The 49,163-nt window shown below is 42.3% G+C and carries 47 protein-coding genes, 1 pseudogene and 2 other annotated features (1 of these 50 only partly in view); of the genes and pseudogenes, 32 read left to right on the forward strand and 16 right to left on the reverse strand.

All coding sequences use genetic code 11. The features are described 5' to 3' along the window. A protein-coding gene (locus ACTFWY_RS11335) for a glycoside hydrolase family 3 protein (RefSeq protein WP_117474711.1) crosses the window boundary here: on the forward strand, positions 1-1,439 show its 3' portion. It extends 799 nt beyond the left edge of the window; only the last 1,439 of its 2,238 coding nucleotides appear in the window; its start codon lies off the left edge, out of view; it ends in the stop codon at positions 1,437-1,439. Then, positions 1,433-2,827, forward strand: coding sequence for a glycoside hydrolase family 1 protein (locus ACTFWY_RS11340; protein WP_003128624.1), 1,395 nt, complete (start codon positions 1,433-1,435; stop codon positions 2,825-2,827). Before ACTFWY_RS11335 ends, ACTFWY_RS11340 begins: the two co-directional genes overlap by 7 nt. A 121-nt stretch (positions 2,828-2,948) precedes the next feature. Here the strand turns inward: ACTFWY_RS11340 and ACTFWY_RS11345 are convergent, their stop codons facing one another. Continuing rightward, entirely contained in the window at positions 2,949-3,809 is an 861-nt protein-coding gene (locus ACTFWY_RS11345) for a MurR/RpiR family transcriptional regulator (protein ID WP_003128626.1), read from the reverse strand. Between the two features lie 217 nt (positions 3,810-4,026). On the opposite strand from ACTFWY_RS11345, the gene rpsO reads away from it, so the two are divergent. From rpsO to celB, 5 genes are all read left to right on the forward strand, one after another. Further along, the gene (gene rpsO / locus ACTFWY_RS11350) at positions 4,027-4,296 is read left to right on the forward strand and encodes a 30S ribosomal protein S15 (protein ID WP_003128628.1); all 270 of its coding nucleotides are present in this window, start codon (positions 4,027-4,029) and stop codon (positions 4,294-4,296) included. A gap of 393 nt (positions 4,297-4,689) precedes the next feature. Continuing rightward, entirely contained in the window at positions 4,690-6,807 is a 2,118-nt protein-coding gene (gene pnp / locus ACTFWY_RS11355) for a polyribonucleotide nucleotidyltransferase (protein WP_117474719.1), read from the forward strand. 188 nt (positions 6,808-6,995) lie between these two features. Beyond that, a complete protein-coding gene (locus ACTFWY_RS11360; RefSeq protein WP_003128632.1) occupies positions 6,996-7,763 on the forward strand; it encodes a DeoR family transcriptional regulator in 768 nt (255 codons plus the stop codon). 160 nt (positions 7,764-7,923) lie between these two features. Beyond that, positions 7,924-9,315, forward strand: a complete 1,392-nt coding sequence (locus ACTFWY_RS11365) for a glycoside hydrolase family 1 protein (RefSeq protein ID WP_005472722.1) — start codon at positions 7,924-7,926, stop codon at positions 9,313-9,315. A 3-nt stretch (positions 9,316-9,318) separates the two neighbouring features. Continuing rightward, entirely contained in the window at positions 9,319-10,680 is a 1,362-nt protein-coding gene (celB, locus tag ACTFWY_RS11370) for a PTS cellobiose transporter subunit IIC (protein WP_003128635.1), read from the forward strand. 179 nt (positions 10,681-10,859) lie between these two features. Here the strand turns inward: celB and fni are convergent, their stop codons facing one another. The 4 genes from fni to mvk are packed head-to-tail and all read right to left on the reverse strand — an operon-like array spanning position 10,860 to position 14,920. Then, the gene (fni, locus tag ACTFWY_RS11375; protein WP_003128636.1) at positions 10,860-11,900 is read right to left on the reverse strand and encodes a type 2 isopentenyl-diphosphate Delta-isomerase; all 1,041 of its coding nucleotides are present in this window, start codon (positions 11,898-11,900) and stop codon (positions 10,860-10,862) included. Then, on the reverse strand, positions 11,900-12,979 hold the full coding sequence (locus ACTFWY_RS11380) for a phosphomevalonate kinase (RefSeq protein ID WP_003128637.1): 1,080 nt from the start codon (positions 12,977-12,979) through the stop codon (positions 11,900-11,902). The genes fni and ACTFWY_RS11380 overlap by 1 nt, the downstream gene beginning before the upstream one ends. After that, the gene (mvaD, locus tag ACTFWY_RS11385) at positions 12,976-13,995 is read right to left on the reverse strand and encodes a diphosphomevalonate decarboxylase (protein WP_005472717.1); all 1,020 of its coding nucleotides are present in this window, start codon (positions 13,993-13,995) and stop codon (positions 12,976-12,978) included. Before mvaD ends, ACTFWY_RS11380 begins: the two co-directional genes overlap by 4 nt. After that, entirely contained in the window at positions 13,988-14,920 is a 933-nt protein-coding gene (gene mvk, locus ACTFWY_RS11390; protein ID WP_003128639.1) for a mevalonate kinase, read from the reverse strand. The genes mvaD and mvk overlap by 8 nt, the downstream gene beginning before the upstream one ends. A gap of 414 nt (positions 14,921-15,334) precedes the next feature. Here mvk and ACTFWY_RS11395 point away from each other — a divergent pair, with 414 nt between their 5' ends. Both ACTFWY_RS11395 and ACTFWY_RS11400 read left to right on the forward strand, forming a co-directional pair. Next, positions 15,335-15,979, forward strand: coding sequence for a deoxynucleoside kinase (locus ACTFWY_RS11395; protein ID WP_003128640.1), 645 nt, complete (start codon positions 15,335-15,337; stop codon positions 15,977-15,979). Positions 15,980-16,074: 95 nt separating this feature from the next. Next, complete coding sequence (locus ACTFWY_RS11400) at positions 16,075-16,977, forward strand: magnesium transporter CorA family protein (RefSeq protein WP_003128641.1); 903 nt, start codon at positions 16,075-16,077, stop codon at positions 16,975-16,977. A 4-nt stretch (positions 16,978-16,981) separates the two neighbouring features. Here the strand turns inward: ACTFWY_RS11400 and ACTFWY_RS11405 are convergent, their stop codons facing one another. After that, positions 16,982-17,617 carry a pentapeptide repeat-containing protein gene (locus ACTFWY_RS11405; protein WP_003128642.1) on the reverse strand — a complete coding sequence of 212 codons (636 nt, stop codon included), beginning with the start codon at positions 17,615-17,617 and terminating at the stop codon, positions 16,982-16,984. Between the two features lie 50 nt (positions 17,618-17,667). Beyond that, positions 17,668-18,303: a pentapeptide repeat-containing protein gene (locus tag ACTFWY_RS11410; RefSeq protein ID WP_003128642.1), complete on the reverse strand. Its 636-nt coding sequence runs from the start codon at positions 18,301-18,303 to the stop codon at positions 17,668-17,670. A gap of 338 nt (positions 18,304-18,641) precedes the next feature. On the opposite strand from ACTFWY_RS11410, the gene nox reads away from it, so the two are divergent. The 13 genes from nox (at position 18,642) to ACTFWY_RS11475 (ending at position 29,589) form a co-directional block, all read left to right on the forward strand. After that, positions 18,642-19,976, forward strand: coding sequence for a H2O-forming NADH oxidase (gene nox / locus ACTFWY_RS11415; RefSeq protein WP_003128643.1), 1,335 nt, complete (start codon positions 18,642-18,644; stop codon positions 19,974-19,976). A 191-nt stretch (positions 19,977-20,167) separates the two neighbouring features. Then, positions 20,168-20,289, forward strand: a sequence feature (ribosomal protein L20 leader region). 48 nt (positions 20,290-20,337) lie between these two features. Then, complete coding sequence (gene infC / locus ACTFWY_RS11420; RefSeq protein WP_003128645.1) at positions 20,338-20,859, forward strand: translation initiation factor IF-3; 522 nt, start codon at positions 20,338-20,340, stop codon at positions 20,857-20,859. Between the two features lie 60 nt (positions 20,860-20,919). After that, positions 20,920-21,120 (forward strand): 50S ribosomal protein L35, encoded by a 201-nt coding sequence (rpmI, locus tag ACTFWY_RS11425; protein WP_003128650.1) that lies wholly within the window; start codon positions 20,920-20,922, stop codon positions 21,118-21,120. A gap of 61 nt (positions 21,121-21,181) precedes the next feature. Continuing rightward, entirely contained in the window at positions 21,182-21,541 is a 360-nt protein-coding gene (rplT, locus tag ACTFWY_RS11430; protein WP_003128653.1) for a 50S ribosomal protein L20, read from the forward strand. 144 nt (positions 21,542-21,685) lie between these two features. Further along, positions 21,686-22,294, forward strand: coding sequence for a YitT family protein (locus ACTFWY_RS11435; protein ID WP_021149136.1), 609 nt, complete (start codon positions 21,686-21,688; stop codon positions 22,292-22,294). A 623-nt stretch (positions 22,295-22,917) separates the two neighbouring features. Further along, on the forward strand, positions 22,918-23,151 hold the full coding sequence (locus ACTFWY_RS11440; protein WP_123866860.1) for a hypothetical protein: 234 nt from the start codon (positions 22,918-22,920) through the stop codon (positions 23,149-23,151). A 12-nt stretch (positions 23,152-23,163) separates the two neighbouring features. After that, a complete protein-coding gene (locus tag ACTFWY_RS11445) occupies positions 23,164-23,832 on the forward strand; it encodes a pilin N-terminal domain-containing protein (protein WP_255200978.1) in 669 nt (222 codons plus the stop codon). 95 nt (positions 23,833-23,927) lie between these two features. Beyond that, positions 23,928-24,536 carry an MptD family putative ECF transporter S component gene (locus ACTFWY_RS11450; protein WP_003128664.1) on the forward strand — a complete coding sequence of 203 codons (609 nt, stop codon included), beginning with the start codon at positions 23,928-23,930 and terminating at the stop codon, positions 24,534-24,536. Then, positions 24,533-25,222: an energy-coupling factor transporter transmembrane component T gene (locus ACTFWY_RS11455; RefSeq protein WP_003128666.1), complete on the forward strand. Its 690-nt coding sequence runs from the start codon at positions 24,533-24,535 to the stop codon at positions 25,220-25,222. The genes ACTFWY_RS11450 and ACTFWY_RS11455 overlap by 4 nt, the downstream gene beginning before the upstream one ends. A gap of 4 nt (positions 25,223-25,226) precedes the next feature. Then, on the forward strand, positions 25,227-26,654 hold the full coding sequence (locus ACTFWY_RS11460; protein WP_005472705.1) for an ABC transporter ATP-binding protein: 1,428 nt from the start codon (positions 25,227-25,229) through the stop codon (positions 26,652-26,654). A 136-nt stretch (positions 26,655-26,790) separates the two neighbouring features. Then, entirely contained in the window at positions 26,791-27,498 is a 708-nt protein-coding gene (locus tag ACTFWY_RS11465) for a response regulator transcription factor (protein WP_096711011.1), read from the forward strand. Beyond that, positions 27,488-28,843, forward strand: coding sequence for a sensor histidine kinase (locus tag ACTFWY_RS11470; protein WP_003128670.1), 1,356 nt, complete (start codon positions 27,488-27,490; stop codon positions 28,841-28,843). Before ACTFWY_RS11465 ends, ACTFWY_RS11470 begins: the two co-directional genes overlap by 11 nt. A gap of 107 nt (positions 28,844-28,950) precedes the next feature. Then, a complete protein-coding gene (locus ACTFWY_RS11475) occupies positions 28,951-29,589 on the forward strand; it encodes a PepSY domain-containing protein (RefSeq protein ID WP_029487279.1) in 639 nt (212 codons plus the stop codon). A gap of 81 nt (positions 29,590-29,670) precedes the next feature. On the opposite strand, the gene ACTFWY_RS11480 is transcribed toward ACTFWY_RS11475, so the two are convergent. The 3 genes from ACTFWY_RS11480 to ACTFWY_RS11490 all read right to left on the reverse strand — a co-directional run bounded on the left by ACTFWY_RS11480 (position 29,671) and on the right by ACTFWY_RS11490 (position 31,387). After that, positions 29,671-29,841 carry a hypothetical protein gene (locus tag ACTFWY_RS11480; protein WP_005472698.1) on the reverse strand — a complete coding sequence of 57 codons (171 nt, stop codon included), beginning with the start codon at positions 29,839-29,841 and terminating at the stop codon, positions 29,671-29,673. A gap of 75 nt (positions 29,842-29,916) precedes the next feature. Continuing rightward, positions 29,917-30,360 carry an acyl-CoA thioesterase gene (locus ACTFWY_RS11485; protein WP_003128673.1) on the reverse strand — a complete coding sequence of 148 codons (444 nt, stop codon included), beginning with the start codon at positions 30,358-30,360 and terminating at the stop codon, positions 29,917-29,919. 82 nt (positions 30,361-30,442) lie between these two features. Then, a complete protein-coding gene (locus ACTFWY_RS11490; protein ID WP_005472695.1) occupies positions 30,443-31,387 on the reverse strand; it encodes an aldo/keto reductase in 945 nt (314 codons plus the stop codon). A 132-nt stretch (positions 31,388-31,519) separates the two neighbouring features. Next, positions 31,520-31,723, forward strand: a binding site (T-box leader). A gap of 401 nt (positions 31,724-32,124) precedes the next feature. Between ACTFWY_RS11490 and hisS the strand changes: the two genes are divergently transcribed. The 4 genes from hisS to ACTFWY_RS11510 all read left to right on the forward strand — a co-directional run bounded on the left by hisS (position 32,125) and on the right by ACTFWY_RS11510 (position 38,322). Continuing rightward, positions 32,125-33,438 (forward strand): histidine--tRNA ligase, encoded by a 1,314-nt coding sequence (hisS, locus tag ACTFWY_RS11495; RefSeq protein WP_003128675.1) that lies wholly within the window; start codon positions 32,125-32,127, stop codon positions 33,436-33,438. After that, on the forward strand, positions 33,435-35,207 hold the full coding sequence (gene aspS / locus ACTFWY_RS11500) for an aspartate--tRNA ligase (protein ID WP_003128677.1): 1,773 nt from the start codon (positions 33,435-33,437) through the stop codon (positions 35,205-35,207). The genes hisS and aspS overlap by 4 nt, the downstream gene beginning before the upstream one ends. 165 nt (positions 35,208-35,372) lie before the next feature. Continuing rightward, a complete protein-coding gene (locus tag ACTFWY_RS11505; RefSeq protein WP_005472693.1) occupies positions 35,373-36,248 on the forward strand; it encodes a YitT family protein in 876 nt (291 codons plus the stop codon). Between the two features lie 205 nt (positions 36,249-36,453). After that, the gene (locus ACTFWY_RS11510; RefSeq protein ID WP_096711010.1) at positions 36,454-38,322 is read left to right on the forward strand and encodes an acyltransferase family protein; all 1,869 of its coding nucleotides are present in this window, start codon (positions 36,454-36,456) and stop codon (positions 38,320-38,322) included. Positions 38,323-38,451: 129 nt separating this feature from the next. On the opposite strand, the gene dhaL is transcribed toward ACTFWY_RS11510, so the two are convergent. The 4 genes from dhaL to ACTFWY_RS11530 all read right to left on the reverse strand — a co-directional run bounded on the left by dhaL (position 38,452) and on the right by ACTFWY_RS11530 (position 43,002). Next, positions 38,452-39,051, reverse strand: coding sequence for a dihydroxyacetone kinase subunit DhaL (dhaL, locus tag ACTFWY_RS11515; RefSeq protein ID WP_003128682.1), 600 nt, complete (start codon positions 39,049-39,051; stop codon positions 38,452-38,454). Positions 39,052-39,065: 14 nt separating this feature from the next. Beyond that, a complete protein-coding gene (dhaK, locus tag ACTFWY_RS11520; RefSeq protein WP_249455687.1) occupies positions 39,066-40,049 on the reverse strand; it encodes a dihydroxyacetone kinase subunit DhaK in 984 nt (327 codons plus the stop codon). After that, positions 40,049-40,450, reverse strand: a complete 402-nt coding sequence (gene dhaM, locus ACTFWY_RS11525; RefSeq protein ID WP_137264512.1) for a dihydroxyacetone kinase phosphoryl donor subunit DhaM — start codon at positions 40,448-40,450, stop codon at positions 40,049-40,051. The genes dhaK and dhaM overlap by 1 nt, the downstream gene beginning before the upstream one ends. A 221-nt stretch (positions 40,451-40,671) precedes the next feature. After that, complete coding sequence (locus ACTFWY_RS11530; protein WP_137264513.1) at positions 40,672-43,002, reverse strand: HAD-IC family P-type ATPase; 2,331 nt, start codon at positions 43,000-43,002, stop codon at positions 40,672-40,674. A gap of 275 nt (positions 43,003-43,277) precedes the next feature. On the opposite strand from ACTFWY_RS11530, the gene rpsN reads away from it, so the two are divergent. Both rpsN and queG read left to right on the forward strand, forming a co-directional pair. Continuing rightward, entirely contained in the window at positions 43,278-43,547 is a 270-nt protein-coding gene (rpsN, locus tag ACTFWY_RS11535; RefSeq protein WP_021149158.1) for a 30S ribosomal protein S14, read from the forward strand. Positions 43,548-43,819: 272 nt separating this feature from the next. Continuing rightward, positions 43,820-45,010, forward strand: coding sequence for a tRNA epoxyqueuosine(34) reductase QueG (queG, locus tag ACTFWY_RS11540; RefSeq protein WP_003128702.1), 1,191 nt, complete (start codon positions 43,820-43,822; stop codon positions 45,008-45,010). A 223-nt stretch (positions 45,011-45,233) separates the two neighbouring features. On the opposite strand, the gene ACTFWY_RS11545 is transcribed toward queG, so the two are convergent. Further along, positions 45,234-45,590, reverse strand: a complete 357-nt coding sequence (locus ACTFWY_RS11545) for a hypothetical protein (protein ID WP_003128703.1) — start codon at positions 45,588-45,590, stop codon at positions 45,234-45,236. A gap of 171 nt (positions 45,591-45,761) precedes the next feature. Here ACTFWY_RS11545 and ACTFWY_RS11550 point away from each other — a divergent pair, with 171 nt between their 5' ends. The 4 genes from ACTFWY_RS11550 to ACTFWY_RS11565 all read left to right on the forward strand — a co-directional run bounded on the left by ACTFWY_RS11550 (position 45,762) and on the right by ACTFWY_RS11565 (position 48,907). Then, positions 45,762-46,637 carry an SPFH domain-containing protein gene (locus tag ACTFWY_RS11550; RefSeq protein ID WP_003128704.1) on the forward strand — a complete coding sequence of 292 codons (876 nt, stop codon included), beginning with the start codon at positions 45,762-45,764 and terminating at the stop codon, positions 46,635-46,637. A gap of 4 nt (positions 46,638-46,641) precedes the next feature. Continuing rightward, a complete protein-coding gene (locus ACTFWY_RS11555) occupies positions 46,642-47,139 on the forward strand; it encodes an LURP-one-related/scramblase family protein (RefSeq protein WP_003128705.1) in 498 nt (165 codons plus the stop codon). Between the two features lie 39 nt (positions 47,140-47,178). Further along, positions 47,179-48,048, forward strand: a complete 870-nt coding sequence (scrK, locus tag ACTFWY_RS11560; protein WP_249455688.1) for a fructokinase ScrK — start codon at positions 47,179-47,181, stop codon at positions 48,046-48,048. Positions 48,049-48,151: 103 nt separating this feature from the next. Further along, entirely contained in the window at positions 48,152-48,907 is a 756-nt protein-coding gene (locus tag ACTFWY_RS11565; RefSeq protein ID WP_003128709.1) for an alpha/beta fold hydrolase, read from the forward strand. A 154-nt stretch (positions 48,908-49,061) separates the two neighbouring features. Here the strand turns inward: ACTFWY_RS11565 and ACTFWY_RS11570 are convergent. After that, a pseudogene (locus ACTFWY_RS11570) lies at positions 49,062-49,163 on the reverse strand (IS30 family transposase); the annotation flags it as partial.

The raw sequence follows: 49,163 nt of genomic DNA on the forward strand, positions 1-49,163 counted from the left end.
TACTTCAAGAGATTTTGCGAGAGGAAGCCGGCTTTGCAGGAGTTGTGATGGCAGATGGTTGTGCGTTGGACCGTTTAGCGGATTGGCTAGGAAACAAACCAGAAGCGGCAGCCCGGGCCATGAACAGCGGCGTAGACATCAGTTTATGGGACAATGTTTTCCCTCAGTTGGAAGCTGCTGTTGATCAAGGGTTGATTAAGCAAGAAACCATTGATCGATCCGTGATGCGCGTTCTGAAACTGAAAGAGCAGCTAGGACTTTTTGACGAACCGGTGCCTACGGTGTCCGTTCCGGATCAAAAGCAGTTTCAAGAAAGTGCAACTCGTTTAGCAGAAGAAGCCATCGTTTTGTTGAAAAATGAGCAAGTCTTACCGTTAAAGAAACAAAGACAAACAATTGCTGTTATTGGTCCTCATAGCAAAAACAGCTATCATCAGCTAGGGGACTATACTCCTTTCAAAGAACTGTCTGAGTGCCGCAATCTGTGGGAGGGGTTGCTGGAAATCAAGGGGACCGAAACCACTTTTATTCAAGCAGATGGCTGCGGCATCACAGAAGGAACCAAAGAGCAACTGACTGCCGCATGCCAAGCGGCAGCAACAGCGGATCAAATCATTTTAACGATTGGCGGCTCTAGTATTCGTGACTTTTCGACGGATTTTGATAAGAATGGAGCTGCCTTGCAAGGATCTGCGGAGATGACCAGTGGGGAAAATATCGATCTGGCGTCTTTGGCATTGCCAGAATGTCAAAAACGATTGATTACTGAATTGAAAAAATTTCAGAAACCTCTGATCGGTATTGTCATTGCTGGCCGTCCTCATCTGTTAAGTGAGGTCAGTACCGCTTTTGATGCGTTGCTTTTTGCAGGTTATCCAGGGCAATTTGGCGGAAGTGCGCTAGCTCGGATTCTTTTTGGCGAAACGAATCCCAGTGGGAAACTAGCTGTTTCTATTCCAGATGAAAATGGGCAGCTGCCAGTTTATTACAACTACCGTGAGGCTGCTTTCCAGAGAGATTACACAGATTGTTCAGGAACCCCTCGTTATGGGTTTGGTTATGGTCTAAGCTATGCAGAATTTATGCTTAAGGGAATCCATGCGCAGTATGCTCCGCAAGCAATCCAAATTAATGGAACAATCGAGAATCTTTCGGTGATAGCAGGAGCTGAAGTGGTACAAGTGTATCTTCGCAATTACTCACAGCAGGTCTTACCGCGTGTCAAAGTGTTATGCGGTTTTCAAAAAGTCTTTTTGCCAGCCAAAAGCACCGTCGACTTTTCTCTAACAGTTTCTTATGAAACGTTGAAACGGTTGAACATTTCACCAAATGAATTGCCAGCTGATTTTATCATCCAAGTCGAAGCAGCCAATCAGAAACAAGTATTCACGAAGCCATTGAAACAAGAAGAAAATGGAAAAGGAGAGAAATCATGTTAAAATTCCCGGAAGGATTTTTATGGGGAGCAGCTGCTTCTGCTCCTCAAACGGAAGGCGCTGCGGCGATTGATGGCAAAAGCCCTTCAACTTGGGATAAATGGTTCGAATTGGAGCCAGACAAGTTCTACGATCACGTAGGACCTAGTGATACTTCGAATACCTACCGACACTTTCGAGAAGATGTGGCGCTGATGAAAGCCATGAATCTGAACTCTTATCGGACGTCAATTGCTTGGACACGACTAGTACCTGATGGAAAGACGGTCAACCCTCAAGCAGTCACCTTCTATCGTGCCTATTTTCAAGAAATGGTCGATCAAGGAATCGAACCTATCATCAATTTGTTCCATTTTGATATGCCGTGGTGGTTAATGGAAAGAGGTGGTTGGGAAGCCAGAGAATCGGTAGATTACTTTGCCGCTTACGCTCGTATCGCCTTTGAGCAATTTGGCGACATTGTCAAAAAATGGGCCACATTCAACGAACCTTTAGTTCATATTGAATGCGGATATATGGGGGATGCCCATTGGCCTAAAGTTCATAATTTTAAACGAGCGATCCAAGTAGGCTATCATACACTGTTAGCTCACGCAAAAGCAGTAGCTGCTTTTCGCGAACTTGCGATTCCTAACGGAGAGATAGCGATTATCTTAAATTTATCGCCCGTCTATCCGAAAAGTCCGCAGTCTGCTGATCTTGAAGCTGCTGAATGGGCAGACTTACTCTATATTCGCAGTTTTTTAGACTGTACAGTCCTCGGACGATTTCCAGAAAAATTAGTCGCGATGCTGAAAAAGTCAGGTCTTGCTCCTGTAACAGAGGAGGGGGACCGAGAACTTTTTGCCTTAAATACGGTGGACTTTATTGGTTGCAATTACTACCAGCCATTACGAGTTCAAGCCCCGATTGCGCCGAACGATCCAATCACAGGGCCGAGGGATCTTTTTCGAGGCTATGATTGGCCGGACAAAAAAATCAACCCTCATCGCGGTTGGGAAATCTTTCCGCAAGGTATTTATGACATTGCCATGCGTCTAAAGAATAGCTATGGCACGATTCCTTGGTATATTTCTGAAAATGGTATGGGGGTTTCTCAAGAAGAACGCTTCGCAACGCAAGAGGGGGAGATTAATGACACCTATCGCATCGAATTTGTAACAGATCATCTCAAAGAACTGCAGCGGGCGATCGAAGCAGGAGCCCCTTGCTTCGGTTATCATATGTGGACATTTATCGATTGTTGGAGCTGGCTGAATGCGTATAAAAATCGTTATGGGTATTATCGAGTAGATTTGACAGATGATACCCGAACACCAAAAGCGTCGAGCTTTTGGATGGCGCAAGTAGCAAAGGACAATGGGATCGATTCAGGGAATGGACCTGATTAGCCAGCAAATAAAGCATGCTTCAGAGAGACGATTGGACCTCTGGAGCATGCTTTGAGTGTTTCAACTGATTTTATTTTATGCTTAAGTTTCGACCACTGAATTTAGCAGGCGCATTTGACGATCAGAGATATTTGTGACGATAGTCAGCAATGGCCTGTCTTGATTCGTAGATATTTTGAGCCAGCTGTTCATTTTTACTCAAAAAGACATAGAACAGCACATCAACTGCCAAAAGATGAGCAATAATCGAGTTGGTTGCTGCACTGCGCATATTGGCTTCTTTCGGTCTGGAAACTTGCAGCGGAACATCTGCTAATTTCGAAAGGGAATTACTGCCAAAGCGAGTCAAAGATAGAACTGGAATCCCCATCTCCTTCGTAAACTCCGCAAGGTGTAGGATTTCAGGTGTTTGACCACTGTTTGAGACAGCCCAGAGCAAACATTCTTTTTCGTGTTTGATCAATTGAGGCAACAGCGAATTATAGTCGGTTTCGAAAATAACCACTTTGCCTAAGCGAGTCCATTTTTGTTGGATATCTTGAGCAATCAAAGAGGAAGCACCGATACCACATACGAAGATCCGATTGCGGGTTTTCAGTAGGTCCGCTGCTGCCAGCATTACTTGTTCTTCTAAAAGGTCCGCAGTCTCATGCATAGTCACTTGGGCATTATGGCTCAATTTCGCAGTAATATCATGAAAAGATTCGTTCAATGCAACATCTGCATAGCCAATGATCTCCTCATGGGTTTGTCGGGAGCCAGATTCCGCAGAAAGCTGAATCTTAAGATCAGTTAGGCTGGAAAAGCCTGTTTTCTTTGCAAAACGAACAACTGTAGGGGCGCTGATCCCGGTAGCTTGAGCCAACTGACTCGCAGTCATCGAAGGAACTTTTTCAGAATTTTTTTTGATGTAATCAAAAAGTTTTTTTTCGGAATTGGATAATTCGCTCTGGATACTTTCAATGCGAGAAAGGACGCTCATAAGGTCACCTGCTTTAAGAAATTTCTAGATTTAGTATACCATAAGTTGGAGTGTTGCTTTCATTTTAAAATGAAAAGATTCAGCGAAGAAACTTGCATTTTTAGGTAGAATAAAGTAAAGTAATTACGTGTGAATACACGCTACCTGTTACTTGGTTCAACGAGTCACCAACGTTTTACTCAGTCGCAGGTGAAAAAAGAAAAAAGAGGTGAAAAACATGGCAATTACGAAAGAACGCAAAAACGAAATCATCAACAAATTTGCTCGTCATGAAGGAGATACTGGTTCTCCAGAAGTTCAAATCGCTGTTCTTACAGAAGAAATCAACCATTTGAACGAACATGCACGTATGCACAAAAAAGACCACCATTCATACCGTGGCCTAATGAAAAAAGTTGGTCACCGTCGTAACTTATTAGCATACCTACGTCAAAAAGACGTACAACGTTACCGCGAATTGATCCAAGCTTTAGGATTACGTCGTTAATCAAACAAAGAAAAGTGAGGTTCAACCCGAATCTCACTTTTTTGCTATGAATCACTGCGACTGGGCGGCACAAGCCGTACAGAGCAGATGATGAATAGTACTAGGCGACTAACCAGGAGCGTAGTCACCCGAGCGGAATCACTGCGACTGGGCGGCACAAGCCGTACAGAGCAGATGATGAATAGTACTAGGCGACTAATAATAGTGGCCCCATCTTTTTAACAAACTCAATTAGCGGGACTTGACTGGTGAATCAAACCCGCAACTAAAAAAGAATCTCTGAGACACGGCGAGCAGCTTCCTACTAACCAAATGAAAGCAGCGGAAGCACCGATCCGCTTTTTTCATTTGTTTAGTAGTGACTTGCTTGGCTCAGAAAAAAAGGAGCAGATCATGACAGAAAAACAAGTATTCAAAACGACTTGGGGCGGGCGTCCGCTACAAGTTGAAGTTGGCCAATTAGCCAAACAAGCAAATGGCGCAGTACTCGTCCGCTATGGCGATACAGTAGTTCTTAGTGCAGCCGTTGCTTCAAAAGAAGCAAAAGATACAGACTTCTTCCCTTTAACGATCAATTATGAAGAAAAAATGTACGCAGTCGGGAAAGTTCCTGGTGGTTTCATCAAACGTGAAGGTCGTCCAAGTACCGAAGCAACATTGACTGCTCGTTTGATCGACCGTCCAATCCGTCCAATGTTTGCGGATGGTTTCCGAAATGAAGTCCAAGTGACAAACATTGTCATGAGTGTGGAACAAGATTGCTCACCAGCAATGGCTGCAATGCTAGGCTCTTCTTTAGCGTTGTCTATTTCCGATGTGCCTTTTGACGGACCAATCGCTGGTGTTGAAGTTGGCCGTGTCAATGGGGAATATGTGTTGAATCCAACCGTTGAACAAGCAGAGCAAACAGATATCGAATTGACGGTTGCTGGTACGAAAAAAGCCATCAACATGGTAGAATCAGGAGCGAAAGAAGTTTCTGAAGATGATATGTTAGGCGCTTTGCTGTTCGGTTTTGAAGCAATCAAAGAATTAGTTGCTTTCCAAGAAGAAATCGTTGCAGCAGTCGGTAAACCAAAAATGGAAGTGACTTTGCTTCAAGTAGATGCTGACTTGAAAAAAGAAATTTTCGATGGCTACTATCAAACAATGAAAACGGCTGTTATGACCGAAGAAAAATTGGCTCGTGAAGACGAGATCGACAACGTCAAAGAAACAGTTAAAGAAGTTTATGCAGAAAAATTTGCGGGTCATGAGGATGAAGCGCAGCTTCTAAAAGAAGTGAAACAAATCGCAGAAGACCTTGAAAAAGATGTTGTCCGTGAATTGATCACGATCGACAAAATTCGTCCCGATGGCCGGAAATTGGATGAAATTCGTCCATTAGCCTCAGAAATCGGTCTGTTGCCTCGTGTTCATGGTTCAGGACTATTCACTCGTGGGCAAACGCAAGCATTATCTGCTTGTACATTGGCACCATTGGGTGAACATCAAATCATTGATGGTTTAGGGGTAGAAGAATCAAAACGGTTCATCCACCACTATAATTTCCCGCAGTTTTCAGTTGGTTCAACAGGACGTGCCGGTTCTCCAGGCCGTCGTGAGATCGGACATGGCGCTTTAGGTGAACGTGCCTTGGCGCAAGTAATCCCAAGTGAAGAGGATTTCCCTTACACAATCCGTTTAGTGGCAGAAGTATTAGAATCCAATGGTTCATCCTCACAAGCAAGTATTTGTGCGGGTACATTGGCATTGATGGATGCTGGTGTTCCAATCAAAGCCCCTGTTGCTGGTATCGCGATGGGACTTGTCTCTGATGGCGAAAACTATACGATCTTGACCGACATCCAAGGATTGGAAGATCATTTAGGCGATATGGACTTTAAAGTTGCCGGAACAAAAGATGGAATCACAGCCTTACAAATGGATATCAAGATCCAAGGAATCACCGAGCAAATCTTAACTGAAGCTCTATCGCAAGCGAAAAAAGCACGGATGGAAATCTTAAATGAATTGACTTCAACTATTGCTGCGCCACGGGAAGAATTGAGTCCATACGCACCGAAGATCGAGATGATCCAAATCGACCCAGCCAAAATCAAAGATGTGATTGGTAAAGGTGGCGACACGATCAATGGCATCATTGATGAAACAGGCGTGAAGATCGACATCGATCAAGACGGAAAAGTATCAATTGCTTCTTCTGATGCGGAAATGATCAAGAAAGCTATTAAGATCATTGAAGATCTAACAAAAGAAGTCAAAGTTGGCGAAGTTTATTTAGGAAAAGTTGTTCGTGTTGAAAAATTCGGCGCTTTTGTCAACTTGATCAAAGGCAAAGATGGGTTAGTTCACATTTCTCAACTTGCAAATGAACGGGTCAACAAAGTAGAAGATGTTGTCAAAGAAGGCGATGAAGTTCTTGTGAAAGTCACAGAGATCGACAAACAAGGTCGAATTAATTTGTCTCGCAAAGCATTATTGACTGACGATAAAGCAGAGAAGAAATAATTTTCTTAACTAGTTATCCGCAAGAGAAGATTTTGCAAACGTAAATCAACGTCCAACCCCCCAGTAATCGATTCGTTTACTGGGGGGTTTTTACGACATAAGGCACAGACATTTCGCTGATAATAAGGTAAACTGACTCAAAGAGGTCGGGCAATCAAAAATTCAAAAAACGTATAGAAGGTGAAAAAATGAAAGCCACACAGGGAAGTGTTTTTCGACGACGAGAGGCCTTGATCACCTACTTAGATAAGTATGATTATGGGACTGTTTCAGAATTAGCGGATCGATTTCAAGTATCAGAAGTGACGATTCGCAGGGATTTGTTGTTTCTGGAAAAAAAGCAGTTGATTGAACGTTATTATGGCGGCGTGAAACGGATCAAGAAATCAGAAAAAAGAGAATCCCAGCAACTTGGATCGGTAGAAGAATTTCCTTGGCAGCGACTGCTTCCACCGTTACACCTTTTGCTGCAAGAAAAGAAATTGATTTTTGTGGGGGCTGGACGCTGGTCGAAAGAATTGATCCACGCAGTTGCTGATTTTGATTTAACGATTGTGACCAATGACCATTCCGCATTGATTGATCTAAAACCAGGACGGGCGATTGTTTGTCTGTGTGGAGGAGAAGTGGAAAGCAACTCCACTGCGTTAGTCGGAGATATAGCGACACTGGCTTTCAGCAAATATACGGCTGATTTGTGTTTGATTGAAGCCTCAGGAATCGACTCCCATGAAATCACAACAACGACACTAAGTGAATCCTTTGTGTATCGGACGATGCTTCAGCATACTCAAGGAGAGAAAATCATCTATACGGAAGGAGAAAATATCGGCCATGTCCGAGGATTTATGATTGATCGTACGTTTATGGCGAATCGCTTGTTTAGCAATAGGCAACTTACAGAGATCGAGACGGCGCAATTTTCTTCTCAAGGTCTGCAGTTTTCGCTGCTATGATTTTAATTTGGCATTGAAGCTTTTCTCAGACAATCAATTAAGGAGAATCGTTCATAAATATTCTTTCATGAACAGTTCTTGTCCGGCTATTGCTTTTGATCAAGGAGACGATTATCCTAAATACCAGAAAGCGATTTACTAAAAAAGACAGGAGAACATCATGACATCAAAATTTCCAACAGATTTTTTATGGGGAGCATCCATTTCCGCACATCAAACAGAAGGAGCTTATTTAGCGGATGGTAAAGGACTAAGTGTTCAAGATACTCGTCCCCGAGACAATAACGAGATCGCCGATTTTACAGTAGCGGTGGATCATTACCATCGCTACAAGGAAGATATCGCCTTGTTAGCAGAACTAGGAATCAAAGTTTTTCGCTTTTCAATTGCATGGTCACGGATCTACCCTGAGGGGCGGGGAAGTGTTAACCAGAAAGGATTGGACCATTATAGTGCTGTCATCAACGAACTGTTGAAGCAGGGAATCCAACCATTTATTACGTTAAATCATTTTGATTTACCACAAGCATTGGAAGATCAAGGCGGCTGGACAAATCGCAGTACAGTTGAAGCTTTTGAAACCTATGCTAAGACATTGTTCAACGCTTATGGTGATCGGGTGACCCATTGGTTGACGATCAATGAACCGAATATCATGCTCTTAGTCGATCGCAAGATACTAGGCAAAACGATTCCTCTACCTGAGAAGTACCAGCAATTCCATCATCTGATGATTGCTGAAAAGCTTGCCTTCAAACATTGCCATGAACTCGTTCCAAATGGAAAAATTGGACCAGTCCCTAATATCTCGCTTGTTTATGCAGCAACCAGCAAGCCGGAAGACAATCAGGCAGCCCTTTATTTCAATAGCGTTCGGAATTGGGCGTATTTAGATTTTGCCTGCTTAGGACGCTACAATACAGTCTTTCAAGATTACTTGAATCAAAGTGGGGTGAAGATCACTATCCACCCAGAGGATCAGGCTTTGATGACCAGTGCCTTCCCAGACTTTGTAGCTATGAATTTCTATACAACGGTCACAGTTGAACAGCCAACGATGGAAGGAGACATGACGAATGGGATCAGTGATCAACAAAGTGAAGACATCATGGAACGAGGGTTTTATAAAGGATTTACGAATCCCTATTTGAAGAAAAATGCGTTTAACTGGACCATTGATCCTCTGGGCTTAAAAACGACTTTGCAAACACTCTATGATCGCTACCATCTACCAATCCTCATCACAGAAAACGGTTTGGGAGCAGAAGATCATCTGGAAGAAAACGGCGCAGTCCATGATTCTTACCGTATCGACTATTTGCAGCAGCACATCCAGCAATGTCTAGCAGCTATCGAGTCAGGAGTGGAATTGATTGGCTATAGTCCTTGGTCTGCGATCGATTTGATCAGTGTCCATGAAGGCATCAAAAAGCGCTATGGTTTTATTTATGTGGATCGGAATGATGCCGATGAAAAAGAGCAAAAGCGTGTGAAAAAAGATAGTTTTTACTGGTATCAAAAGTTGATCGAAAACGGACATTGGGAGGGATAAGCAATGAATCATGTCTTTACTTTTTTAGAGCAGCGATTGATGCCGCCATTAAATAAAGTCGCTAACTTGCGTTTTATCCGGGCAATTATGCAAGCGGGAGTCATCACGGTTCCTTTCACGATCGTTGGCTCGATTTTTTTGATCATCAATAACCTGCCTCAAATTATTCCGCCGCTGGCCAGCTTTTTTGAACAGACGATTTTGAAATTTTCCCCGCTTTATAATGTCGCGACAACTATGTCTATCGGCTCGATCGCACTCTTTTATTGTTTAGCCACTGCGTATTATTTAACGGACATCTATCGCAAAGAAGAAAAACTCCAATTGAGCAGCTTTGTTGGCGCAATTCTTGGGTTGTTTGCATTTTTGATGACGATCATTCAAGTCGATATTTCAGATAGTGGGGCACAATTGCTTCAAACAACTGGAGAGACAGCTATCATCTATAATGGTGTAGCACTTGGTTCTTGGGTGACACGGTTTAGTGGGGTCGGTATTTTTATCGGTATCCTTACGGCGGTGCTGGCAACCCAAGTCTATCGTTTTTGTGTTAAAAAGAAAATCACGATCCAAATGCCAGCGGGAGTACCAGATGGGGTCAGTAAAGCATTTGCTTCCCTGATTCCAGCGATTATTATTGCTTTTTTGATGATTCTGATCAATGGCTGTTTAGCCGTTTTTCATACCGACTTGCATGGTTTGTTGTCAAAACCATTTGAATTTGTAAAAGATTTGACAGGTTCTTGGCTAGGGATCATTGTAATCATGTTGTTGATTCATTTGTTGTGGGCCGTTGGTGTTCACGGAACAGCCGTCATCAAAAACAGTTTTATCAATCCTATTTTATTAGTTGCTTTAACCGAAAACATCGATGGAGCAACCAACATTTTTGCCGGTGATTTTGTCAATATGTACATTTTTATTGGCGGTGCTGGCAGTACGTTAGGGTTGGTCTTGTTGATGCTGTTTCGAGCTAAATCCCAACAGTTGAAAGTATTGGGCAAAGCGGCGATCCTTCCAGGATTGTTCAATATCAATGAACCAGTGATCTTTGGTGCGCCAATCGTCTATAATCCTTATTTGATTATTCCTTTTATTGTGACACCGCTGATCAATGTGACGATTGCTTATTTTGCTACATCCTTTGGCTTTGTAGCTAAAGTGATCACCGGGATTCCTTGGATCTCACCTGTTGGGATTGGAGCATTTCTTGGAACTGGCGGTGATTTTCGCGGAATCTTGATCGCTATCCTTAATTTATTGATTTCGGTTGTCTGCTATTATCCATTTTTCCGAATGTACGATAGTAAACTTTTTGCGGAGCAGCAAGCAAACGAAGCAGAAGCGACTCTCCATGATCAGTAGACAAAAAGAGCGTGGGACAAAAGTAAAAAACACTTTTGTCCCACGCTCTAAACACGTCTAAATGGCGGAAGCAGAAGCAACTCCGAGAAATTAATCGAACTACCCCAAAATTTGAAAAGCAATTTCCGTGTATTCCTCCTTATTTTGCGGAGTTTAACATTTCTGTCCCAGCCTCTTTTTTAGCGAAAACTATAATCCGACAACGAAATATGCCGGGCATGACACCAGTCTTTGACAGAACCGGAGAAAATTAGCGGTACATTGGTCAAATCCTGTGTCAGGGTTTGTCCGACCATGGTGTAGAGCAGCTGAAGCTGTTCTTTCCAAGACTGGATGGTGGCAATCGTTTCTTCAGGTCCTTTATCTAAGAGCATGGTCAAAATCGTAGCAGAGATTCCGACACTTTTGGCACCAAGACATAAAGCTTTGAAAATATCAAAGGCATCTCGAATCCCTCCTGAAGCGATTGTCGTGAAGGAGTGTTGCACTTCGTTGGCTTCTAGTAAAGAAATAACCGTCGATTGGCCGAAGTGATTCAAGTAAGCCATTTCTCGTTTTTTTCTGCGGGCATTTTCAATTTGGGTAAAACTCGTTCCGCCGCTACCAGCAACATCGATCGTTTGTACGCCTACCGAAATCAATTGCTGAATAGTCTCTCGGGTCATACCAAAACCGACTTCTTTTACGACAACTGGTACTGGAGCCGCCTTTACGATTTGTTCCAGCAGACTTAGCCAATTGCTGAATTCACGGTCCCCTTCTGGCATCACCAATTCTTGAGGGGCATTCAGATGGATCTGTAAGGCATCGGCTTCAAATAAGTCGATCGCACGCAAGGCATTTTCAACGGAACTACCAGCACCGACATTTGCTAAAAGAAAGCCCTCTGGATTGACTTGGCGAACGACTTGGAACGTGTCGGACAGCGCTGGGTCTTTTAATGCAGCTGAGACAGAACCAGTCGCCATCATCAGGTCACAAGCTTTCGCAACTTCAGCCAAGTCTTGGTTGATTTTTTTGCTTTTCTCACTTCCGCCTGTCATGGCGTTGATGAAAAAAGGGGTAGCGAAAGAGCGGCCAAAGAGTTCCGTTTCCAAAGTGACTTGTGCGCTATCGATCTCGGGAAAGGACTGGTGAATAATTTGAACCGCATCAAAATCATTCAACCGTGGCTTGTGAAAGGCTTTTGCCAATGAGACGTGTTCATCTTTTCGATTCATTAAATCTCCTCCCGATAATGATAGACATGCAGCGGCAATGGAATAATGTCGGCTTTTTCCCAAGCGCTCATCAATGGTAAGATCCCGGTTTTTTGATCGACGATCACAATGCCGCAATCCCCGCCGCCAGCGCCTGAAGACTTGGCGGCCCCGCGATAGGTTTCTGCTAAGTCACATAGTTTCTTTAAAGCGGGTGTTTCAATGGTTACACCAGTCAGACTAGATAATCCTACAAGTAATTTTCGATTTTCGGTAATCATTTTTTTGATTGTTCGGCTGTCTTCATTTAAAAAGCCATCAATCAAACGATTGACACAGTCTTTGCTGTCTGCCAAAAATTTGGCATAGCCCTTTTCTTTGGCTTCTTTTGATTGGTAGACTTGGTCAACTAAATCAGAAGTGGAAGCAGGACTACCTGTCCACCCAATCAACAGGCGCAATGATTTTGGGACAATCAATGGACGGATCGAAAGCTCTGGCCAATCACTGGTCAATAGCTGAGTCAATGTCCATTCCTGCTGTTTTCGTAAGACCCACTCATGATCAAATGTGGAAAAAGCCAGCCAGCCGCCATAGCAAGAAGCAGCAATGTCACCACACGAGCCATTCCCTTGCACGGCCAAATGGGCCAATGCGGCGATCTTGAATTGCGTCAAGCGATCCATTTTTAGATCATAGTAGAGGTTGAGTGCTTTGACGGTAGCAACGGTCACTGCACCGCTAGAACCAAGTCCATATTTTCGACCGTTGGAATTATCTAACTCACTCGTTACTTTTAAGTCATAAAAAGAGAGCAGGGTTCCTTTTTCTTGAGCGTATTTTTCTGTTAGACGAATAGCAGCTAGAATGTAATGAAAAGGATTTTCTCGGTGGTCCAGTACTAGTTCGCCATTGCGGCGGGTCCAGCGGATCGGCAAGTCACTGTACTGGGCAGATTGGATACTGCCGTTTTTGCGGGCGCCTTCGATCGTCACATTGATGAATTGATCCACCGCAACGATGATCGCTGGATGTCCAGGTTCAACGACCGCATACTCACCTGCAATAAATAATTTGCCGGGGACTGAGATTTCTATCATTTCGACACTCCTTCATTTGTCATAGACGGATCGGTCACTGTCATTGGTAAATCAACCAACCCTTGTCCTGCGTGAGCAACGATTAATTGTTCAGGATGAAAATCTTTTTTCAGCTGGGTTAATATAGCTTCTTCGTCTTTTCTTTGACAAAGCACTTTGACATTTGGTCCGGCATCCATCGTAAAGTAGCAGGCCAGCCCTTTTTGACGCAAGGAACGGACGCAATCCATTGCTCGCAAGGATTCAGGAGACCAGTAGGTGAACGGTGGAGTCGCCGCCATAGTAGTGGCATGCATTTTTAGGGCATTGGCTTCTGTCGTTTCACCTAATAACTGAAAGTCTTTTTCGCGGATGGCTTGCTTTAACTTTTTCAAATCGTGTGGTGTGCTTTCTAGCCAACCAGAATAATAGCTGGAAGTCTCTACAGTCCGACGCATCCCGTCACGACTGGAAACATCTTTTGCTTTGTCGTTGATCAAAATGAAAAGCATACTTAGCTCTTTTTCCCAGCCTTCCGAAGCAATCGGTGTTGCGTAAGACGTGTCATCATCACCAGTATGCCATTCGACAAAGCCGCCAAAAATACTGCGACAAGCAGAGCCAGATCCCCGCCGAGCGAGACGGGATAGTTCTGTTTGTGATAATTGTAAGTCAAGTGCTGCGTTACAGGCTCCGGCTAAAGCAGCTAGTCCACTAGCAGATGAAGCAAGACCAGCAGCTGTTGGAACGAAATTGCGGCTGTTGACTTGCGCGAAAAAAGGACAATTGGCTTTTGCGCGTACAAGATCCAAAAAAGCGGAGATTTTCTTCGTTGCAGCCTCACTCTGCTGTTTGTCATCCAGGAAAAAACGGTCTTGAGTATATTCCTCTGAAAAGGTAACAGAGGTTTCTGTATAGAAAGCATCTAACGTCAAAGATAAGCTGTTATTCATTGGCAAGATCAGTGTTTCGTTCTCCTTGCCCCAATATTTGATCAAAGCAATATTCGTGTAGGCTCGCGCCTTTCCTTTATACATGTTCGTAAGCTCCTAATCCTTGAATCCAAGTGGCATGGGCGCCATTGGACAATAAAATACGGCTGATCACTTCAGCCTGTGTTTTTGTTTGAGTCAAAGCGATCATACAGCCACCGCGGCCACCGCCCGTCAGCTTTGCGCCAAAAGCGCCGTTGGCTAATGCCAGTGACACGAGATCGTCCAGGTTTTGATTGCTGACACCTAGTTGCCGGAGGGTCTCATGTGCGTGGGTCATTGCCTGACCTAGCTGCGTCAGCTGATTATGTAAGATAGCTTCTTTAGCGGTCTTTGCTAAAGAACCTAAGCGGCTGATAGCCTGACTCGTTTGGTGTTTTTGCGTTTCAAACAGATGCGCGACGCTTTTGACAGCTGTGCGGGTCTGACCTTTGATCCCTGTATCGGCGACTAACAAAAAGCCATCGATCGTCAATGGAAAAGAAGTAATCGGCTGCCCTTTGGTAAAGTAGATCGCCTCGTTGCCGCTTGTTGCTGCAGCATCAATACCGCTAGGATTTCCATGCGCGATTTTCTCAGAAAAATCGACATAATCCAATAGCCGTTCTTTTTTTAACTCTTTGTGCTGCCAATCAAAAAAGGCCCGAGTCAACGCAACTGCAACTGCCGCACTTGAACCCATTCCTCGTTCTGAAGGGATTGTACTAACGATCGAAACAGAAAAGGGACCGGTTTGATGGTCTTGCTGCAAGCGATGAAGAAGTTCTTTCACATTTTTTAAATGCGAAGGAGCTTCTTCTAGTGGGCCGTGGTAATAATTGGAGGTTAAATCATTCGTTAGGCTGGCAGTGATCGTCACGTGGACCTTTGCGCCAGCAAATGGAAAAGCGATGGCGGGTTCACCATAGACGACCGAATGTTCACCCATTAATATGATTTTCCCTGTAGCTATGCCAGTACCGAGTGACATTCATTATCCTCATTTCTCTTAGAACTGCAGCAGAAGTCAAAAGAATGTCTCAGAGGAAGCAGCAGGCAAAAAAATAAAGGTTCCCCTTTGATCCTGTGAGTCATTCTTTTAAACTAAGCTGCAATCTACTTAATAATTACTAGTGATTTCATCATAGATCCTTGTTTTTCCGTTAGAACAGAAAAGTTCGCAGAAAAACGAATAAAAGATTCTTTCTTATTTTACTAGAAGAAGGCTGTTTCGTTAAGCATTCCGAAAAAGAAATCGTAAAAAACTGAAAATATTTAAACTTTTATTGAAAATTTTTTGTTTTTATGCTTCAAAAGCGCTGGGTTGACGATACAATATCTAGTAGTGTATAGTTGATTACGCAAATGAAACATACAATATTTAGTGATGAGTGAGTTGGGGGATATGAGCGTGATCGTATTAGCAGGAACTATCGGCGCAGGAAAATCAAGTTTAACTGCATTGTTAGCTGATCATTTAGGCAGTCAAGCATTTTATGAGTCAATCGATGATAATGAAGTGCTGCCGTTGTTTTATGCCGATCCAAATAAATATGCTTTTTTATTGCAGATTTATTTTTTGAATAAACGTTTTGATAGTATCAAAAAAGCATTGAATGATGATAATAATGTATTGGATCGATCCATTTATGAAGATTCACTGCTTTTCCATTTGAATGCTGATTTAGGGCGAGCAACGGATACAGAAGTTCGGGTTTATGATGATTTATTGGCCAACATGTTGGAAGAATTGCCTTATGCAGCTCATAAAAAACATCCAGATTTATTGGTCCATATTCGGGTTTCTTTTGAAACTATGTTAGAACGGATCAATAAACGGGGACGGGAATATGAACAGTTATCCTTTGATCCTACCTTGTATGACTATTATCAAGAATTGAATCTACGGTATGATCAATGGTATGAAGAATACCAAGAAAGTCCAAAAATCCAAATCGACGGCGATCAATTCAATTTTGTTGAAGATCCAGAAGCAGCCCAAAAGGTATTAGCGATGGTCGACGAAGCACTGGCAAAAGTGCGCAAATAAAGCAACAGCTGGAGTCCAGCCCATAAAAGTGGGGATTCCAGCTGTTTTCTTTTATAATAGAAGAAAGCGAACATGTAACGTGTGGAGGGAAACCAGTGGAAAAAAAACGATTTTACAATGGCCGTTATGAATGGATTCAAGTGGATCAACAAGACAGTAGCAGTATTGCGCGTTTACAAAGACAGCACCAGTTGACTGATGAGATGTTAACTTACTCATTAGACAAGAATGAACGTGCCCGTGTGGAGTTCGATACTGATGATCAAGCATTGTTGTTGGTGTTCAACGTACCTCAACAAGAAAAGAAAGACAATCATTTTGAAACAAGTCCGATGACGTTTATCTTAAAAAAAGATCGGCTGTTTACTTTTTCTTCGAGAAATACACAATATGTGATTCCGATGATGGAACGGATACTCGTGCAAAATCCTTTGCAAACACCGATTCATTTTCTTTTTAATAGTCTTTTTTTGATCTCAGGAACTTTTTTTCCTTTAGTCGAAGAAGTCAATAGCGATCGCGTGCATCTCAATCAACGGCTGCGGGAAAAGACCACCAATAAAAATTTGTTGGAGATGTCTGACTTGGAGATCGGACTCGTTTATCTGGTTTCGGCAACGAAACAAAATGCCGTTTTATTAGAACAGATCAAAGCTTTGTCGTTCTTTCGTTTAATGGACGACAATGAAAAAGAGCAGTTGGATGATGCACTGATCGAAGCGAAACAAGCCGTTGAAATGACTCAGTTAGCGTTTCAAATTCTGGAACAATTGTCAGGTACGTACAATAATTTGTTGAACAACAACTTGAACGACACGATGAAATTCCTGACTGTTTGGTCGTTGTTGCTGACGGTACCATCGATCGTTACCAGCTTCTTTGGCATGAACGTTCCATTGCCCTTCACGAATACCGTGTTTGGCTGGGGAATCGCTCTGCTGATCAGTTTAGTCTTGTCAGGATGGATGTTGATTGCACTCTGGCGCAGAATCAAGTGATGCTTCAGTCAATCACTAGACCTAACCCCGCTGCAATCACTAATGCTTGTTCTTGGTCAACGATCAATCCCCGCAACAATTCTTGCGAAAGAGCGATTTTCTGGAAAGGATTGGTCCGCAGATCCAGCTGATAGAGTTTGGTTCGGAACCAATTACTGTTTGTAAGCTGATTGTGCTGCAACTGGAGATTTTTCCATTGGACTTCGTAAAATTCTGTGTCATTCAGCTGGCACTCTGCAAAGCGGATCGTTTTGAGATTGGTGTTGCTGAAGGAAGCAAAATTGCCGACGCAAGATTCAAATGTACAGTCACGAAAATAACTTTCTGCAAAATTTGTACCGGTCAGCTTGCAGTTTTTGAAGTGTACTTGATGAAAGCTAGCGCCCAAACATTCCATGTTGGAAAAGTCGCAGTTTTCAAAGAAAACATTTTGGCATTCCCAATGCTCTAGTCTTGTCTTTTGCATGGTGACCTTTTTCAAGTGGCACTGTTTTAAAATGAGACCCGTACAAGCGTCATAACTGGCATCAGTTTCTGTAAAAAAAGCTTGTTCAAAAATTTCTTCATCTTCAAGATAAAAATCTTTTGTTTCTGAGTATTCAATAATCGGTAAAAGAGGATCCGGCTGCTTTTTTTTCATTTTGCACCTCAAAATTTTGTTTTTTTAATAGTATACCATGAAGTGATGCTTCAGTCAATCACTAGACCTAACCCCGCTGCAATCACTAATGCTTGTTCTTGGTCAACGATCAATCCCCGCAACAATTCTTGCGAAAGAGCGATTTTCTGGAAAGGATTGGTCCGCAGATCCAGCTGATAGAGTTTGGTTCGGAACCAATTACTGTTTGTAAGCTGATTGTGCTGCAACTGGAGATTTTTCCATTGGACTTCGTAAAATTCTGTGTCATTCAGCTGGCACTCTGCAAAGCGGATCGTTTTGAGATTGGTGTTGCTGAAGGAAGCAAAATTGCCGACGCAAGATTCAAATGTACAGTCACGAAAATAACTTTCTGCAAAATTTGTACCGGTCAGCTTGCAGTTTTTGAAGTGTACTTGATGAAAGCTAGCGCCCAAACATTCCATGTTGGAAAAGTCGCAGTTTTCAAAGAAAACATTTTGGCATTCCCAATGCTCTAGTCTTGTCTTTTGCATGGTGACCTTTTTCAAGTGGCACTGTTTTAAAATGAGACCCGTACAAGCGTCATAACTGGCATCAGTTTCTGTAAAAAAAGCTTGTTCAAAAATTTCTTCATCTTCAAGATAAAAATCTTTTGTTTCTGAGTATTCAATAATCGGTAAAAGAGGATCCGGCTGCTTTTTTTTCATTTTGCACCTCAAAATTTTGTTTTTTTAATAGTATACCATGTTTTGAGCGATGCCTTTTGCAGTGCAAAGATGTTTGATGGATAGATTGTGAATTTAATTCAATAGGCTAACTTTAGCTGCTGAAATAGCAAGGTTTTATGAAAAAATAAATACGCTTATATTCACAAGGTTATGAATTGTTTTAAGAAAAATCTTCATTTCAGAAGCATAATTCAAGGATAATTCGGCAATAACCAGTAAAAACTGTCATTTTTTTAACGGTTTGCGAAAATCTTGATAGTTTTTAAATTCACAATGTAGCTATAATGAAACCATAAACAAAAGGGGGAAATTTTTCCATGACAAAAACAGTGATTATTGGTGCGAACCACGCAGGGATTGCCGCAGCAAATACCTTATTAGACAATTACCAAGATCAAGAAGTTGTAATGATCGATCGGAATACAAACCTCAGTTACCTTGGTTGTGGGACTGCATTATGGGTTGGACGTCAAATCGATTCGTATGAAGGCTTATTCTATACAAAACGGGAAGATTTTGAGGCAAAGGGAGCAAAAATCTATATGGAAACAACTGTTGACCATATTGATTTTGAGAAAAAAACGGTTCATGCAGTAACAAAAGATGGTGAAGAAGTGGTAGAAACATATGACAAACTTGTTTTAGCAACAGGTTCAGTACCAATTTCGCCAAAAGTACCTGGTCGTGATTTAGCCAATATTCATTTCTTGAAGAGATTCCAAGATGGCCAATCTGTGGATAAAGAACTAGCAGCTGAAGAAGTAAAAAATGTTGCTGTCATCGGGGCCGGCTATATTGGAGTGGAAATTGCAGAAGCTGCAAAACGTCGTGGTAAAAACGTTCTTTTATTTGATGCCGCTAACCGTGCATTACCAAACTACTATGACAAATGGTTCACGGATGACATGGATCAAAACTTAGCAGAGCATGGGATCGAATTGCACTTTGGTGAATTAGCTCGAGAATACAAAGGAACCGACAAAGTAGAAGCAGTGGTAACGGATAATGGAGAATATCCAGTGGATCTTGTGATCAATGCGATCGGCTTCTTGCCAAACAATACATTAGGCAAAGAGCACTTGGAACTATTTACGAATGGTGCCTACTTGGTAGACCGTCACCAACAAACAAGTGACCCAGATGTTTTTGCGGTTGGAGACTGTGCAACGGTTTATTCAAATGCATTGCAACAAACGACCTACATCGCTTTAGCAACAAATGCCGTTCGCTCAGGGATCGTAGCTGGCCATAACATTGGCGGTACATCATTGGAATCAACTGGGGTCCAAGGATCAAACGGAATCTCAATCTTTGGTTACAACATGGTTTCTACCGGTCTTTCCGTAGAAGCAGCAGAACGTAACGGTGTGAAAGTGAAGTATTCAGATTATGAAGATACGCAAAAACCTGGATTCATGAAAGAAAACGATACCGTGAAAATCCGGATTGTTTACGAAGAAGAATCACGTCGGGTGATTGGTGCCCAAATGGCATCACGTACTTCAGAAATCGCTATGGGAATTCACATGTTCTCATTAGCAATTGAAGAAGGTGTAACCATCGACAAGATGAAATTACTTGATATCTTCTTCTTACCACACTTCAATCAACCATACAACTACATCACAATGGCTGCATTGAAAGCTGAATAATAAATAGCTGAGGGAGCTGTGACAAAAATCTTGTCGCAGCTTCTTTTTTCAAATAAACGATTAGAAGTAGCTTCTTTGGAACCAAGCCGAAACTTCAGGTGGCTGGTCACTTTTGTTAAGCGCTCTTTTTTGAAATAATCATGAAAATCATTGACAAGAACTAAAAAAAGCAGTATACTATAAAAGTTGAGAAATTAAAGCAGAAGCACCCGCTTCTCGCCTGAGTGACTGTATCGCTGGGCAGAATAGGATTCCTACATTTTGTGTATGGAGTACGTGCGGGTTCGTGAAGAACTCGTTTTTTTTATTGTCTGATTTCGAATCGACAAGCTTTTCTTTCTCTCAAAAAACTCGGAGGTGAATGACCATAGCAAAGGATATGATGGTAAACGACGGCATTCGTGCACGTGAATTGCGTTTGATTGATCAAAACGGCGAACAACTTGGTGTAAAGAGTAAAGCTGAAGCATTGCAAATTGCAGAACGAGCAAACCTTGATGTGGTATTGGTGGCACCAAATGCGAAACCACCGGTAGCAAGAATTATGGATTACGGAAAATATCGTTTTGAGCAACAGAAGAAAGACCGTGAAGCTCGTAAAAAACAAAAAGTAATCAACATTAAAGAGGTTCGTTTAAGTCCAACGATCGACGTCAATGATTTCAACACAAAGTTGCGTAATGCACGTAAATTCCTTGAAAAAGGGGACAAAGTAAAAGCTTCGATCCGTTTCAAAGGCCGTGCCATTACCCATAAAGAGATTGGTCAGAAAGTGTTGGATCGTTTGGCTGAAGAAACAGCTGATTTAGCATCCGTTGAACAAAAACCAAAAATGGATGGACGCAGCATGTTCTTAGTATTATCGCCAAAAAATGATAAATAATGACTCACTGAGTTTCAGTTTAAAGTCAGATAACGAAAGATTTTGAGGAGGAAATTAGTTATGCCAAAACAAAAAACACACCGCGGATTAGCAAAACGCGTAAAACGTACTGGCGGCGGCGGATTGAAACGCTTCCGTGCATTTACTAGCCACCGTTTCCACGGTAAAACAAAAAAACAACGTCGTCAATTGCGTAAAGCTTCTATGGTTTCAGCTGGCGATTACAAACGTATCCGTCAACAATTAGCACGCATGAAATAATTGCGTCCCAGGCTTTACAAATTCAAACAACTATCGATTTTCATATTAGGAGGAATTATACATGGCACGTGTTAAAGGTGGAACAGTAACTCGTAAACGTCGTAAAAAAGTGCTAAAATTAGCAAAAGGTTACTACGGTTCTAAACACACTTTATTTAAAACAGCAAAAGAACAAGTAATGAATTCATACAACTACGCATACCGCGATCGTCGTCAAAAGAAACGCGACTTCCGCAAATTGTGGATTGCTCGTATCAACGCAGCGGCTCGTATGAATGGCTTAAGCTACTCAAAATTGATGCACGGTTTGAAATTAGCTGAAATCGACATCAACCGCAAAATGTTAGCTGACTTGGCTGTAAACGATGCAACAGCATTTACTGCATTGGCTGACCAAGCAAAAGACGCTTTAAACAAATAAACTCACGTTGTTCTACAACGATTGAACCCGCTCAATGAGCGGGTTTTTTGTTTCTTCCGCTAAGCAAAATACCAAATTCGCTTGACTAATGGTATAGTAGTCTACAATGAAATCGGATTCCTGTTAAGGCTGGGAGGATATCAAATGAAACTAGTAACGAGGAATGAAGTATTGGAAGAATCAAAGGCAGTCCTAAAAATCATCGCGGGTAATAGTTTGTTGGGATTTGCTTATGCGAAATGGATGAAACCTAATGGGATCATCAATGGTGGTGTCACTAGTATGGCGATGATTTTAGAAAAGGTGACCAATGTACCGATCGTTTATTTGACATCTGGTATTACGACCCTTCTGCTGGTTTTTTGTTGGCTATTTTTAGGAAAAGCCAATTTTTTCAAGTCCATTATCAGCAGTGTTTTTTATAATTTATTTTTTGCTCTTTTTTATTATATGAAGATTGATTTTCAAGTAAACCTAATGCTTGATTTCTTATTTGCGAGCTTGTTCATAGCGGTAGGGTACTATTGCTGCATCACGGCTAACGCTTCAACTGTTGGGATGGATGTGATTGCCATGGCTATCAACAAAAAGCGGCCTGATTTTAGTATTGCTCGGGGTATCCGCTATATCAACTTTATGGTATTAATATTAGGATTTTTGACTTATGGCTTCAAATCAGTAGTAATTGGATTACTATTTAGTTTTGTCAATTCTTATCTATTAGATTTTTTGTTGAAAAGAAGCAGTCGGTGATCTATTTGGTGATTCTTGCTTCCTTTCATCCGCAATAAAAACGACAAACTAACAGTATTGATCCAATTCAAATTGGGGTTATTTCATTAATTGACTCGCCTCATAAATCTCTTGTTTATACGGAGATTTATGAGGTTTTTTTTGTTTTTTGTCTATCAACGAATAGAGAGAAACCGTTAAAAATGCGCAATATGACAAAATAAGTTGATTTATTTTGAATTTTGTCTTTTTCATAAACAGGTCAATAAGTGAAAGAGATTTCTCGATCCCAAATCATGTGATTTTTAACACATATTTCAGAAAAAAACGAAGTTAAATGTCCTTATTTATTAAAAAAATGCTCAAGTCTGAGATAAAAATCGCTTTTATCCATTCATTTCCAGGCGCAAAATGATAAGAATTACTCCTTTTTTAAAAAGATTACTAAGTAAGAATGAAACTCAAATACTTATTTTTTGAAAGGATTTTGTCAGTTCCTAATAGCGAAAATATCCGATAATCTGTTTAGATAATCTTTGCACTTTTTTAGGAGTGATCTTTATGTAAAACGAAAATGTTGGATTGGTTGTTTAGGCATGTGTAGGTTAGGAAAGATTTAAAAAAATATGAAAGAAGGTACAGAAATGAAACGAAAGAAAAAATTAGTTACAAAGTTCGTTGTTGCAACAACTCTTTTCACAGCAGGTAGTTTGGTGGTTCCAGCTGTTGGCACTTTATCTGCCTATGCAGCGACTACAGGTCCTGTTGCAGATAATACTAGCCCTCGTTCCATTACACTTTGGAAATATGAAGTGAAAGATCTATCTGAACTGGGTGATCGTGGCGATGGAGAAAAGGATGATACAGTTACAAAGTAGCCGTTAGCAGGGATCAAATTCCGCATACAACGGGTAACGGTAATCGGTGATGCTGCTTTAACGAATCCATTAGATCAAAAAGAAGGAACCGATTATACGATTGACAACACATTTACTGCTCAAACAGTAACGACAGGAGCAGATGGGTCTGTCAAAGCGAATTTGGGTAGCGGCAATGCGGCAGATGGCATTTATTTAGTTACCGAATTAGAAGATGACCGTGGTGTCTCTCCTGCCGTTGCAAAACCAGCAGATCCATTCTTTGTGCAAGTACCTCAAACGGACCGTGATGATCTAGGCTCATTAATCTATGATGTAGTCGTTCAACCGAAGAACATTATGGAATCTTTGCTTGAACCAGATAAGACCGTTGAAGAAGGAAAAGGTTTCTCCAATAAAGCAGGAAATCATTTCACTTGGGAAGCCAATGCCACTCTTCCAAGCGGACTCTATCAAATTGCAGCGAAAGACATGGTTATTACACCAGTTTATGACAAAGATGGCAATCAAGTTGCGGATATTCCAGTCTCTGCAGGCGACGAAATTTACGCTGACTACTATACGATTCGCGATACATTGAACGAAAAGATTTTGTTGGATGGGTTAACTGTTAATACGAAGACAGATTCCAGTGACTGGGTAGCACTTGAATTTGGCACAGATTATACCGTCTTAGACTAGATAAGCATCATTTCCATTGTTTCGCGCGGGAATGTGCTATACTAGATGCTTGTAATCGCACCAAGAACCGGTGCTTGAAAGAAGGAGCATAAGAAATGAAAAATTTAAAAGTTCAAGACCTGATTGCTGTCGGGATATATACAGCTATTTATTTTTTATTGATGAGTTTTTGTCTGCTGATTTTACGGTTTGTTATTCCAGGATTTCATAATTTATTCATTCCAGCCGTTACAGCACTTTTTTCTGGGGTCATTTATCTATTGATGTTGAATAAAGTACCAAAGTTTGGCGCGATCACCATCATGGGCAGTGTGGTAGGTCTCTTTTTTTTGATTTCAGGTCACTTTCCGCTAGCCTTTATGCCGAATATTTTATGTGCAGTACTGGCAGATACGATTCAGTATAAAAGCAAGTGGAAAGGAAGTCTCAAGACAACTATTAGTTATACCGTATTCAGCTTTGGTTTAATGGGTCCCATCTTGCCATTGTGGTTCATGAAAAATGCGTATATTGATTCGCTAGTTGCTCGTGGAAAAGACCAAAGCTATATTGCAGGGGTCTTTGCTCATACTTCCACAGCGATGCTGGTGATTTGCGGGCTCGCTGTACTGGTTGCTTCGATTGTCGGGATAGGCCTCGGTGCTCGTCTATATCAAAAACATTTCCAACCAACGTTGCATCAAACAAACGGGAGATCGATGTGACTAGGCTCTCACTTGACCCCAGATGCAAATTATTTGTGACATTCTTTGCAAGTGTCACATTGATGATTTCATTGACGTGGACAAAAGAGTTGATTGTGATCAGCTTTTTGTTTATCTTGTTTCTACTTAGCGGTTTCTGGCGAAAGGGATTGTTGTTTTTCGGGCTGTTTCTATTATTGTCTTTGGTAGAAGGTTTTTTTGCAGGGCAAAACAATTCAATAGTAACCACCCTGCTGGATTTCTTTTCCGTAGGGTATCGCCGATTGTTACCGACGATCATGGCAGCCGTATTTGCGATGAGTGGGACGAAAATCAGTGAATGGTTAGCTGCTTTGCAAAAAATCCGCATTCCCTCGTTTTTGCTGGTACCGTTGGCCGTACTGTTTCGATTTTTTCCAACATTGTTGCAAGATGTCAAAAGTATTCGCCAAGCGATGCGCTTTCGCGGAATTGCTTTGAACGGCTGGTCCTATGTAAGACATCCTCTACAGACGGTGGAGTATTTTTTGATTCCTTTATTGATGTCTGCAGAAAATACTGCCACAGAATTGTCAGCGACCGCGTTAGTAAGAGGCCTGTCGGCTAAAAATCCTCATACATCGGTTTATACACTGCGGTTGAAACTTGCTGATTATGTAGTGTTTGGTACTGTGTTACTACTTATTTTTTTGTTTGTAAGGATGTGAAGGAATGATCACCATCGAAAAACTATCTCTTAAACGGGGCACCCAGCAGGTATTGAAAGATGTCTCTTGTCAGATTTTTGCTGGTGAAGTCGTCGTGTTATGCGGCCAAAGCGGTAGCGGTAAGTCAACCTTGTTGAATGTTCTCAATGGCTTGATTCCTGAACTATATCCAGCAGAAATGACGGGGGCTGTTCAAGTGGCAGGGGATTCTTTGCCGACGGAAGACTTTCCCGCCTACGCCAGAAAAATCGGTGTTGTTTTTCAAAATCCCAAAACACAATTTTTTACAACAGATGTTTATTCTGAACTGGCGTTTACAATGGAAAATGCAGGGATAGAGCCAGTAGAAATACGAAAACGGATCAAAGAAGCGGCAGAACAATTTTCTTTGTCAGAATTGTTGGATGCAAGTGTTTTCGAACTGTCTGGTGGCGAAAAGCAGCGAGTAGCAATCGCTTGTGCAACGATGCTTTCTCATGATCTCTTTTTGTTCGATGAACCTTCCAGTAATCTTGATGAAGAAGCACTACAAAAAATTGCCGCAGCGATCCGCCTTTTGAAAGAGCAAGGGAAGACGATCGTCATTGCAGAGCACCGATTGTCCTACTTGACGGGGATTGCGGATCGTTACTTATTACTAGCAGAAGGGCGCTTGGTCACAGAGTATACCAGTGAAGCATTGCTTTCTCATACCCCGCAACAGATTCACAATCTCGGATTAAGGCGGATCAACGAGCCGCAGTTCGAGTTGGCAATCAACGAAACAGAGGGAGCGAGTTTCTCAGCTGATCTGATTGCGACGAATCTCCAAGTCACTTATCGACGCCAACAGCAACCAGCTCTTGATATTGCGAAACTTGTTGTGCCTACGCGACAAGTCGTGGGTTTGATTGGCCCGAACGGTGCTGGCAAATCGACATTGTTTCAAGTGTTCGCTGGCTTAAAAAAATGTTCAGCAGCTCAATTTTGGCTGCATGGTCAACCAATCAATCAAAAACAGTTATTGCGAGAAAGTTTTCTGGTTATGCAAGATGTGAACCTGCAGCTTTTTTTTGAATCTGTCGAAAAAGAATTGTTGGCAAAAGCTGCCAGACCGGAACGTTTTGAACAAGTCGTGACTTTGTTGGAACTAGAGCATTTACTGCGAAGACATCCACAATCTTTGTCCGGTGGCGAAAAGCAGCGAGTCGCGATCGGCAGTGCATTGCTTTCAGGTAAACGCTTGTTGTTTTTCGATGAACCGACTAGCGGATTAGACCTGAAACAAATGGAAGAGGTCGGAAATCTGCTGCAGGAAGTTGCCAAAGAAGTCGATCTGTTAGCCGTGATCAGTCATGATAAAGAGTTTTTGGATGAAACCTGCCCTTACGTGATCCAACTCGAACAGGGAAAGTTAGTTGATACCTATCAGTTAGCGACAAATGGGGGATAAAAGAAAAGCGGAGTGAGCATTGGTTCACTCCGTTTTTGTCTGAACATGAAAAAATCTTCATGATCTTTTTCTTTCAATCCGTTAGGAAGTTTTTACAAAATCCGTTATGATAGAAGCAAAAATAGGAGGAGAGCAGATGGCCTTGAGAATCTTGATAGTGGAAGACGAAGAAAGTTTAGCCAGTTTTATCCAGACTGAGTTGACTTTTGAGGGGTACGACACGGTATGGGCCAAAGATGGCCAAGAGGCATTGACCTTGTTCAATCAGCAAACTGATCTGTTTGATCTGATTTTGTTGGATTGGATGCTGCCAATCTATGATGGCATCACGGTGGCGCGGCGAATTCGCAAAGAAAGCGATATTCCGATTTTGATGATGACAGCCAGAAATCAAACTGCCGATGTCGTGACTGGTCTTGACGTTGGCCTAGATGATTATTTAACGAAGCCCTTTGAAATCGAAGAACTGTTTGCCCGGATTCGCGTGATTGAGCGACGGTTGCAGCGGGAAGCCCAACAGCAAAAGAACCAACAAAATCAGTTGGTGGTAGGCGAGTTGATGATGGACATCGCCAAACACTTGGTCCAGGTTGCCGGAGAGACCATTGAATTGACTCCTAAAGAGTTTGGAATCTTATATGAGTTGATGAATGAACCAGAAGTAGTCAAAACCAGAGATGAGCTATTGAATGAGATTTGGGGGTATGAATACGATGGTCAAACAAATGTGGTAGATGTTTATATTCGCACCCTTCGCAACAAGCTGGATGTCTGCGGTAAAGGGAAAATGATCGCAACTGTTCGGGGATTAGGCTATGTGTTGAGGACCGCCCATGAAGAATAAGTTCGCCAACCCACGCAGAAAAACTGCCCAGTTTCAATTAACGAGCCGCTTTTCTTTGATTCTATTTGGTCTGTTGATTCTCTTCAATGTATTGTTTATCTTGTTATCCGTAGGGTATTTGTTTGAACATATCGAAAATCGTGCGAGCAATATTCTTGAGGCTATCGAAAACGGGGAAGCTTCAGGGGATGACTGGAATGATCTAGTCAATGCCTATGTTTCGGCAGATGAAGAAGATGCCTTGCAAGTGATCTTAGCTGATGGCAGTGTCATTTTATCAGAAGATGCAGCAGAGATTTTTGCCGAGATCAATCAAGGACGGATCATCCCATTTTTGGAGGGCATCGTCTTTACAGATGATGGTATCTATTATACGAAAACCCAAGAAATCGATAGGGATCAGGTGAAGATCGCCATCAATGGTGAGGACAGTGTGGAATTAGCCTATGGTCTCTTTATGATCAGCAGTTTCTTGAACCTGATCGCTGTAGTCGTTGGCAGTATATTGATTTATTGGAGCGTTGGGAAATGGAGCCGGAAATTAACAGGGATGGCGCAAGAAATTGCTGAAATCGAACAAAGCCAAAAAGGCGAATTGACGATTGTTGAAGAACCAATCGAGATTCGTTCTGTGGCGTTGGCTTTCAATAAACTACTGAAAGAACAGCGTGAGACGATCGCGCGAGAAAAACGGTTTGTTGCCGATGCTTCTCATGAGCTGCGGACACCTTTAGCCGCGATTCGCGGACATGTCCAATTGATCCAGCGGCGTGGAACCAAACACCCAGAAGTCATTCCTTCTTCACTGGCCTTTATCGATAAAGAATCGAAGCGTTTGGAAACATTGAGTAATCAACTGCTGGATTTGGAAAAAAACCAAACCCAAGAAATAAGTCTCGTTGATGTCTCGCAGATCGTGCGAGAAGAATGTGAAAAACAAGCAACGATCGTTCCGCAATCGATTGAATATTTTGTGGAAAACCAGTGTAGGAAGCAAGGGCACAAACGTGACTTCCAACAGATCATCCAAAATCTTTTAGAAAATGCAGCGAAGTATTCACCAGCAGATCAGCCCATTCATGTGAGACTGACACAAGATCAAACGCACTTGTCTCTAACCGTTGCCGACTTTGGTATTGGGATCCCCAATGATAAGAAAGCGTTGATTTTTGAGCGTTTCTATCGAGTGGAAGATTCTCGTTCCAGTCAAATTTCCGGTTCAGGAATCGGATTATCACTGGTAAAGCAGCTGGCCAACAAGTATCATGCTGAAATTACCGTCACGGATAATCAGCCGCAAGGCAGTGTCTTTAAAATTGATTTCCCAAGTGAAAGAGAAAGATGAAGATTTTTTTAGATTTTCTTCAAGCATTTTTGATTCTTTTTTCTGAAGGACTTGTTATTCTAAATATATAGAAAAAAGGAATAGACAATTAATTGGAGAAATGAAACATGAAAAAAACAACAATTTTGTTCGGAATCGCTGCCCTAGGATTATTGGCAGGATGTACACAAAATAACACTGGAAATTCTGAACCTGCACAAAACAGCAGTTCAAGCTCAGCAGTCGCATCATCAAATGAAACAACTTCTTCGCAAGCTGTGGACAGATCTTCAAGCAGTGCAGCCATCGCAAATGGCGGTTTGCCTACAGTGACAGTAGAAGAAGCCGTCCAAGTGTTCCAAAACAAATATCCAGATGCAGCAATCACATCGCTTGACTTGGATACTTCTTTTGGTAAGTACTTCTATCAAGTTGAAGGCGTAGACGACACGAATGAATTTGAACTAAAGATCGATGCAGAAACAAAAGAAACTTCTGAAGAAAGAACCGAAAAACTAGATGCGGACGAACAAAACGGTGTCAAAAAAGAAGCCGATCAATTGGATCTGACCAACTTGCTTTCATTGGAAGAGATTTCCGATAGTGCTGTGAAAGAAGCTGGCGGTGGACAAGCAACAGATTGGGATCTTGATAAAGAAATGAATGTGACTTATTGGGAAGTCAAAGTTGAAGACGGCAACAAAAAAACAAATGTTAAAATCAATGCGCAAACAGGAGAAATTTTAGAAACTGAACAAGATGACTAGCAAAAGCGATAAGCAATAAAAAAAGCAAGGCAGCGAATAATGAAACTTACGCCAGTAAGCGTTCTTTCGCTGTCTTGCTTTTTATTGATTTGGCTTTACTTCTGTGAGAGGTTTGACTCTTCCGCCTATTTTTGCTGCAAAGGCTTCCGACTGCTTCCGATCTTCAAAAATCCACAACTTGTCAGGTATTTTTTCACGAGTGCGACGACCATCTTTGCCAATGTAACCATGCAAGACTTTAACAACATACATTGTCATCATCCTCCCATAAAAATTACCTTTGATTATACAAAAAAGTGCTCTAAATGCAATTAATCTGTCTCGAGATTAATTTTTCGAGGCAGCCGATAATGTCGCATAATCTGAAAATACTTGATGGATCTCAGGAAAGCTGCGCTTCAAATGGACTAGGCGATAGGTCTCTTTACTCAAAAAACAATGTTTGGAAGCGCCAGTTGTGACTAACTGATTGTTGTCAGTTCTATAAATCTCATAACGAAAATCAAGTCGAGTACCGGTGTAATGATCGACGAGCACATCGATGCGTACTTGATCCTCATAACGGATCATTTCCTTGTATTGTGCATTGACTTCAAGAACGGGAACAATCAAACCCGCTTCTTCGATTTTATGGTATGGCAATTGTAAAAAGGCGAGCATATCTACTCGTGCTTCTTCGAACCAACGGATGTAATTTGCATGGTGAATGATTGCCATCTGATCGGTTTCATAGTAATGAGGTTGGCGGATATAGCCGGAATATAAGGACATCAGGGTTGCTCCTTTTCATAACTGTTTTCATCAGCATAATACAAAACAAGAGAAATGCAAAGTGCCTTCTCTTGTTTCGGGACTATTTAAATTCAGCAAACAGGTGATCAATCGCTTGATAATCGGTTGCGGATAAATGGATATCCAATGCCTGCGCGTTGTCAGCAACTTGACTGGCTTGTTTTGCACCTGGAATAACTGCTGCAACTGCAGGATTTTTCATGTACCAAGCCAACACAAGTTGAGGAATCGTTGCATCATAAGAGGCAGCGATTGGTCGCAATTGGTCGACAGCCGATACGATTTTTTTAAAGCGATCACCTTGAAAGTCCGGCTTTTTACTACGGATATCGTCGTTTGAAAAGGTCGTTTCTTGTGTGTACTTTCCAGTCAACAACCCGGATGCTAGTGGAAAGTACGGAACAAAACTGATTGAATGTTCAGCTAAATAAGGGAAAAGTTCTGATTCAGCTTGGCGATGGATCAAACTGTACTCATCTTCCACAACATCAACGTACCCTTCGGCATTGGCTTCTTTTAATTGTTCAAGTGTGAAGTTGGAGACACCGATCGCACGGATTTTGCCAGCTTCTTTCAGTTGATGCAATGCGCGAATCGCTTCTTCTTTAGGGGTGGTTTCATCTGGAAAATGAATATAAAATATATCCAGATAGTTGGTTTTTAAGCGTGTTAAAGCTTCTTCAACGGCTTGGGTCAGGAATTCCGGCGAATTATCTTTTTTGTTTGGTTCTTCTGGTCGATGAGCTGCTTTAGTGGCAATGATGACTTGATTGCGATCGAACGCTTCTTCTTGCAAGACATCACCGATCAGTTCTTCTGATCGACCTTCACCGTAAATATAGGCAGTATCAATCAAATTGATCCCATTGCGCAGCGCCGTCCGCACAATTTCCTTGCCTTCTTCTTCATCTAAATTTGGAAATAAATTGTGGCCGCCGATGGCATTTGCACCTAAGCCAAGGGAGCGTACATAGACTTGTGATTTGCCGATTTGAACATCTGTCATAAAGCAATTCCTCCTTCTAATCTCTTCTTTTAGTGTAAAGGAAAAACTTGAAAAACGATATTCATAAGTATTGAAAAAGCCTATGAAACAGCTTGACATTTCCAAAGGATTCTTGTAGTTTATAGATAATATCAAAAATCTGTGAAAGATCGAGTACGTCATTATTGGACCTTCAAAGAGAAAACTGCCATGGCTGCAAGCAGTTTAGGACAAATGTCGGAAAGACAATCTGGAGATGAACAGAAGAAAAGCTGTTCCGTGAACGAGCGTTAATCGAAAGGAGAATGAAAGTTCTCGAATTTTAGGTGGTACCGCGTGTAATAACTCGCCCTTGTGTAGAAAACAAGGGCGAGTTTTTTGCTGTGAATCACTGCGATTGACCTGCGAAGCAGGGCAGAGCAGATGATGAACAGTAGTAGGCGACCGGAGGGAGAGTAGTCACCGCTTTTCGAATCACTGCGATTGACCTGCGAAGCAGGGCAGAGCAGATGATGAACAGTAGTAGGCGACCGGAGGGAGAGTAGTCACCGCTTTCCGAATCACTGCGACTGGTCGAAGACTATGCAAGTCCTTCTTAGCGACAGCTTAGAAGCGACGGTAGGCGTAACGCAGAGTAGACGAGCAGATGATGAACAGAAAATCGTTTCCCACAATGGATCAAATCAGTATAGTTGTAATGAATACATACGATCGTTTTTGATCGATCGAAGATACCCACAATAGGAGGATGAAAACAGATGAGTTATCAACGTCCAAAAGGCACCAATGATATTTTACCAGGAGAATCCGAAAAATGGCAGTTTGTTGAAGAAACAGCCCGTTTGGTTTTTCGTGATTACCAGTACAATGAAATCCGCACACCGATTTTTGAACATTTTGAAGTGATTGCTAGAAGCGTTGGTGATACAACCGACATCGTTTCAAAAGAAATGTACGATTTCTATGACAAAGGAGAGCGCCATGTGACATTGCGTCCGGAAGGCACAGCGCCGATTGCTCGTTCTTATGTTGAAAATAAACTTTTCGGACCTGAATACAACAAGCCTTACAAAGTCTTTTATATTGGACCGATGTTCCGCTATGAACGGCCGCAAAAAGGTCGCTTACGTCAATTCCATCAAATCGGTGTAGAAGCATTTGGTTCCGCAAATCCTGCGACAGATGTTGAAACGATGGCGATGGCGATGGATTTCTTTAAACAATTAGGGCTAAGTCAACTTCGATTAGTGATTAACTCTTTAGGGGATAAAGAAACGCGTAAGAACTATCGTCAAGCACTGATTGATTATTTATCGCCTCATGAAGCAGAATTAAGTGAAGATTCAAAACGTCGTCTGCATGAGAATCCACTGCGGGTTTTAGATAGTAAAGACAAACGAGATCAACAGTTCGTTGCGGATGCTCCTTCGATCTTGGACTATTTAAGTCCGGAAGCTAAAGCCCATTTTGAAACAGTCATCACGATGTTGGATGCTTTGGACATTCCTTATGAGATTGATTCAAATATGGTCCGGGGACTGGATTATTATACCCATACTATTTTTGAGATTATGAGTGAAGCGCCAAAAATGGGGGCGCAAGCTACGATCTGTGCGGGTGGACGCTATGACCATCTGGTCGAAGAATTAGGCGGCCCACAAACGCCAGGTTTCGGTTTTGCGATGGGCTTAGAACGTCTATTGATCACAATGGAAGCAGAAGAAGTCGTTATTCCAGCATTGAACGAATTAGATGCTTATGTTGTTGGTCTAGGAGAAGCAACCAATTTGGAAGCATTGAAAGTCGTTCAGGCGATCCGTAATTTTGGCTTTTCGGCAGATCGTGATTTTATGAATCGGAAAGCAAAAGCGCAGTTCAAATCGGCAGATAAGCAAGGGGCGCGTTTGGTGCTGACCCTAGGTGAAAATGAATTAGCTGAACAAGTGATCAACATCAAATCGATGGCAAGCCGGATCGAGAAACAATTTAAGTTAGCCGATCTGTATGATCATTTTGATGAAATCTATGATGAAATGACTACAATCTTAATCAAGCAAGGAGAAGAAGAATGAGCAAACGTACAGTATATTGTGGGCGCGTCTCAGAAGCCCATTTAGATCAAACCGTTACTTTAAAAGGCTGGGTCCAAAAACGTCGTGACTTAGGCGGAGTGATTTTCATTGATTTGCGGGACAGAGAAGGGATCGTGCAAGTTGTCTTTAATCCGGAAGTATCCAAAGAAGCATGGGCGATTGCAGATACTTGCCGCAGCGAGTATGTGCTAGAAGTGACAGGTCAAGTCATCAATCGAGCACCGGAAGCAATCAATCCTAAGATGAAAACCGGGCACTATGAAGTGATGGTCAGCGAGATCACTATTTTGAATACAGCCAAAACACCTGCATTTTCGATCGAAGATGATCAAATTGTAGGAGACGAAACGCGGTTGAAATATCGTTATTTGGATTTACGCCGTCCCAAAATGACTAAGAATATCATGATGCGGGCAAAAACGACACAAGTGATTCGTCATTTCTTGGATACCAATGACTTTCTAGATATCGAAACCCCTTATTTAGCGAAATCAACACCAGAAGGCGCCAGAGATTATCTCGTTCCTTCCCGGGTTTACCCTGGTCATTTTTATGCATTGCCACAATCGCCACAAATTTTCAAACAATTATTGATGGGTGCTGGATTCGATCGTTACTATCAAATCGTCCGTTGCTTCCGGGATGAAGACTTGCGGGGAGACCGTCAGCCTGAATTTACCCAAGTCGATATTGAAACAACCTTTTTGACGGCGGAAGAGATTCAAGCTTACACGGAGGAACTGTTAGTCAATGTCATGCGTGAAGTCAAAGGGCTAGAAGTAACTACGCCGTTTCCGCGAATGACTTACGATGATGCCATGGCACGTTATGGCAGCGACAAGCCAGATACTCGGTTTGACATGGAATTGATTGATTTGTCCGAAACCGTTAAAGATGTTGATTTCAAAGTTTTCCAAATGGCGCTTGAAAATGGCGGTGTGGTGAAAGCATTGAATGCGAAAGGTGCTGCGGATAAATATTCCCGAAAAGATATGGATAATTTGGGACATTACGCAGGACAGTTTGGTGCGAAAGGGTTAGCATGGGTCAAAGTAGAAGAAGATGGCTTAAAAGGACCAATCGCAAAATTCTTGACTGACGCTGCAGCATCGATCATTGCTGCTACGAATGCAGAAGTGGGCGATATCCTAATGTTTGGTGCGGATAAGTTTGAGATCGTTTCGGCGGCTTTAGGAGCAATCCGCAGCAAGTTAGGAAAAGAATTAGGCTTGATCGATGAAAGCAAGTTCAATTTCTTATGGGTAACAGATTGGCCACAATTTGAATACGATGCAGAAGCTGGCCGCTATGTCTCTGCTCACCATCCATTTACGATGCCTAAAGAAAAAGATGTACCCTTGTTGGCAACTGATCCTGCAAAAGTGTATGCGGAAGCTTATGATATCGTCTTGAACGGTTACGAGCTTGGCGGTGGGTCTCTCCGGATCCATCAGCGGGATGTTCAAGAACAAATGTTTGAAACCCTTGGTTTTTCTCGCCGTGAAATGGAAGAACAATTTGGTTTCTTGCTGACGGCATTAGACTATGGGTTCCCACCACATGGCGGAATCGCACTAGGCTTGGATCGTTTAGTGATGTTGCTGGCTGGTGAAGAAAACATCCGTGAAGTGATCGCATTCCCTAAAAACGGGAAAGCCGCCGATCCAATGTCACAAGCGCCAAGTAAAGTGGCGCCGCTGCAATTGTTCGAATTGAATATTGATGTCACGACAGTTGAAGAAGACTAAGTAAAAAGAAATGAACAAGTAAAGAACAAACGAGCGAATGATGAATGAAAATAGACGATTAAGAAAATTCCATGAGAATTTGTCTATTTCTTTCATTGTTCGTTTCTTTTTTTACTATCTGAAGTATAATAAGAGCAAATCAACAAAGCGAGGCTCTTGAATGAAATGAATACCCTCTTTAAATGGCTGCCACACCCTGATTATGCCAACAAATTATCGTTTTCGATCGTCTACGCCATTTTATCGGCGATCGCAGTCAATTTTTTTTATCAACCCGGCAAAATCTATTCTAGCGGGATCACAGGGATAGCTCAAATTTTGACCACCGTTTCCACGGATTGGCTTGGATTCTATATCCCCGTCTCAGTCGCCCTATTGTTGCTGAATATTCCGCTTTTCTTTCTCGGCTGGTTCAAGATTGGTCATAAATTTACGATTTTCACAGGAATTACTGTAGTCCTAACATCTTTGTTCGTACAGATTCTTCCAGAAGAAACACTGACGACAGATCCGATGATCTGCGGGATTTTTGGGGGAGCCATCAACGGAGCCGGTATTGGTTATGCGCTAAAAAGCGGACTTTCCTCTGGCGGCCTCGATTTTGTAAGTATCGCGATCCGGAAACGTACGGGGAAAACCATCGGGTCCATCTCGATTTTTTTCAATATTGCCATCATGTTTGCTGCGGGCATCCTGTTCGGCTGGCAGTATGCGCTATATAGTGCCATTGCGATTTTTGTCAGTGGTAAAGTCACCGATGCTGTTTTTACCAAGCAAAAGAAAATGCAGGTAACGATTATTACGAGAATTCCTGAAGAAGTCATCCATACGATCCAGAAAAGTCTGCGCCGAGGAATTACGATCATCAATGAAGCAGAAGGAGCCTACAAGCATGATAAACAGACAGTATTATTGACTGTCGTTACACGCTTCGAGTTGCCGATGTTACGTTCTGCCATGAAAGAAGCAGATCCCAAGGCATTTGTCAGTATTGCTGAAAATGTACAAATATTGGGTCGTTTTTATGAAGAAGAATTATAGGAGAGCTTGAATCAAAGCGTTTCGTGATGAAATGCTTTTTTCTTTTTGTAAAAATTAATTTTTTTAGAAAATAGAGTATTCTTGCTAGCTTTCTTGTTGCTTTATCTGGTAAATTATGAAGAAATGGGTCATTATTTTTTAATGGTTCCACATTGACTGTTTCTTACGAAAACAGTTGATCAAAAAAAAGAAAAGTGGTTGGAGAATGAACAAACGGTTAAAAACAAGCCGCTATATCACTGGTTTCGACGGTATCCGTACATTAGCCGTGATCGGCGTTATCTTATATCATTTATTACCTACTCAAATGCGAGGCGGGTATTTAGGAGTTCCTGTTTTTTTTGTAGTTTCTGGTTATTTGATCACCGATTTGCTTCGACAGGAGTGGGACCAGAACGGTCGTATTGCTGTCAAAGATTTTTATGTCCGCCGGATGAAACGACTGTATCCTGGCATGGTGGTGATGCTGCTTCTGTCTGCTGCCTATATTACATTGTTCCAGCGGAATTTACTGAATAATCTGCGGGGAGTCGTCGTCAGCAGTCTCTTGTATGTCAACAACTGGTGGCAGATCAATCACGGTCTTTCTTATTTTGACCGATTCGGCAATGAATCTCCCTTTACGCATCTATGGTCTTTGGCTGTTGAAGGACAGAATTATTTGATTTGGCCGTTACTCTTTATTTTATTGATGAAGTTAGTCAAAAATCGTGGGACGATTTTTAAAATCGTGATCGGCTGCTCGTTACTTTCGGCTCTTTTATTAGCGATCTGGTATTCACCAGGGGCAGACCCTACTCGAGTTTATTATGGTACCGACACGCGTTTGTTTTCGATTTGGATGGGAAGTGCGCTGGCTTTCATTTGGCCCAGCACCCATTTAAAAAAAGAAATTCCGAAGAAAGCGAAGCGGGTATTGAACCTAGCTGGTGGTCTTTCTTTTATTGGTTTAGTGATAACATTTTTTGTGCTAGATGATCATCTTTCCTTTGTTTATTACGGAGGAATGCTGCTAGTCAGCTTGCTTTGTACGATCTTGGTGGCGGTCACTGCCCATCCTGGAGCTAGTCTGAACCGTTGGCTGACAAATCCGTTATTCAGTTACATCGGCAAGCGGAGTTATGGGATTTATTTGTATCAGTTCCCTGTGATGATTTTTTATGAAGCAAAGATTGGGAATGTCGGCGAAAATGTTCTCCTGCATACATTGATTGAGATTGTATTGATTCTCTTGATCAGTGAATTGTCCTATCGGTTTATCGAAAATCCGTTGCGGAAATTTCACTACAAAGATACTTTCCGCACGGTGCGCAATTGGTTTAGTAAACCAGTGATCAGTCGACAAAAACCTTGGCTGCTTCCAGGACTGCTTGTTTCCTTAGTTGCTCTTTATGGAATAGCTACCGCTCCGGTGAATTATGTAGATGCGCAACAGCAGCAGTTAAAAGAAAATATTGCTGCCAATAAAAAAGCGGCAGAACAGACACAAAAAAATGCGAATGGCTCGGATACAGAAAGTACAGGAGACAATTCTTCAAAGGCAACGGAAGCCGAACAATCAGTAATGGAAAAATATGGGTTGACAGAAGCCCAGGTGAAGAAGGCTGAAGAGCTGGAAATTACCGCTTTTGGTGATTCTGTTATGCTGGATGCCACTGCCGACTTGCAAGAAATTTTTCCCAAAGCTGTCGTTGATGGGGATGTGGGACGACAATTGTATGAGAGTCCGGAACTGATCAAAGCGTTGAAAGAAAAAGATTTGTTACGAGATACGGTATTGATCGGTCTAGGAACGAATGGGTCCTTTACAGAAACCCAATTCGATAATTTGATGAAAGAAATTGGCGATCGCAAAGTCTATTGGATCAATGTGCGGGTACCTACGCAAAGATGGCAAAATGAGGTCAACAGCATGCTGGAGAAAATGGCTGCTAAATACGACAATATGACATTGATCGATTGGTATGATTTAAGTAATGAACATGAAGAGTGGTTCTATGAAGATCGAGTTCATCCAAATCCTGATGGCATGTTGCAATATTGTACACTAGTTTCTCAAGCTATTTTGCAATAATGGCGTTGACTATTTCTTAGAAAAATAAACTAACCGAGAGGTCTCAAGCACAGATTCTTGTTTATCTTCAAGAATCGCAAGAGATCTCTCGGTTTTTTGTATCGCCTTTCCTAAGTGGAATGAGGATCTTTATCCAATCGTTGCAACAAGCGTTTCAAACAACAATGCACTGGAAGCGGCACCTGGATCGATATGTCCGATTGCCCGCTCGCCTAAATAAGAAGCACGGCCTTTTTTAGCGACTAGGTCTTTTGTATGTTCTTTGGCTTCCTCGATTTGTTCTTTAGTCAGACTGCCGTTTTTTAACGCTGCGGCAACGGGTTGCCAGACATCGACCATCGTTTTGTCTTCGAATTCTGCTTTGCCTCGAGCTTTGATCCCATTAAGCCCTTCTTCGATGATGCTTCCTAATTGTTCATACGAATCAATTGTTTCTAGTTCTTTTGTAGCTTTGGTCATGTTCATGAATGCTGAGCCATAAAGTGGACCTGAAGCACCACCAACTTTAGAGATCAATGCCATCGAGAGTACTTTGAATGTGTCTGTGATTGTTTTAGGCTGTTGTTTTGCGAATGCTTCTTGATAGGCTGCGACGCCGCGAGCCATATTGTTGCCGTGATCGCCGTCACCAATAGGGGTATCTAGATCACTTAAATAGCCTTTATTTTCCTCAATGGCTTTTGTAAATGCATTTAACCATTGTTGGGTCATCTCTGTTGTCATTTGCATTGAAAATTCCTCCTTTACCAAGCAATCGTTTCAACAGGTTCGTTGAGCGCATCCGTCGCATCGTTGTTACTGAAATCGATCATGGTCAATGATAGACCTTGCATATCGATAGAGGTCATATAGTTGCCGACTTTATGGAATGTGACAGAAATGTCTTTGTCTGCGAGCAATTTCTGTACATCGTTGGCAAAGACGAATTGTTCCATCAGCGGTGTACCACCCATGCCGTTGATCAAGACACCAACTTTTTTCGGTATTTGTTCATAATCAGCTAAAATTTTGTCCACCAATTCCTTGGCTAGCTCTTTCGATGGTTTCAATTTTTCCCGGCGATAACCAGGTTCTCCATGGATTCCCACGCCATACTCGATTTCATCATCTGCTAATTCAAAACCAGGTTTACCCACTTCTGGAACGGTTGCTGCTTTTAAGGCAACACCAATGGTTTTGATGGTCGGAACTAATGCTTCACCTAATTCTTTTAATTCAGTTAATGAACGTCCTTGACGAGCAAAAGCACCCAAAATCTTATGAACGAGAATGGTTCCAGCCACGCCTCGTTTTCCAGCAGTATAGGTACTGTTCTCGACGGCAATATCATCATCTACGACGACGATTTCAGCAGTGATGTCTTCCATCTCAGCCATATCTTTGGCCATTTCAAAGTTTAGGATATCTCCCGTATAGTTTTTAACGATCAAAAGCACGCCTTGCCCTTGATCGGCTTCTTTGATCCCAGTCAGGATCTGATCTGGTGTTGGAGAAGTGAAGACGTCTCCCAAGACGGCGGCACTCAACATACCATCACCAACAAACCCAGCGTGTGCCGGTTCGTGTCCGCTGCCTCCGCCTGAGACTAAGCCAACTTGTTCGTGGGTGGTGTTTTTTGCTACGACTCGGGAGTCTTCGACTTGATGAACCAGTTGCGGATAGCTGGCAACCAGACCAGCTAGCATTTCTTCGACGATCGCTGAAGGATCATTGATTATTTTTTTCATTATTGTTTCCATCCTTTCTCAGCTGCTTTTTGGGCTTCTGCTGTGATCTGGGATAGGTCATCACTGAATCCAGCGGTGATTGCTGCGGCAAAAGCACCTTCTACAAGCGGTGCATCAATCAAGTGATAGCGGGTTTGCTGTTCCGGTTCCAACATATCATAGGCTAGCTCTGCGTTTAGTATGGCACTACCCAAATCAGCAAAAACGAGAATCTGTTCGGCATCCGGAGACTGATTGACCGCTTCAACGATTTTTGTCGGATCAGACCCTAATTCGCCTTCAGCTGTTCCACCCAATGAAAAAAGAGTGACTGTTTCGCTGTCCGACATGTCTTCGATCATGGCTTTCAGTCCGTCTGTCAGTTGTTGACTGTGAGAAACAAGTAAAATACTTTTCTTCATTTCGATTCACCAACGCTTTCTTAAATAGATTCAGCGGCAGTAGACGAAACCGCCTTCACTAAAAGTATAACAAATTTTGTGAAACTTGCATGGATGACGATTGCTCCACTATATAAATAGAAAATAATTGAAGAACAGATAAAAAAACCGAGCAACTACAAATAAATATCCTTAATTAGGAGAATTTATCATAGTTGTCCGGAATCATTTTTTTCCATTGATCAAGCCGTAGCGTTTTGCTCTAGCCGGCGGGTGATCTGTGTTGCAAGGGCAGATAGCCCCCACTGCAATAAGCAGTTGATCGCCATCAATCCAACAAAGATTGGCAAGGTGATGCTAGTCAAAAAGCCTACTTCTAAAATGTGATGGAAGAGCATTGCGGCGATGTATGTTCCGCTAATCGTGGTTACGATCAAAAATAAGCGCAATGGATTTAGCGGCAAACAGCTGCGGATCACAGCTAAACAACTGATGCCGATCAGCAGATAATAGAACAATGTAGTTGCGGTCATTGGTTCCCAGCCATAGTCAGTTTGCAGGAACTGTACAGCGAAATAATTCAGAAGCACCAAAAGTGCGCTCGGCAACGCTCGCAGCAATGCGGTAGGCAAGTAACGGCCGGTGATTCGCTTTTTTTCTTCTTCAAAGGAAAGGAAGAAGGAAGGATATCCTTCAATCGCCAGGTCCAATAATGTGATTTGGATCGGAATAAAAGGAAATGCCGTAGAAGTGGCAACACATAGTAAGGACAATAGGAAGCTGTAGATCGTTTTGATAAAAAAGATCCCAGATACTTTCGTCACATTATTAACGACACGGCGACCTTCAAAGAGTGCTGCTGGCAGTGTCGTGAAATCGGAATCTAATAAAACCAGATTCGCGATTTGACGAGCCGCACTGTCCCCAGCAGCCATAGCGATACTGACATCGGCTTCACGCAGTGCCAACACGTCATTGACGCCGTCTCCAGTCATGGCGACCGTATTGCCTAGTGCCTTCAACTCAGAAACTAGCAGTTTCTTTCGCTGAGGCGTCACTCGCCCAAAAACGGTATAGGTTTGGGCAGCTTGACGAACGTCTGCTTCTTCTGTTAGTTGGGAAAGATCGATATAGTTCTCGGAATCAGGCAATCCGGCGCGTTTGGCGATGGCTGCAACAGTGATCGGATTGTCACCCGAGATCACTTTCAAGTCCACTCCTTCTGCAGACAGGTAGGCCAATGTGCTTTCTGCATTTTCCCGAATCACATCAGCAAGAACAAGTACTGCCAGCGGGGCAGCCTTTGCTGGATCAAAGGGCTGATTGGCGTCGTTATAATGAGGATCAAGAGCCAAGACGAGGACTCTTAAACCAGCCGATTGCGCTTCTTGAATTTGCGGCAGCTGTTGGTTGGCGATCGTCTTTTCAGGTGCTCCTAGATAGACTGCCCCTAATTCGTGAAATGCGATAGCACCCCATTTTCGATCAGAAGAAAATGGCATTGATGCAAAGGACTGGTAATGCTCAGATCCGGTGATGGTTTGGCGCAACGCTTGCATCGTCACATTGTTGTCGGTACTGGCAGCCAAATAACTGCCTAAGATTGCCGTTATATCTTGGGTGTCATCGATTGGCTGGATCGATTCGACGGATAATCGACCTTCCGTTAATGTGCCGGTTTTGTCTAAACAGAGGGTATCGACATGGGCCAGTGTCTCGATCGCGTACATATCTTGGACTAAGATCCTTTTTTTGGCTAGTTTGATGACACCCGTGGTCAAAGCAATGCTGATCAATAGGACGAGTCCTTTAGGCAGCATTCCCAATAAAGCAGCAGACGAAACGATCACTGCTTCTTTTAAGTCACTGCCACGAAATAAATAAGCTTGTAGAAATAGGATCACCCCTAATGGAACAATCACTAGACTGGTGAATTTTGTGACTTTGCGAATCGAAGAAACTAGCTCTGAACGCAGCGGTTTATGTGTTTTGGCTTCATTGCTTAATTTTGCCGCATAATTCTCTGCTCCTACGCGGATCACTTTTGCAGTGACCTCTCCACTGGCGACAAAACTGCCAGATAAGAGAGTCGCGTCGTTTTCTTTGACGACGAGATCGGCTTCGCCTGTCAGCATCGACTCATTGACATCGGCTTGTCCAGATAAAACCACCATGTCGGCTGGAATCTGTTCTCCTGCACCAATGACAACAAGATCATCAAGGACCAGGGATTTGGCATCCACCGACTGTGTAACGCCATCTCGTATCACACGTATTTCTTGTTGGGCGATGATCGAGAGTTTTTTGACTAGATTTCGAGCATGGATCTCTTGACTGATCCCTACAGTGATATTGATCAAAATGATTACCAGATAAAATAAATTGGAATAGGCGCCAACTGCTAGAAGACAGACACCAATCAACAAGTTCAGCAAATTGAACAATGTGAGGATATTGTCCTTAAAAATTGCTGTCGTAGACTTCGATGTTTTTGTTTCATAATCGTTGTGTTGGCCTTGTTCGGTTCGTTGTGTGACTTCTTCTGAGGTAAGTCCCGTATCTATTTGCTTCATATAATTCTCCATTTCTTTCAGATTCCTTGTTTAGTCTAGCATGCCAAGAAGTCATTGCAAGAAATGATGAAAAAATAATTGAAATCTTAAAAAACAGTAGCGGTTTGTTCGAAAGAAGGGGCTTTTCATTGACTTGTTCCCAGAAACTTGATATAGTCATAATGCTCAAATAGTAATGATTTCGATTTGTTGTTTTTGAATCGAAAATGGAGGACTCTGCTAGCTGATTTCTTTTCTTTTTAGAATGATGGATAGAAAAAACAAAGGAGAAAATAATGGCCAAAAAATCAAAACAAGCAAAAGCAAAAAAACAAGCCGCAATGATCGAGCAATACGCAGAGATCCGTTACCAATTGAAACAAGCAAAAGATCACCAAGCTTTAGCAAAATTGCCTAAAGATTCTAATCCGAATCGCTTGAAGAATCGGGATATGACTGATGGTCGTCCACGGGGCTATATGCGTAAATTTGGTCTTTCACGGATCACTTTTCGACAATTGGCACATGAAGGCAAATTGCCAGGTGTAAAAAAAGCTAGTTGGTAAACGTTTAATAGGTGTAACAAAAATAATACAATCAAACGATCTCCCTTCTAGATAGCTCAGAAATGCGCTGTATGGAGGGGTATTCAAGGAAAACTATCTGAATGCTGAGGCAGCTGATCTCCTAAAAAGACTGGGAGATAGACGCCGAGCGTTTAGGTAGTTTTTTGTTTGAATTTTTTGAGGGCAGCGATTCGACTAATCGGAAGTGGTCTCGTATAATAGAAAAAGCAAAGACGAAGGTCTGATGAACACATGTTGGATAGGAGTATATCATGTCTTTAAAAGAGAAAATCATCGCAGAAAGCAAGCGTTTAGGTATTGATAAAATCGGCTTTGCTTCTGCTGAACCGTTTTATGAATTAGAGTCCTCGTTGAGGGAGCAGCGCGCGAAAGGCCATACATCTGGTTTCGAACATCAAGTGATCGAAGAGCGGATATATCCAGAAAGAACCTTTGAAAATCCGCAAACAATCATTGCGATCGCTCTGGCATATCCGACAAAAATCAAAGAGAAAGTGCCGCGAGATGAGAAACGGGGGATGTTTGCCCGCGCCTCTTGGGGGATCGATTACCATGATATTTTACGTGATCGCTTAGAAAAATTGATCCAGTTTATCAAAGCGCAAGCAGAGAATCTGGAAGAAGCAGAAAGCTGGCGGTTTGCCCCGCAAGTGGATACCGGTGAGCTGGTGGATGTGGCAGTTGCACAGCGTGCTGGTTTGGGGTTTATTGGCCGCAATGGCTTATTGATCACGGAAGAATTTGGTTCTTTTGTTTATTTAGGCGAGATCGTCACCAATATTTCCTTCGAAACAGATGAAGCGGTACCCTTTGGCTGTGGGGATTGTATGCGCTGTGTTACTGCCTGTCCTACAAAAGCGCTCTTAGGGGATGGGCGAATGAACGCACAGCGCTGCCTTTCCTATCAGACACAAACAAAAGGCATGATGCCTGAGGAATATCGTAAAAAGATGCATAATGTCATCTATGGCTGTGATATTTGTCAGTTGGTCTGTCCCTACAATCGAGGCAAGGATTTCCATTTTCATCAGGAAATGGAACCGGAAGTAGAAACCGTTTATCCTAAGTTGCAGCCAATGCTTTCTTTATCAAATAAAGCTTTTAAGAATCAGTTTGGGCATTTATCTGGTTCTTGGCGCGGGAAGAAACCATTGCAGCGTAATGCGATCATTGCCTTAGCAAATCTGGGAGATCGCACCGCATTGCCAGCCATCTGGCGGTGTGCGACAGAAGACGTCCGACCTGTCATCCGTGGAACAGCCTATTGGGCCATTGGACAATTAGGCATCAAAGAACCCGAACAATGGCTAGAACGCTTACAGCAATGCGAAGAACTAGAACCAGAAGAAGAAGCACGCGTTGAACTACAAGCGGCGATCGAACGCTTAAAAACGATCGTGGCATCCTCCGGTGCAGATCGGAAAAACAAGTCAGTTGATTGATTGCGTGCTAGGCGGAACTCCATAAGCACGTGAGCAATCGTACAAAAAATTAAAGCACGCGATTTTTTATAATAAAGAGCCGAGCAATGTTTAGAATACGTCAACTATGCCGCAAATGCGACATGACCTGAAAAGTCTGGAAGTATTCCGACATTGCTCGGCTATTGGTCGAATGGATGCTATTTTTAGGGGAAGATTTTTCACAGTAGTCTATTTTTTCAGCTTAATCCAGCACATCATCGCTTTCAACGATTTCTTCTGAGTCTAATTCAAAGTCTGGTGCTGGATGGACACGTTCCGGTAATTCCATCTCTAGTTCAGCTGTTTGTTGGTATTCGTTGTCGCTATCAGCAACGTCAATCAATATATCCGTTGGCAGTTCTTGATCGATTCGATAGCCTTGTGCATGGCGCGCATCGAGTAGTTCTAAGAGGTGCTGCCATTCATCTTTGGCAATCACCACGACATCGATTCCTTCTTGATTTTGAATTTCGACAACAGAAGATAGATCAGTCCCAACAGTCTGAATGATTTCTTCTAATGACCATTTTACGTTTTCTAATGAAATTTTTTGTGCCATTTGGATACCCCTTTCTTGTCAATTGACTCTCATTTCATTGTAGCGGGAATTTGGTTGATTGCAAAATAGTATGATCGCAGGTCTATGAAAGGGGTTAAAAAAATGAGAAGAAGAATTGAAGTCTTTTGTGAACAAAGGTAATATGGTATTAAAAGAAATGAGGGAGTAAAGATGAAAGAAAAACAAACGTTTCATGTTAACGGTTACTTAGCACTGATCGTCTTGATCGCCTTAATGATCGGCGGCGGCTATCTCTTTTATGATGGGATTGTCCGCAATGCGGTTTGGGAGTTAGTCATCAGTGTCGTGTTGTGGATCATCGCTATCTTGTTCATTAGTTCATTGACGATTGTGCAGCCGAATCAAGCGAAAGCGATTCTTTTCTTTGGTCAATATTTAGGTACCATTAAAGACAATGGACTCTTTGTGACTGTGCCGCTAACACAGAAAATCAATGTATCACTGAAAGTCCGTAACTTCAATAGCTCTTTATTGAAGGTCAATGATTCTGATGGCAATCCGATCGAAATCTCAGCAGTCGTCGTCTTTCGAGTCGTAGATACGGCCAAAGCATTGTTCGATGTCGATTACTACCAAGATTTTGTTGAGATCCAAAGTGAAACAGCGATTCGCCATATCGCTACCCAGTATCCTTATGACACTTTTAATGATGATGATTTGACTTTGCGAGGCAATACCAATGAAGTTTCTGAAGAACTGGCACAAGAACTGCAAGAGCGTTTAGCGGTAGCCGGTGTCGAGGTGATCGAGACGCGGTTGAATCACTTGGCGTATGCCACTGAGATCGCTAGTGCCATGTTGCAGCGTCAGCAAGCCAAAGCAATTTTATCGGCACGACAAATCATTGTTGAAGGAGCGGTCTCCATGACACAAATGGCCTTGGAACAGATCGAAGATGGCCAGGATATTAACTTTACTGACGATCGAAAAGTCCAATTGATCAACAATTTACTCGTATCGATCATTACTGACAAAGGCACTCAACCTGTGATCAATACAGGCGATGTGAAAGAAAAGGCGGTGTAATCAAATGAAAAAACTTTACATCAAGCAAAAAGTCTTCAGTATCGGTGAAAAATTTACTGTCATGGATGAGCAGCAAAAGCCGCGCTATTTTGTCGAAGGGAGTTTCATGAAGATTCCTAAAAGCTTTGCGATTTATGATGAACGACAACAGCAAATCGGTGAAGTCACAAAGAAAGTGTTTAGTCTATTGCCCAAGTTTTTTGTTGAGGTACATGGAGAAGAAGCAATTGTTCTAGAAAAAGAATTCACGCTTTTCAAAGCGCGTTATTCCATCCATGCCCAAGGAATTGAAATTCAGGGGAATTGGTGGGACATGGACTTTGTCGTCAATCGACAGGGACGTCAAATTGCTGAGATTCATAAACGATGGATCTCATGGGGGGATACCTATGAAGTAACGGTTTATGAGGAAGATCTGGAGGACTTGATTATTTGTCTCGTCATTGCCATCGATCGCGTAAAAGCCGATGATGGTGCAGCTGCGAGTTCTGCCAGTACTTAAACAGAAAATGAAAGCAACGATGGAAAAGGAGACGAAAAGATGTACGGATCGATAGAAGCAGGCGGTACAAAATTTGTTTGTGCGATTGGTGAGGAAGAAATGACCATTAAAGAACGGGTCAGTTTTCCCACCACCACACCAGAAGAAACAATGGCATTAGTGATCGATTTTTTCAAAAAGTATGAAGACCAGTTAGTGGGGATCGGTATTGGTTCCTTTGGCCCAATCGATATCCATCGAGATTCCGCAACGTATGGCTACATTACCTCCACACCCAAATTAGCTTGGCAGAATTTTGATTTTGTAGGTACGATGAAACAAGCCTTTCCCATCCCCATTGCTTGGACCACAGATGTCAATGCTGCAGCTTATGGGGAATATGTTTTCGGTAAAGGAAAAGGACTATCCAGTGTAGTTTATTATACGATCGGCACCGGTGTTGGCGGCGGTGCATTACAAGATGGCCGCTTTGTTGAGGGATTCAGCCATCCGGAGATGGGACATATGCTGGTAGTGCCTCATCCTGATGATTTATTCGAAGGCAGCTGTCCATTTCATGGCAACTGTCTCGAAGGGATGGCCGCAGGTCCAGCGATTGAAAAACGCTTAGGAAAGAAAGGACAGGAACTGTCTGAAGATGAGCCTTTCTGGAGCATCGAAGCTGAATATATCGCGCAATGCGCCTACAACACTACATTGATGCTTTCACCGGATGTCATTATTTTTGGTGGTGGCGTAATGAAGCAGCGTCACATGGTGGAAAAGGTTCATCAAGCTTTTGAACGATTGGTCAACGGCTATGTCAAAACACCAGCAGTTGCAGACTACATCGTGACACCTGAATTAGAAGACAATGCAGGAACATTAGGCTGTCTGGCACTAGCACGAGAAGCTGTGTTACATTCCTGATACATGTGATCACACCAAAACATTGGTGTGATTTTTTTGTGATTGAAGGGATTATTTGGCAGGTAAGAGCAGAATGCGTATACTTAAGCAGAGGTGGAAAGAGATGAAAATTGCAGTTCGTAAAAGAAAAATCGGGAATATCCCAGTATTGGAAGTCGTTCCAGAACATTTGATCTATGAACCGTTGCCGTTGATCATTTATTATCATGGTTGGCAAACGAGTAAAGAATTGGTACTGACGCAAGGTCGAAAACTAGCACGGGAAAACTTTCGTGTGATTTTACCTGATGCCGCCAATCATGGCGAACGAAAGACCCAACTATCCGAGATTCCTTCATTGATTTTCTGGCAAAGCATTCATACCAACTTATTTGAGTTTTCTTATTTGGTGGATTTCTTTGAAAATCTAGGCTTGGTAAATAGGCAAATCGCTGTAGGAGGCGTTTCAATGGGAGGGATGACGACTTGCGGCTTGCTATCCCAACATCCGGAGATCACCGCTGCTGCGTGTGTGATGGGCTCGCCATCGATGATCGGTTACCGTGAACGGATCCAGAAACATGCGGGTGCTGCAGGTTTCTTTGTCCCAGATGACTATCAGTTGCTACTGGGATGGATCGAAGCTTATGATCTCCAGACGCAACCAGAAAAACTAGCTGGACGTCCATTGTTGTTCTGGCATGGGACGGAAGATGAGAAAATCCCTTACGCCGATGTAGAAACCTTTGTGCAAGGGAATCCAGAAGCGAATCTGACATTTATCTCTCGCGAAGAACGACATTTAGTTCGTGGAGAGACCATGGATCAGGTAACGGCCTTTTTTGTTGAACAATTAGGAAAAAGCACTGATTCACTCTGACAACAAAAAACGACAGGTATCTAGGTAAGCAAAGGGATTGTGTGGTTATGTACAAGCATAAAATTCGTGTTCTTCATTTTTCTTTTTTATACTGTAGGGTGGAAAAAAGGAGGAATGACTGTGAACTATCGCGTTTTATTATTTTTCTTAATTGTCAAATTAAGTTAGACAGATCATCAATACTTACGTAACTCAAAAATACTTCCAAAGGTGTTCGATAATCCAGTGATTTTCTAGGAATATTATTTCGTTTAGA

It is taken from the genome of Enterococcus sp. 125944, from assembly GCF_051909435.1.
Taxonomy (GTDB): Bacteria; Bacillota; Bacilli; order Lactobacillales; family Enterococcaceae; genus Enterococcus_D; species Enterococcus_D gallinarum.

Bases quoted from the DNA above. Each gene is read 5' to 3' on its own strand.
- ACTFWY_RS11505 (WP_005472693.1), top strand. From the start codon at position 35,373: ATGAATACCCTCTTTAAATGGCTGCCACACCCTGATTATGCCAACAAA.
- ACTFWY_RS11555 (WP_003128705.1), top strand. From the start codon at position 46,642: ATGAAAAAACTTTACATCAAGCAAAAAGTCTTCAGTATCGGTGAAAAA.
- mvk (WP_003128639.1), bottom strand. From the start codon at position 14,920: ATGTCACTCGGTACTGGCATAGCTACAGGGAAAATCATATTAATGGGT.
- dhaM (WP_137264512.1), bottom strand. From the start codon at position 40,450: ATGAAGAAAAGTATTTTACTTGTTTCTCACAGTCAACAACTGACAGAC.
- aspS (WP_003128677.1), top strand. From the start codon at position 33,435: ATGAGCAAACGTACAGTATATTGTGGGCGCGTCTCAGAAGCCCATTTA.
- ACTFWY_RS11510 (WP_096711010.1), top strand. From the start codon at position 36,454: ATGAACAAACGGTTAAAAACAAGCCGCTATATCACTGGTTTCGACGGT.
- queG (WP_003128702.1), top strand. From the start codon at position 43,820: ATGTCTTTAAAAGAGAAAATCATCGCAGAAAGCAAGCGTTTAGGTATT.
- ACTFWY_RS11435 (WP_021149136.1), top strand. From the start codon at position 21,686: ATGAAACTAGTAACGAGGAATGAAGTATTGGAAGAATCAAAGGCAGTC.
- ACTFWY_RS11450 (WP_003128664.1), top strand. From the start codon at position 23,928: ATGAAAAATTTAAAAGTTCAAGACCTGATTGCTGTCGGGATATATACA.
- ACTFWY_RS11490 (WP_005472695.1), bottom strand. From the start codon at position 31,387: ATGACAGATGTTCAAATCGGCAAATCACAAGTCTATGTACGCTCCCTT.
- ACTFWY_RS11345 (WP_003128626.1), bottom strand. From the start codon at position 3,809: ATGAGCGTCCTTTCTCGCATTGAAAGTATCCAGAGCGAATTATCCAAT.
- rpsO (WP_003128628.1), top strand. From the start codon at position 4,027: ATGGCAATTACGAAAGAACGCAAAAACGAAATCATCAACAAATTTGCT.
- ACTFWY_RS11405 (WP_003128642.1), bottom strand. From the start codon at position 17,617: ATGAAAAAAAAGCAGCCGGATCCTCTTTTACCGATTATTGAATACTCA.
- nox (WP_003128643.1), top strand. From the start codon at position 18,642: ATGACAAAAACAGTGATTATTGGTGCGAACCACGCAGGGATTGCCGCA.
- dhaK (WP_249455687.1), bottom strand. From the start codon at position 40,049: ATGAAAAAAATAATCAATGATCCTTCAGCGATCGTCGAAGAAATGCTA.
- ACTFWY_RS11465 (WP_096711011.1), top strand. From the start codon at position 26,791: ATGGCCTTGAGAATCTTGATAGTGGAAGACGAAGAAAGTTTAGCCAGT.
- ACTFWY_RS11380 (WP_003128637.1), bottom strand. From the start codon at position 12,979: ATGATAGAAATCTCAGTCCCCGGCAAATTATTTATTGCAGGTGAGTAT.
- rpsN (WP_021149158.1), top strand. From the start codon at position 43,278: ATGGCCAAAAAATCAAAACAAGCAAAAGCAAAAAAACAAGCCGCAATG.
- ACTFWY_RS11485 (WP_003128673.1), bottom strand. From the start codon at position 30,360: ATGTCCTTATATTCCGGCTATATCCGCCAACCTCATTACTATGAAACC.
- pnp (WP_117474719.1), top strand. From the start codon at position 4,690: ATGACAGAAAAACAAGTATTCAAAACGACTTGGGGCGGGCGTCCGCTA.
- dhaL (WP_003128682.1), bottom strand. From the start codon at position 39,051: ATGCAAATGACAACAGAGATGACCCAACAATGGTTAAATGCATTTACA.
- ACTFWY_RS11360 (WP_003128632.1), top strand. From the start codon at position 6,996: ATGAAAGCCACACAGGGAAGTGTTTTTCGACGACGAGAGGCCTTGATC.
- celB (WP_003128635.1), top strand. From the start codon at position 9,319: ATGAATCATGTCTTTACTTTTTTAGAGCAGCGATTGATGCCGCCATTA.
- rpmI (WP_003128650.1), top strand. From the start codon at position 20,920: ATGCCAAAACAAAAAACACACCGCGGATTAGCAAAACGCGTAAAACGT.
- fni (WP_003128636.1), bottom strand. From the start codon at position 11,900: ATGAATCGAAAAGATGAACACGTCTCATTGGCAAAAGCCTTTCACAAG.
- ACTFWY_RS11565 (WP_003128709.1), top strand. From the start codon at position 48,152: ATGAAAATTGCAGTTCGTAAAAGAAAAATCGGGAATATCCCAGTATTG.
- ACTFWY_RS11340 (WP_003128624.1), top strand. From the start codon at position 1,433: ATGTTAAAATTCCCGGAAGGATTTTTATGGGGAGCAGCTGCTTCTGCT.
- hisS (WP_003128675.1), top strand. From the start codon at position 32,125: ATGAGTTATCAACGTCCAAAAGGCACCAATGATATTTTACCAGGAGAA.
- ACTFWY_RS11365 (WP_005472722.1), top strand. From the start codon at position 7,924: ATGACATCAAAATTTCCAACAGATTTTTTATGGGGAGCATCCATTTCC.
- ACTFWY_RS11440 (WP_123866860.1), top strand. From the start codon at position 22,918: ATGAAACGAAAGAAAAAATTAGTTACAAAGTTCGTTGTTGCAACAACT.
- rplT (WP_003128653.1), top strand. From the start codon at position 21,182: ATGGCACGTGTTAAAGGTGGAACAGTAACTCGTAAACGTCGTAAAAAA.
- ACTFWY_RS11470 (WP_003128670.1), top strand. From the start codon at position 27,488: ATGAAGAATAAGTTCGCCAACCCACGCAGAAAAACTGCCCAGTTTCAA.
- ACTFWY_RS11460 (WP_005472705.1), top strand. From the start codon at position 25,227: ATGATCACCATCGAAAAACTATCTCTTAAACGGGGCACCCAGCAGGTA.
- ACTFWY_RS11550 (WP_003128704.1), top strand. From the start codon at position 45,762: ATGAAAGAAAAACAAACGTTTCATGTTAACGGTTACTTAGCACTGATC.
- ACTFWY_RS11475 (WP_029487279.1), top strand. From the start codon at position 28,951: ATGAAAAAAACAACAATTTTGTTCGGAATCGCTGCCCTAGGATTATTG.
- ACTFWY_RS11545 (WP_003128703.1), bottom strand. From the start codon at position 45,590: ATGGCACAAAAAATTTCATTAGAAAACGTAAAATGGTCATTAGAAGAA.
- ACTFWY_RS11395 (WP_003128640.1), top strand. From the start codon at position 15,335: ATGAGCGTGATCGTATTAGCAGGAACTATCGGCGCAGGAAAATCAAGT.
- ACTFWY_RS11410 (WP_003128642.1), bottom strand. From the start codon at position 18,303: ATGAAAAAAAAGCAGCCGGATCCTCTTTTACCGATTATTGAATACTCA.
- mvaD (WP_005472717.1), bottom strand. From the start codon at position 13,995: ATGTATAAAGGAAAGGCGCGAGCCTACACGAATATTGCTTTGATCAAA.
- infC (WP_003128645.1), top strand. From the start codon at position 20,338: ATGACCATAGCAAAGGATATGATGGTAAACGACGGCATTCGTGCACGT.
- ACTFWY_RS11480 (WP_005472698.1), bottom strand. From the start codon at position 29,841: ATGTATGTTGTTAAAGTCTTGCATGGTTACATTGGCAAAGATGGTCGT.
- scrK (WP_249455688.1), top strand. From the start codon at position 47,179: ATGTACGGATCGATAGAAGCAGGCGGTACAAAATTTGTTTGTGCGATT.
- ACTFWY_RS11530 (WP_137264513.1), bottom strand. From the start codon at position 43,002: ATGAAGCAAATAGATACGGGACTTACCTCAGAAGAAGTCACACAACGA.